Source organism: Blastopirellula marina DSM 3645 (genome assembly GCF_000153105.1).
Taxonomy (GTDB): domain Bacteria; phylum Planctomycetota; class Planctomycetia; order Pirellulales; family Pirellulaceae; genus Blastopirellula; species Blastopirellula marina.
Genome location: NZ_CH672376.1, coordinates 3,056,977 through 3,114,647, shown reverse-complemented (window position 1 = coordinate 3,114,647; position 57,671 = coordinate 3,056,977). Strand labels below are relative to the sequence as shown.

Here is a 57,671-nt window from a genome sequence, read left to right as displayed (position 1 = left end):
TCCGCAGATTCCGCTGGCTGTCGCTGCGGTCGCGACGCTGCTCATGTTCGCCACGCTTGTGTCTGACGAACCTGGCTTTAATCTTGTGATTGCACAGATCAATCGTGGATGCGGTATTTTTACGATCTGGGTGATGGCGATCGTGGCCTATTTCTTTGTGAAAAATAAGCTCGAGATCGATCTCGAGCGCTGGCTGCAAAAGGGACAAACCAGTCTCAGTAAAGCGATGATCGGCGATCCCAGTCTCGAAAACCTGGGGGACAGCGTGCTGAAACTGCTCACCGAATATACTGGCGCCCAGGTCGCCGTTTTATTCGCTCGGGACGGCAAAGAGTTTCGTCGTATCGCCAGCTACGGCGTTCCCAGCAATAGTGACATTCAAAATGATTTCACTTTGGAAGATGGGCTGCTCGGCCGGGCAGTGAAAGACAATCGGATCTTCATGCTCGATGATGTGCCGGATGGATATCTGACTCTAGGCAGCGCCCTGGGAAATGGAAAGCCTAAGCACCTGGCGATTTGTCCAATGGCAGCCGAAGACATCACCTACGCGGTGCTGGAAATCGGATTTTTGTCAGAAGTCGACGGTCGTACGCGATTGTTGCTGGAAAGAGTTTCAGAGTCGGTCGCGATCGCCGTTCGTTCAGCCAACTATCGCGCCCATTTACAAACTTTGTTAGAAGAAACGCAACGTCAATCGGAAGAGCTGCAGGCACAGAGCGAAGAACTGCGCGTCGCTAACGAGGAACTGGAAGAGCAGGGGAATGCGCTTAAAGAAACGGCGACGCGCCTCGAACTGCAACAGGCGGAATTGGAGCAGACGAATACCCAACTAGAGGAGCAGACGCAACAGTTGGAAGCGCAGCGCGACGATCTGGCCCGAACCAAGTTGTCGCTCCAGCACCAAGCGGCGGACTTGGAAAGGGCCAGTCGTTACAAATCCGACTTCCTCGCCAATATGTCGCACGAACTGCGCACTCCTCTCAACTCTTCCTTGATCTTAGCGAAGCTACTCGCCGACAACCCTCAGGGAAATCTCTCCGAAGAGCAAGTCAAATTCGCCAAAACGATCCAATCAGCAGGCAACGATTTGCTCAATCTCATCAGCGACATCTTGGACCTTTCCAAAATCGAAGCAGGTCAGATGGAGTTACGTCTGGAGCAGTTGCGGGTTCAGAAGTTGATCGATGAAGTTTCGCGCACCATGCAGCCGCTCGCCAGGCAAAAAGAGCTCCGTTTCGAGACGCAGATCGCCCCCGACTGCCCGAAAATAATCTTCACCGATCGTCAGCGTTTGGAACAGGTACTCAAAAATTTATTATCCAATGCGATCAAATTCACGGAACAGGGAGAAGTCAAACTTTCCGTCACTCCGCTCTCCAATCAGCGACTCGCATTGGCCGTCTCCGATACAGGGATCGGCATTTCGGAAGAGCAGCAACAAATCGTATTCGAAGCCTTCCGTCAGGCCGATAGTTCATCTCACCGCAAACATGGAGGAACCGGGCTAGGACTGTCGATCTCGAAAGAATTTTCCCGACTGCTCGGCGGCGAACTGCGTCTGGAAAGCAAGCCGGGCGATGGAAGCACCTTTACTTTGATTATTCCCGCCGATTTTGATCCCACGGCGTCGCCGCCGACAATCGCCAGCGAAGAATCGAAAGAAATCGCCATTTCTACAAAGAGCGATTCGCCGCCGATTTCCGAAGCGCGCCCTGCAAGAAAGCAGACGGAGTTTCGTTTAATTGAGGACGACCGCGATCAACTCCAAGGAACTGCTCGCGTTATCTTGGTTGTGGAAGACGATCCGAACTTTGCTCAGATCCTCTATAACCTGGCGCATGACACGCGTTTTCAATGCGTTGTCGCCAACACGGCGGAAGAAGCGTATGCCGCCGCATTGGAGTACCAGCCGAGTGCGGTAATCCTGGACGTTGGACTTCCCGATCATTCGGGTCTTTCCGTACTTGATCGACTAAAAAATGACGCGCGAGTGCGGCACATTCCTGTGCATGTCATCTCCGGCAACGATTACAACGACTCGGCCCTGTCGCTGGGGGCCATCGGCTTCATGCTCAAGCCGGTCAAACGAGAAGAAATCATCGAGGTGCTGCAAGGTCTGGAAACTCGACTCGCTCAGCGGATGAGGCGCGTGCTTGTCGTCGAAGACGATCCCGTCCAATTGGATAGCATGCACGCGCTGCTCAGGTCGCGCGATGTCGAAACAATCGGCGTCCAAAGCGCCGCTGAATGTCTCGAAAAGTTGAGAAGTGAAACGTTCGACTGCATGGTTCTCGATCTGACGTTGCCCGACGCGTCAGGATATTCTCTGCTCGAAACGCTGAGTCAGGAAGAAAGCTATTCGTTTCCACCGGTGATCGTTTACACGGGGAGAGACCTGTCGATTGAGCAAGAGCAGCGGTTGCGGCGCTATTCGAGCTCCATCATCATTAAAGGCGCCAAGTCTCCGGAACGACTTTTGGACGAGGTCACCCTCTTTTTACATCAGGTCGTTTCCGAACTTCCGCCAGAACAGCAGCGGATGATTGAAAAAGCTCGCAGCCGAGATGCGGCGTTAGAAAATCGGCATATTCTGATTGTGGAAGATGACGTACGGAACGTGTTTGCTTTGACCAGCATCTTGGAGCCCTGCGGCGTCGTTCTGCAAGTTGCGAGAAATGGTCTGGAAGCGGTCGCGGCGATTGACAAATCGATCGCGGAGCCTAACAACCGGGTCGACTTGGTGCTAATGGACGTGATGATGCCGGAAATGGATGGAATCAGCGCGACCCAAGAAATCCGCAAGCGTCCGCAGTGCCAGCGACTTCCTATTATCATGTTGACCGCCAAAGCGATGAAGGACGATCAGCAGTCGTGCCTCGCCGCTGGAGCGAATGACTATTTGGCCAAGCCGCTGGATGTCGAAAAGCTCCTCTCCTTGATTCGCGTCTGGATGCCCCGACAAGGAGCAGGACTATGAGCGACAAGGTAGAAGATATCGAACTAAGGTTGCTGCTGCAGGCGATCTTTGAACGCTACCACTACGACTTTCGCGGCTACTCGATGGCGTCGATTAAACGCCGGCTAAGTCAAGCCAAATCGCGATTCCAATGTGACACGTTTTCTCAACTCCAGGGTCGCGTTCTTCACGAAGCGGACGTTCTCGCTAGTCTGTTGTCGTATTTAACGGTGCAAGTCAGCGAACTTTTCCGTGACCCCCACTATTTCCGGGTCCTTCGCGAAGAAGTCTTTCCTCATTTGCGTACTTATCCTTCGCTAAAAATCTGGGTCGCTGGGTGTGGCGACGGCGAGGAAGTATACTCCCTCTCGATTATGCTGCGTGAGGAAGGCCTGGACGATCGAACGATGATCTATGGGACCGATGTAAATCCCCAAGCGCTTCGGAAAGCGGAAGCAGGCGTCTATGACCTGGATCGACTGCCGTTATTTACAAAAAACCATCAATTGGCCGGCGGAAAAGGATCACTTTCGGATTACTATACCGCTGCTTACGGCGCCGCCGTATTCGACAAGAGTCTCCGCAAGAATGTCGTGTTTTCGGATCATAGCTTGGTCTCCGACGCCGTATTTGCAGAAGTTCACCTAGTTTCGTGCCGCAATGTATTGATCTATTTTGACCGCGAATTGCAAAACCGCGCGATAGGAGTGATGCTAGACTCGCTCATTCGTCGCGGTTTTTTGGGATTAGGCTCCAAAGAAACATTGCGTTTCACCCAGCACGTCGCGGCGTTTGACGAATTCTCACGTGAAGCCAGGGTTTACCAAAAGCGGAGTGATCCATGACAATCACCCCCAGAGAAGCAATTGCAATTGGAGCATCCAGCGGCGCTGTGGAAGCAGTCAGCGCGATTTTAACGCGGCTTCCAGAAGACTATCCGCTGCCGATCTTTGTGGTCGTCCATGTGCCTCCCGATCGTCCTAGTGCGCTGGTCGACGTTTTTCAGGCTAAGAGCCCTTTGAATATTCGCGAAGCGGAAGACAAAGAGCCGATTGAGCCCTCGTGCGTCTACCTTGCTCCGCCCGACTACCATTTGATGATTGAAACCGAAAAACTCATCTCGCTTTCCAGTGAAGAGCCTGTGCATTATTCTCGACCAGCGATCGACGTCCTGTTCGAGACGGCGGCCGACGCCTATGGCGCGGGGTTGATCGGGATTGTGTTGACAGGCTCCAATGATGACGGATCGGCGGGACTTCGCTGCATATCCCAGCTAGGCGGCGCAACCATCGTTCAATGCCCCAACGAGGCCGCGTCTCCTTTTATGCCCAATTCAGCCAAGGCCGCATGTCCTGAAGCGCGCACGATGAACTTAGAAGAAATTGCTGAATACTTATTAAATCAAGGGAGGACATATGACTGATTCTCCCCCGTCTCCGGTCTATTGTCTGACGGTCGACGATCGCGAAGAAAATCTGCTCGCTCTCGAGGTGGTTTTGCGTCGGGAAGGCTTGGAACTAATCAAGGCGCGTTCCGGCCCCGAAGCGCTGGAAGCGCTGTTGCAACATGACGTCGCGTTGGCGTTGATTGATGTGCAAATGCCGATCATGGACGGATTCGAACTGGCCGAACTTATGCGCGGTACGGAACGCACGAAACGCGTCCCGATTATTTTTCTGACCGCAGGAACAGAGGACCACCAGCGGCGATTTCGAGGTTATGAGGCCGGCGCCGTCGACTTCCTTCACAAGCCGATTGAATCCGACATCCTCAAAAGCAAAGCCGAGGTTTTTTTCGAGCTCTTCCGGCAACGCCAAGAGGTCGCGCGCCAACGTGACGAACTGAAAGTCTTGCTTCACGAAAACTCACGTCTGTTGGAGCAAAGCCGTAAACAATCCGAGACCCTGCAGAATTCGGACCGCCGCAAGAATGAGTTCCTCGCCACGCTTGCCCACGAGTTACGCAATCCGCTTGCGCCAATCCTCAGCGCCGTCGAAGTAATTCGGCTCAGTGAGCTGTCGAAAGAAGAAGAAATTGAAGTATATGACATCGTAAAGCGACAAGTTCAGCACATGGTTCGCTTGATTGACGATCTGCTAGACATTAGTCGGATTTCCCGCGATAAGATTCAATTGCGACGTGAAATCTTTCAACTGGGCGACGTCGTAAAGAACGCCGTAGAAACCAGTACTCCACTCATCGCGGAAGCGAACCACCAACTTTCGGTCAAGCAGCCCTCCGCTCCGATCGAGATTTTTGGAGACGCGGTCCGAATTTCACAGGTGATTGCGAATCTCCTCAACAACGCCGCGAAATACACGCCGGACGGCGGACGCATTGAACTCTCTGTCGCGCTGCAGGAAGGGCTCGTCGCGATCAGCGTGAAAGACAACGGTATCGGCATCCCGCCAGAATTGCTCTCCGAGGTCTTCGAGATGTTCAATCAGGTTGATAAACATCTGGATCTTTCCAAAGGCGGCCTCGGCATCGGTCTGACCTTAGTCAAGCGTCTGGTCGAGATGCACGGAGGCAAGATTGACGTCATCAGCGCAGGAGAAGGGGAGGGGAGCGAGTTCATCGTCCGTCTACCGATTTCAAAATCGCAGGATCGCCATCAGCAACCATCCTCCAGCACGAATGCGGTGTAGCAGCCTCATCATGCAAGAGAGAGGGTGACTCTCCCTGGGTGTGCGGATAGCTACTCTGCGGATAACAGCGGGAAGAACTTGCCTTCCATCTTCCGCCCCTGCGGGATCGGTGGAATTCCATGCAGCAGGACTTCGTCGCTATCGCTGCAGACTCCATCGCGGAAGGCATTGATCACCGTCGCTCGCCGGGGTCGGTCGGTTCGATTGGCGAACGATCCATGCACGGTCAGCGGATGATGAAAGGTCGCTTCTCCCTTCTTCAGTTCGGCCGCGACGGGATGCTGGAACTGCTCCCATTGGTCTTCGGTCAAAACTTCCCGAATTGCGTTCATGTCGCCGGCCAGTCCGGTGACCGGCAGCAGATCCCATTTGTGGCTTCCCGGCACATACTGCACGCAGCCGTTGTCGCGATCGGCGTCGTCCAGGCCGATCCAACAGGTCAGATGCGCCATCGGCTTGGTGCGAGTCCAGTACGAGTAATCTTGATGCCAGGCGACGACGCCTCCATGGTTGGCCGGCTTGCAGAACAATTGGTCATGCCAAAAGCGGACTTTGCCATCCAGCAATTGTTCAGCCGCGGCGATAAAGGCCGGCGACCACAGCAGATCATGAAAACCAGGCGAAACGCGCCACGCGCCCAACGCATGAAATAGCACCGTGTCAGGCGTCGCAGATTCATTCGTGTGATACTCGTACCACAGTTCGCGTCCGTCATGATCTGACTGGAAGAAGGCCTCCAATTCTTCGCGAAGAATGTCGACCTGCTCATCTTCCAAAATTTTGACGCCGCTCAAATAGCCATGTTCATGAAAAAACGCGACTTGCTCGTCCGATAGACGGAAATCGCCGCCAGAGGACTTGCTCTGAAACGACGTGGAGATCGGAGCATGCTGGTGCGAAAGATCGGCGGCCATGGGCAAAATTCCAAGGAAGGAGAGTAGGGATAGGGTGAGACCCTCGTTTTCACCTTTGTAAATCCAAAAATCAAGTCCATACGCTCCCCCCAGATTGATTCCGTCGCCGGGGAGGTTACCCTAAGAACTTGGTCCGCCAAAGCTGCACCGCACCCATGGACCGCCAGCCGTTCCCCCTTCAACGCGAGCTCGCCTTATGTCAAAAGTCGTTTTCACACTCCTACTCCTCGGTTTTCTCCCCTTGGTCGCGATGTCTGCCGAACCGAAGCGCGAACTCCTCTGGCCTGCCGGAGCGCCCGACGCCAAAGGCGATACGGACAACGACAAACCGACGATCACCGTCTATCTGGCGGATGGCGCCGACAAGACCAACTGCGGTGTCGTCGTCCTTCCCGGCGGCGGATACGGTCACCTGGCGACCGGACATGAAGGAGTCGATATCGCTAAATGGTACAACTCGTTCGGCGTCTCCGCATTTGTCGTCGAGTACCGCCATCGCGGTCGGGGATACGCGCATCCGGCGCCGATCCAAGACGCGCAGCGCGCCATTCGCACCGTTCGTGCGCGAGCCGAAGAATTTGGAGTTTCGCCCGACAAAATCGGCGTGATGGGCTTCTCGGCCGGTGGTCACCTAGCGTCAACCGCGGCGACCCATTTTGACGCCGGCGATGCAAAAGCCGCCGATCCGATCGATCAAGTCTCGTGCCGTCCTGACTTTGCGATCTTGTGCTATCCGGTGATCGCGTTAGACCAACCGTTCACCCATCGCGGATCACAGAAGAACTTGTTGGGCGAGAACCCCGACAAAGCGTTGGTGAAGAGCCTGTCGAATGAATCGCAGGTGACCTCAGATACTCCTCCCACCTTTTTGTTCCACACCAGCGAAGATACCGGCGTCCCGCCGCAAAACAGCATCGTCTTTTATGAAGCGTTGCAAAAAGCGAAAGTTCCGGCCGAGATGCACATCTTCGCCAAAGGTCGTCACGGAGTGGGACTGGCCGCCAATATTCCCGGCACGTCGGCTTGGCCCAAACTGTGTGAAGCCTGGCTCTCTGGACAAGGGATGCTCTCGACCAAATCGGAAGCCAGCAAGTAGTTATCTTTCATCCTGGGGGCGTTTCTCTAGCGAACGCCCCCATTTTGGCCGCGAATGAACTGTTCTGCGGCGTCAGGCCGTCGTTGTTACGATCGGCAGGACCCTTCTTTTTGCGCCAACGCACAAATACGGCGAATGAAATCAGTCGTTTCATTCGAGCAATCTTCACTTGCTTGAGCGAAGCGACCTAGGTTTTAGTAGACCCGCCAATTTTATTTTTTCGCGCTCATTGCAATAGAAATCGCATGGCGACCGCCAAGCCCATTCTTAGCCAACCGTTAAGCACCATCGTGACTTACAATCCGATGAGCGCTTCGTTGGATACGACGTTGGAAGAGCTGCTCGAGCAGGTCTACATGGTCGGGTTTCATCACTGGCCCGTGATCGACGATGATCGCCGCGTCGTGGGGATCGTTTCAGACGAAGATGTCGTGCGCACGGCGGCGATGCATGAATCGGCGCACATGTCGAACCGTTTTCGCGATGCTCGTGGACCGATTCGCATTACCGAGTTCATGTCTACCAAGGTCTACGCGATCTCCTACGATACGGATGTCTCAGCAGCGCTGCAAATGATGCTGGAAAAGGGTGTGAATTCCTTACCGGTTACCGAAGATGACCGCCTGTCAGCGATGGTCACGTCAAGCGACTTCTTACGCGAGTTCTCGTTTTCTGAGCATGACGCTTGCCACGCCGCAGTGACGACCTATCTCGACCTCACCCCGGTGCAGGTTCCGTTCGACTCCAGCATTGAAGAAGTGAAGATGGCCTGCGAGGCCGAAGGCGCCATTTACGCCGTCGTGATGAACGGCGACTTTCCGCTCGGCGTCATCTCACGCCGCGACATCCGTCGCGCCAAGAGTCGCGATTTGGCCCGCGTGATGTATCTGTCAGAAGACCCAAAATCAATTCGGGCAACCGACATCATTCGTGAGTCCCACTCGATTTTGCCAACCGACACGATGCGCAACGCCGCCCGGACGATGCAAAACATGCAATTGCAAGCATTGGTGGTCTCGAATCGCCAGAACGATTTGGTCGGCGTTCTAACGCAAGAACAAATCCTGCACGCGATGCTTTAAAAGGCCGAAGGCCGTCATTTCTCTTCGTAGCCCGCTGCGCGAGCGAGGGAAATGCGGCCGACTATTTCGAGCCGTATTGGAATTGCCGAGCGATTTTCCCTCGCCCGCGCAGTTGGCCAAGAAGAGCTAGTAGGAACAAACCTTACGATCCAGCGGTCAACAATTTGTACCGTTCTAGCTCTAACGGAAAATCAAAGTAGGTCCGCAGGCTGGTCGCTTTGGCGCTCATCACGCGGACTTGCGGCGTGTTGCCTGTGGCCGGTCGGCCGATCCGTTTTTCATCCAGTTCGGTCCGTCGCTCGCGTCGCGTCAAGTTGGCCTTCAAATCCTGCGTCTCTTTGATTTCGGATTCAAAACGACGCGTCATTTCGGCGCGACTTGCTCGCAGCGCGTCACGCCGCTGCGTCAAGCGGTTACCTTCTCCCAAGATGACCTGATTGTCGCGCTCGTACTGACCTAGCAGGTTTTCGGTGCGGGCCATATCGCGACGCAAACGATCTCGCTGACGTGGATCTTTCGTCTGGTCGTAATCCGCTTGCAGGCGATTTAGGTCATCGGTCAAATTGAGCAGCTCACGGCGAACGATTGAAAGCTGAACCTCTAGCCGCGAGATCGCGTCGTTGAGCGGCGCCTCCATGCGATTGAATTCATCCAGCTCTTTGGTGAGCTCGCTGCGCAGCGTATCCAAGCGATCTTGCGTCTCGGCTTGATCAATCTCGAGCCGTTTGCGCAGATCGGCCAGACTCTGCTTCTCTTGCTCTTTGGCCATAGTTTGATCTTCCACGGCTTGATCGCGGGCCTGGTCTCCCTTGTCGGTCAGCTTTTCAAACTCGCGGAGGACCTCGTCATAATTGGTCTTGAAGTCGGCTGCACGCGCTCCCACCATCAGCCGATCAACTTTCCGTCGCACCAATTTCCGCACTCCTTGCGAAACATCCGCTTCGGCGGGTCCGTCTAAATAGGCGAAAATTCGTCCCAAAAAACGGGCCGTGGCGCGGGTTTCCTCTTCGCTCTCATCATCCGCTTCATCGGGAGGAATCGAGTTTGTCATGTGATCGACTTTCATCAGCGCCAACTCCGGCTTCTTTTGCAGCACTTCCAGCCAAATTAAGGCCCGCCAAGCGACCTGATTTTCTTCTCGGCTGGTCGTGAGACTCTCGAACAGCGCGGTCGCTTCTTCGTACTTGTGATGCTTGATTAGAACCAAGCCAAACGCCGTATCGAGAGCGGCTTGATCGGCGGTCGAGCCCACAAATGCAGCGTGCGCCTGACGAGCCGTCGCCAGCGAATCAGGCCCAATCGCCCAGCCTTCTTCTAAAACCTGGGTGACGCCAGACGATGCGGCCTTCGCATTTGTCGATATTGCAAGAATCGAGAGCAGGATGCCGACACCGCAGGCGATGGAGAATGGACGCGAGTTTGCAGCGAGCATTCGCACGCCTCTTTTGCTAGGTATTTCAGGACAACGGCCACCGTCATGTTAGTGGCGCACCAAGAATCAGGCAACAAATCATTTCTCCAACAGGTCTACAGGCCCCCTAACGGGTCCCCTGGCTTGCCGATTCTGCCTGAATCGCAAAAAAAACGCCGCGAGTCGAAGTTGACTGCGGCGCTGTTCAAAAATCAAGCGATTGAAAATCGCGACGTTTACTCGATCGGCAAAGCAAAATCGCCGGTCATGTCTCGATAAATGCAATGAACATGATTGGCGATATTGCCGGCAACATCTGGTTGCGTGTTCACCAGTTCAATGACAAAGCTGGGACCGTGAATACGGTAGTAATGTCCCACGCCAGGTTTCTTCGCGCCCGCCCAGGCGAAATGGATGTTATCGAAACCAGCGGCGTTGATTTGCTGCAGACGGCTATCGGCCACATCGGCCGGCATTGCCGAGACGTAGACGTCGATCAGGTTGCGGAGCATCTCTTGTTGCGACGCGGTCAAATCTTTCGCGGCGAGTCCTTCCGCTTTGTCGGTCGGCGGGTGAGGCTGTCCTGGATTGCGAATCTCGGCCGGCGCCTTCGCGGCGATCAACGCCGTCTTCGCTTGATCGGCTGACAAGCTATTGACCAACTCAAAGGCCAACGTCTCTTCCAGTTTCAGGATGCGATAGCCCTTTTGGTACTTGTCGGAATAGTCCTCTTTCAACTCGGCCGGATTTGTGCAGAGCGCTTGCGGCGAAGCGGAGATCACGCTGTTGCCTTCGACCACGAAATTGAGGGACAAGTGATGTCCTTCAAAGCTCAGCCCCCAGCGCGAATCGACTTTCGGATCGCCAAAGATCGTCACATAGTAACGCAGCGGATCGCGAATCGGACCTTTCTTCTGCAACTGCAGCAGCAGGTTTTCCAGATCCATGATCTTGGTCGTTTTTTCATAGCCAACGTCGCTGAGCGCCGACTTAAGCAACGCGTACGCCATTTTCCGTTGATCCTCACTCATGTCGCCGATCTTCAATCCTTTTCGCGCGTCTTTCGGAATGAAGTGCCAATCGACTCGTTTGGGAGAATCGTAGTCCAGCACGGCGGTCGCTTTCTCCTCATCGTTGAGCGACTGCACCAGCGCGTTAGCGGCGACCGTCATTGCGGTTCCGGTGGTCGCAGGGCGAAACAGCGCCCAACCGACGGCGGACATCGAAAGAGCAAGAAACAGAGACATCGACAAATAGGCGGGTCGTCGCATGGCGGGATTTCCGGTGGGAGGATACATGAGCGAAGTCGTATGCATGATAACCTCCCTTGGCGGCGAAATCTACGCGCATCCATGCGTGTAACCCCCTCTTTTTCTCGAGATTACGGCCGCATTGCGATTCTTCGCCGATACCGCTGAACCGCATCCCGCGGCGCGTCGTACCGTAAACCATTCCTCGACGATTACCGCAGCGAGACTCGCCCAGCACCGCTCCCCACGAAGACACCAACCGAAAGAGCGGACCGAACAACGACAACACATATATAGATGCACTGCATATATTATCTTTGTGCATTTTTACGAGATGGGCTATTGCAAACCTTATATCACAATGATTAACCTATTTTTCGTCGTACCTAGTCGCTACTGAGACCGACAGGGCAAGCGACGATTTCACTGCCAGCGCCAGCTTAAAGACCCAAAGCACAGACGATCGCAACGGATGCATTTTGATCGTGCTGTCGCTTTTGACCGCCGCGCCGAACTGACCAGAGTAAGAAGGAGCTCACCGCTAAATTCAGTTCACAGCGCACTCTCGCGAATGATTGCAACGCGTGCGTTTCTTTGCCGTCGGATGAACTGCTTCGAGCGTGGATGAACCGCCTGAAGCTGCTTTATCTTTGCCCATTCGCCTAGTTGCCCAACCCTCGTTTTCGCATGTTGCGAGATCGCCATCAGGGGGACTCTCTGCGCGAATGGGAGATTTTTACTCAACTTTCCTTTGCCATATCTCTTTGAAGGATTCGATATGACGATGAAGAATAAATCTCGCACACGTCGCAACGCTTTTAGTATGGGATCCGAACGCCTGGAAGAGCGCCGCGTGATGGATGCATCCGCGCCGAACTTCGACCTGTCTGGCGTCGACGCCGAAACGGCCTATGTCGGCGACCAATACTCGCTCGACCTGCTCGCCGCCGGAGGTACAATCACCGAGGGTGAATTCACCTTTGTGCTCGATCCAGATCCCGATCAAACCCCCTCGGGCGCAACGATTTCTCAGGATGGGGTAATCCATTGGACTCCGTCGATGGATCAGGTCGGATCGCACACGTTCCGCGTCATCGCGATGAACCAAGATTCGCCGCAAAAAGGAGACTTTGAGTCGATCACGATCGAAGTCTCGCTGGGCGAGCCGAATGTCGATCTGAACGGTGAAGACGGGGAAGGGGTCGATTTCGAAACGACTTATCAGTTTGGCCAAGGGCCAGTCGTCGTCGCCGATAGCGATATGACCGTCTCCGATCCGAACAATGAAACCCTGATGTCGGCCACGGTGACCATCACCAATTTGGCCGATGGCGACGCCGAGATGTTGTCCGTCAACACGGAAGGGACCAGCATCACCGCCGAGTATGCTGGCGGCGAGTTGCAACTGACCGGGGAAGCGACGATCGCCGAGTACCAACAGGTGTTGCGCTCGGTGCGTTACAGCAATTCGAACGCCGCGGCCGATGCGACGCCGCGCGTGATTGAGTTCAGCGTCAATGACGGCGTTGCGGACAGCGCCGTTGCGACCAGCACGGTGAATGTCAATCTCCCCCCCAACCTGACGTCGATCGCCGATCAGGAAGTGGACGCTGGCCAAGAATTGATGTTCGAGATCTCGGCCACCGATCCGAACGCGGCCGACGAACTCTCGTTTATGATCGATCCCGAATCCCCCTCCTTCGTCTCGCTGATTCAAGAGGTCGGAACGCGAACCGCCCAATTGCTGCTGACGCCGGGGCTGGACGTTCCGCCGGGCATGTTTGAGATTTCGATCCTGGTGTTCGACAACGCCGGACTGGCCGACGTCGAATCGTTCTTTGTCGAAGTCATGGCGAACGAAGCGCCCGTTTCGCTAGACGACGCCTATGAAACCGCGGAAGACGCCGCACTGAACATCGCGGCGCCAGGCGTGCTCGAAAATGACGCCGACGCCGATGGAGACGCGCTCAACGTGGTCGAAGTCAACGGCGAGTCGGCAAGCGTGGGATCGCAAATCACCCTCGACTCCGGCGCACTGCTGACACTGAACGCAGACGGCAGCTTTGATTATGATCCCAACGGCGAATTCGCCGCTTTGACCGAAGGAGAGTCTGCGGAAGAAAGCTTCACCTATACCGTCGCCGACAGCACCGGCCAAGTCAGCACGTCGACCGTGGTCATCACCATCGCCGGCGTCAACAACGCACCGGTCAGCAGTGATGACGCTTATGAAACGGCCGAAGACACCGCGCTCAACATCTCGGCGCCGGGCGTTCTGGAGAACGATGCAGACACGGATGGCGATGCGTTAAGCGTCGTGGACATCAACGGTGAACCGGCCAGTGTCGGCACACAGATCGCGCTCGAATCGGGCGCGTTGCTCACGCTGAATGCGGACGGCAGTTTCGACTACGACCCGAACGGCGCCTTCGCAGCTTTGGCCGAAGGAGAAACCGCGGAAGAAAGCTTCACCTACACCGCCGCCGACAGCAGCGGATTGATGAGCACGTCGACCGTGGTCATCACCATCGCCGGCGTCAACAACGCACCGGTCAGCAGTGATGACGCTTATGAAACGGCGGAAGATACCGCGCTCAACATCTCGACGCCCGGCGTGCTCGAAAATGACACCGACGCCGATGGTGACGCGTTAACCGTCCTCGATGTGAACGGCGAACCGACGAATGTCGGCACGCAGATCACCCTCGAATCGGGCGCATTGCTGACGCTGAACGCCGATGGCAGTTTTGACTACGACCCGAACGGCGCATTCGCCGCTTTGGCCGAGGGAGAGACCGCAGAAGAAAGCTTCACCTACACCGCCGCCGACAGCAGCGGGTTGGTGAGCACTTCCACCGTCGTGATTTCCATCGCTGGGGTCAACAGCGCTCCGGTCAGTAGTGATGACGCTTATGAGACCGCGGAAGATGCGATTCTCAATATCGCTGCTCCCGGGGTTCTGGATAACGATATCGACTCGGATGGCGATAGTCTGACCGTGGTGGACATCAACGGTGAACCGGCCGACTTAGGGATGCAGATCGCGCTCGAATCGGGTGCGTTGCTGACGCTGAACGCCGACGGCAGTTTTGATTATGATCCCAATGGCGCATTCGCCGCTTTGGCCGAAGGAGAGACCGCGGAAGAGAGCTTCACCTATACCGCGACGGATAGCAGCGGTTTGATGAGTACCTCCACGGTTACCATCACGATCGCCGGTGTCGACCATGCCCCGGTCAGCACCGACGATGCTTATGAGACCGCGGAAGATACCGCGCTTAACATCGCAACGCCCGGCTTGTTAGAGAATGACACCGACGCCGATGGCGATGCGTTATCCGTCCTCGATGTGAACGGCGAACCGACGAATGTCGGCACGCAGATCACCCTCGAATCGGGCGCATTGCTGACGCTAAACGCCGATGGAAGTTTTGACTACGACCCGAACGGCGTGTTCGCCGCTTTGGCCGAAGGAGAAACCGCGGAAGAAAGCTTCACCTATACCGCCGCCGACAGCAGCGGATTGATGAGCACGTCGACCGTGGTCATCACCATCGCCGGCGTCAACAACGCACCGGTCAGCAGTGATGACGCTTATGAAACGGCGGAAGATACCGCGCTCAACATCTCGACGCCCGGCGTGCTCGAAAATGACACCGATGCCGATGGTGACGCGCTTACGATCGTCGATGTGAACGGCGAACCGACCAGTGTCGGCATGCAGATCACGCTCGAATCGGGCGCATTGCTCACGCTGAACGCCGATGGCAGTTTTGACTACGACCCGAACGGCGTGTTCGCAGCTTTGGCCGAAGGAGAAACCGCGGAAGAAAGCTTCACCTATACTGCCGCCGACAGCAGCGGATTGATGAGCACTTCCACCGTCGTGATTACGATTGCAGGCGTCAATAACGCTCCGGTCAGCATTGACGATGCCTATGAGACCGCGGAAGACACCGCGCTCAACATCTCGGCGCCCGGCGTGTTGGAAAATGACACCGATGCCGATGGTGACGCGCTTACGATCGTCGATGTTAATGGAGAAACGGCCGATATCGGCATGCAGATCACGCTCGAATCGGGCGCCCTGCTGACGCTGAACGCCGATGGCAGTTTCGACTACGATCCCAACGGCGCCTTCAACGACCTGCTCGATGGAGAAACCGCGGTAGACAGCTTTACCTATACCGCGGCCGACAGCAGCGGTTTGATGAGCAGTTCGACCGTCGCGATCACCATTCAAGGGGTGACCAATCTCATTGTCGAAAATGATGAGTACGTCACCGACGAGGACAATTCGCTGTCGATCTCAGCCCCAGGCTTGCTTGGCAATGACACCGGCGCCGCGACGGTCGTTTCCGTCAACGGCGAAGCGGTCAATGTGGGATCGCAGGTCACTTTGGCCTCCGGCGCGTTGCTGACGGTCAACTCCGACGGCAGTTTCGACTATGACCCGAACGGATCGTTTGAAACGCTTCCCGGCGGCGAGTCGACGCTCGACTCGTTCAGCTACACTGCCGATGACGGTAGCGGGACGACAGCCGATGCGACGGTGACAATCGTGATCAACGGCGTGAATGACGCACCGGTGGCCAATGATGATGAATTCTCGACCGACGAAGCGACCGCCTTGTCGATCGTACCAGTGGGCGTGATGTTCAACGATGTCGATACCGAGGGACAAGCGATGGCGATCACCGCCGTCAATGATGTCGCGGTCGATGTCGGCACGCCGATCACCTTGGCGTCGGGCGCTTTGCTGACGCTTAACGCGGACGGCAGTTTTGACTACGATCCCAATGGGATGTACGACGAACTGGCCAATGGGGAACTAGCGACCGACAGTTTTACCTATACTGTCAGTGACAGCGATGGAGGATCAGACACCGCGACGGTGGTGCTGACCATCAACGGTTTGGACACCGACAATGGGACGAACCTGCCCCCTTTGAACCATGTCCCCGGCACGCAGACGATTGCCGCGGGACAATCTTTAGCCTTTGGTTCAGCCACTGGCAACGCTATTTCTGTCAGCGACCCTGACGCGAACGGCGCCTTTGTCCAAGTGACGATTTCGGTCCAACATGGCACGCTGCAATTGGCTTCGCTCAATGCAACGCGGATCATGCTGGTCGGATCGTTCGAGCAGATTTCGTCGCTACTGAACGGCCTAGTCTACACGCCGAATGACGGCTACACCGGCACCGACACGTTCACGATCAATTCCAATGATCGAGGAGCCACCGGCACCGGCAGTCCGCGAACCGATGTCGACACGTTCGACATCGTCGTCTCGCCTTCCGAATCGGTCGAAGAATTCTTCGCCGATTCCGAATCGCTCGACGATCTGTTGTTCAGCTAATTGCTAAATGACAATCTAGAAGAAGAGCAGGGGAGCAAGCCGCCGGGGCTTGCTCCTCTTTTTTTGCGGTACATCAAAATCGCTCTTCTCCCTACGCAGAGGCGGTCTGCAACCGCACGCGCACCAATAAATCGTTCAATGCGGCCGCCGCCGTCGCTTGTTCCGGCAATCGACTTTGCTCGTGCGCCTGCGTTAACTCGGCCCGCAGACGCTCGTATTCGGTTGAATGCAACGTCACGTCGGTGGAAGGAAGCGTTCCCTTCTCCGGCCCTTCCACTTTGCGGGCAATCAAATCGGGCACGTACGGTAGTCGAAACTCTTCGTTCAGATGGATCAAATTTGCTTCGATTCGCCCAGTCCGCATCAAATGGATTCCGGTCAACAGCACGCGATAGACATAGAGCAGCGGTTTGACCCGCGGCGGATCTTCTTTTTGAAACAGTTTCCACTGCGTCGCGGCGAAGCCGAGATAATGGTGCGAGTGATGTCGCGTGATGCAGGCCGGCGCGAGCGCCTTCAGCTCTTCATGCTCCAAAGACATTTGCACGACCAGCGGCGAAAGCAATTGCTCCAACACGTAACCGTTCTTCTTCAGCATTAGCAGGAAGAACTTTTTGGCGTCGTGCGTCACCAGATCGATTTCGAGACCATCGTGCACGCCTGACTTCTCGATCGTTTCTTCCGCTTCACGCAGGCCGACAATCTCGGCCAGCGGCAACAAGTGGGCGCCGCGCAGATCAAAGTCGGAGTCGGGCGAGGGAAATCCATACAGGTGCGCGCCGCTGATCGTCGCGAAGAGCAGGGGATAGGGATGTTGCTCTACTTGGCGGTGCAAGCGGGGATCGATGTTCATGGCAATTCTTCCGAGAGCGCAGCACGCCGCGCTTGGATCAAAAAGCCGTTCGCTTGTTCATAATTCGGACGATCCGGCAACGCGGTCGTTTGCAGCGCCGCGTCAAACTCGGCATGCAGTTGCCGTCGCCACTGCTCGGTCTCGGCCCACGCAACTTCGCCTCGCTTGATCGCCAACAGTCGATCGCGATGCGGACCCACGTCGACCGGCACTTCTCCTTCGTGCAGGACGCGAATTCCGCTGATTAGCAAGCGGATCAAGTGCATTACATGCTTCCACTTCACTTGACCTTGGGTGCGCAGATCGGTCTGCATCTTTTTGAACTGCGACATCGCGTAACCGTTGTAGGTTTGATAAACCAACCGCGACAGAAAGATCGATCGCATCGCCAACAGCTGCTGCGCCAAAGGAGTCGCCTTCTCGACCAACGGCGAATAGAGACACTCCAGCACGTTCGGGTTCGCTTTCAGCGCGAGGACGACAAACTTTTGAATCTCCCAATACGCCTCTTGCGATTGGTCTAATTCCAACTGCTCCGGCACGCCGTACAGCGACCAATGCAGCTCGGCCGGCGGCAGATAAAAACCGCGGCGATCAATGTCCGAGTCCTCATCGGCCAGCCCAAACGCTTGGGAGCCGACGATGCACTGGAACAAAACTCGCTGCAGCAGATCACCATGCTCGGCGGCGCTCCGCTCGCCGATCGCACCTTCTTTGTGCTTGGCCAACAGCGCCAATTCACTGGGCGCGAGCGACTCTTCATACCCATCCGGAAACCGAATCCGATAGCTCTGCTGCAAATCGGCCGGCGACTTGACCACCACGCCCACCGCGCCTCGCGGATGCAGCGTGCGCCCGTTCTGACCCACTACTTCGCGCAGCGTGACGACTTGCGTGCCGGGCGAGAAGATCAGATTGGGATGGTAGTGGGCCGGTTTGGGCATAACATTCTTGTTTTGGAAGATTCAGGCGTAATTTCAATATAACGCCTGAAAAGACCCGACCAGAGCAAGGGAAGTTCACGGCGTAAAGAATTCGCTTGAAGGACGGCGAAAGAATATGATAAACGCAACACATATCAATGGGGATTCCGATGCAGTCCTTTAACAATTCGACGCGACCAAGATGATTCCCTTCTTCCTATTTCTGATCCTGCTTTCCATCGTCGCCTTTGTGGCATTGGCGGTGACCAATTACCGAGATTTATGGGTCTGCTCGCTGTTTCTGCAAGTAGTTATCGTCACGCTCCTGTCGCCGGGCGATGGAGGAATATGGGCCCGGCATGTCGCGATTTTCTTTGGGTCATTGAATGCCGTCGGCTGGCTGCTTCGTAACGACCTTGGCCCGTCCACCGCAAAGACTACCAACGCCGGCTGGTGGTTGCGAATGAGCGTCCTCACGGCGCCGATCGTGATCGCAGTCGTTTATACGGTGGTGCTCGAGATGAGAATGTAGGCGCCAGAAGCGTGCGGTCGAACCGCCAAGAAAGTGTCCGTTCGTGGGCCAATTGACGGACGTGGTGACGCCCCCCCACATCGCGATCGCGTCGCCACGCATGTTCTCTTCCGGATTGACTAGCAGAGCCGGCTGCATCTCGACGCACTTTACTTTTCGGGCTACACTCGTCGACAACCAATCATTCGTCTCTCAGGTCGCTGCATGAATCTCCCTTTCGCTTCGCCCCATGAAGTCGCCAAGCAGTTGAAGCAGCACTATTTTCCGCGGCTGCATGTGTTGCCTTACAATCGGTTTCGCGTCGCCGATTCGACCCATTGGTGGTTAGCGCCGACCGGCGCCAAAGCGGCTTTTCAGCATGGCAAACTGATGCTGACCCAGATCGACGTGCTGGTTAAATCGGGCGAGCTGTTCTGCGGTTGGAATGTCGAAAAGGGTCTGCTGCACCCCGGCAGTTGGCAGGCCAGCAACGTCATGGACAGCAGCTGGTATTGGCACAGCTTTTTGACGTTCACCGGCAGCGAACTGGAAGAAATGATCGCCGATGCCCGCGAAGCGACTGACAAGGATCTGCAGATCTATGTCGCCGCGACGATCCCCGGGCAATCGCCTGCCGCGGTGGTGCTGAATGTCGATGGATCTCGGTTGAAGCCGGCGGCGTACGAAGCATCCGACGGCATCTTGATCGAAGTCGCTCGAAGCGGGACGCTCAACGAACTGATGGCCGCGCTGCGAAATCTAAATGGGACGGCGACCGCTTGGCACTGGATGGACGTGGTGATCGGCCAAACGTTCACGCTCGACAAAACAGGCGCCGATCAAACGCCGAAGTGCGCGAAGTTTTTGCGCGCGTTTATGCCGTGGGTACGTGCGTAACAAGCGAAAATCGCAACCTAATGCAAAGCAAGATGCGCAACCGGGCTGACGCACCGAAATCCCAAACAACGCCCGCGCGCGTCCGGTGAACGGCCGCGGCGATACGAGGTCCGACACAAATCGAGCGGGCCAACCCAACTTCCGCCTCGTTCGCTGCGGACGCCAGACTCCACCATGTTGACCGGATTCACGGCGCCTGATTCTGCCCGCGCATAAAAGTCTTCGGCGTACCAATCGCGGCACCATTGCCAAACATTTCCGGCCATGTGGTGCAGGCCAAATTTTGACACTCCTGCCGACAGGTGGACCGGAGCCATCGGCATGTTGGCGGCGTGATACACGGCGCCGCGGTGGTGCTGACCATAGACCAGCGACGCGTCGAGCGATGGTGGATCTTCGGTCGCATAGGCGCCGGTGGCGGCATGTTCCCATTGCGCTTCGGAAGGCAAAAAGCCGGCTTCCGATCGATAATCGGCGAATGAGAATCCGTTCGCCCAGAGGGAATAGGCGTTGGCGCCATACCAAGAGACCAGCACCATCGGCATGGTCTCGGCTCCGGCGACCGGGCTCCAACCCACTTCGCGTTGCAGGATCGGCATCTGCGCGATGCGGTCATCGGCCGGGTCGAGTAAAAACCAATCGCCTAAGTTTGCCGGAGTCGCGACGACCGAATTCAAGAACCGGCAATACGCGGTGGTCGACACCGGCTCAGCATCGATCAGGTACGCATCCAACGCAACTTGACGAACCGGTTGTTCATCGGTTTGCGCATCGAGGGCATCGCTGCCCATCGTAAATTCCGCCGCCGGAATCCAGGCACAACGCATCCCATCGCTGCGGCGGCGGTATTGCTGGATACCCTGCACGCAGCCAAGCGGCTCGAAGCGGGGTACTTTTGGTGAGCAGAGATCCTCCCGACAACGCCCGCTGAGCTGAGTGAACGGCGTTGCGTTGGTCTCGTCGGCGATGATTTGCCGCCGCCAACCACGGCGAACAGGCATGCCGGTCCCTTGCTGCAAGTAAACCAACTCGGCAAGATCGCAAATCCGAAAAGGCCGCCGCGTAAAGATCGACTTGCCAACCGGACTTTCGGGCCGATCCGGAATCGTGACCAGGAATTCCTCCTCCAATTCGATCAGCAATTCCACTAAATCGAGACTATCGCATTGCAAGTCTTCAACCAGACGACTTGTGGAGTCAATTTCGTCACGCGGAATGCAAAGCTGCCGAGACGCTACATCCGCGACGCGCTCAACCACCAAATTCAAGTCAAGCCAACCGCCGTTCGACATGCTTCACCCACCGTTCAGTGCATCGTCGTTAGATCAGAATTATTTTAACAAGTGAACAGCCGCATTCCGCTTCCCGCTTTCCCAAAATTGCCTCTCGACAAAACGCACGCACCTAAGGTCGATTGTCGAATGGCCATACTGCGCCTGTTGGAAATCGATGTTCGGCCAAGGACGAGCCTCTCCGAGGAACCAATCGAAACGACAAACCACCCAAGCTAACACACAGCCAAGTCGAGGGTTTTGACGGCAAAAAAAGAAGGGGCCTGGTCCACCAGTCCTGGGCTGGGGCGCCACCTAAAAAAAATGCGACGTGGTCCGGTCCCATGCGATCCAACCGGCTGAAGTCGACCGCAAACCACGCAGATTATCATTCGGGTAAGCTGGGAGATCTCAAAAAAATGAAAGCGGTCCGGTCCGGTCGCCAAAGAATTATCCTTTTCCGCCGAACCACACTTAGCTGTGAACGATGCTTGAAAAAACGAAGAAAAAGGGGCCGCACGTGCCAAACGACATTCGTGAACGTCTGACGAGCGCGAAGGCGAAACTTCGCCGAAAACAGAAGCTAGACGCGATGCTAGGCGCGGCGCAGGTTCAACTCGAACAATTACAGCACGATCGCAGTCGGATGGATCGCACTCTCGCCCAAGAAAAAGGGGACGTGGACCAGTTGGAAGGCTTCAGCCTAACGGGATTGTTTCACTCCATACTCGGCGTCAAAGCAGAGCGACTCGAAAAGGAGCGGCAAGAATATCTCGCCGCCAGGCTCAAGTACGAAGAATGCACCCAAGCAGTTGGTGACGCCCAGCGGGAGGTCGCGCGCCTGTACGAAGAGTACGCTGGCCACGGGGATACCGAGAATGACTACAACCAACTGATGGAAGAGAAACGGCGACTCCTCACGCAGTCCGGCGCCCCAAATGCTGCTGCAATCCTGAATCGAACCGACCAATTGGCCGATCTCGAAGCCGACCGCAAAGAACTGAAAGAGGCGATCAGCGCGGGCAACACGGCGCTGCGATCGCTAGAGCAGGTCCGCTCGGAACTTCAGGCCGCCGAGAACTGGGGAACTTGGGACATGCTTGGCGGTGGGACAATGACCACTTGGGCCAAACATACCAGAATCGACTCGGCCAAAAGGGAGGCGGAAACCGCCCAACGAGACTTGCGTCGATTCCAAAAGGAACTCGCTGACGCCGATCAGCGACTCCATGTTTCCCTGGATGAGATTGGGGGATTCTCGACATTTGCCGATTACTTTTTCGACGGATTGATCGCTGACTGGATCGTACAATCAAAAATTCAAACCGCGGCGGCAGCCTGTGATGCGGCCATCCAAAATGTGACTTCGGCGCTAAACAAATGCCGTCATCGACACACGCAAACCGAGCAAGACCTCAAGCGACTCGAAAATGAGCGACGTCAGTTGATCGAGGAGGCGTAGAACAGGGAAAATCTCAGGCAATTCCATCAAAAAAGGCGCCTTACTTTGTCAGTAAGACGCCTTGATTGGAGTGGGCGATATTGGACTCGAACCAACGACCTCCGCCGTGTGAAGACGGCGCTCTAACCAGCTGAGCTAATCGCCCGGGTGTTTGCTGGGTTAGGACCCAGCTTACGGGTTCTCTCTGCAAATGCCTGCGATAGGCATTTTAGGAGAGGAGCCTGGGAGGGAGAAAGTTCGCGCGGGCGAAATTCTCTCTGCCAGGCTCGTCAGTTTATCGGTTTTGTCCCGGCACGACTAGCGGATATTGCGATCGAGCGGGGGACAAAATTGGTGGAACGTGGGGAAGCGACGGCAGTTAGCCGTTTTCGGACTTATGCGGCTCGGCCGGAGGGGGCTCGAACTTGGGGGCGGTCGCTTCGGCGTAGTCGTCATAGTCATCGTAACTGGAGGAACTCGACGATTTTGACGAGAAGCCTCGGTCGTTGACGGTGTCTTCGACTTCCTTGGTGGCGCTATGGAACTCAGACTGGATATCGCTGAGCCCTTTTTTGAAATCAGAGTAACTGCGCCCCAGTGAACGGGCGACTCCCGGCAAGTTTTTGCCGAACAGCAGCACCGCCAAAACGGCGACAATCATCATCTCTTGCATCCCCAGGCCGCCTAGAAATCCGAAGATCACCGGCACGGAAATGGGTACAGTCATCATACGACGGGACCTTTGTTCGCGACGTGAAGTGAGAAATAAGCTACGAGCCGGGCGGTTTAGGCCTGTTTCGTTTCTTCTTCGTCATGCTCGTCATCATGAACCGGCGGTTCCTTCATACCCGTTTTGAATTCGCCGACGCCTTGTCCCAGGCTGCGCATCAATTGGGGAAGTTTGGTAGATCCAAACAGCAGAAGAACGATGAACAACACGATCAGCAATTCTTGCCAGCCTAAACCCATGTTCTTACCTCGTTGTCAAACGAAAGACGGAGATAGAACACGCAACCAAGTAGGCGAAAGCGGGTCGGCGCCCCCGAATGCGAATGACGCATCCTGTGGGACCTGACCAGAACCAATACTCGTGCGGTCCTTTGCGCAAACCAAATGCGCGAAGGGTGCGGCGACTTGCCACATCCATCGCTCAATTTTACTCAGGCGTCCCCAGCTGTAAAGGGAGCAATCGCTAGTTGTCGACTGCGGGAATCCTAGCGCGGGGCCAGATTTTCCGGTTTTGACGAGATTCGCACACTATTGGGGATCCTCGCCGGCGCCTGGGCGACCGGAGCTGGGCGGTTCTGCAGATCGTAATAGATGGGAAGATAGCGAAAATAGACCTCTAACGACAGGGTCGCCATCGCGGTCGAATAAACGCGGCCGCCATAGCACCCCCAGACGGTGTCGGGGTCCCAGCTGCCGGCTTCGATGCCGCCGCCGCGTTGGTTATTAAGGAGCTGACGCTGCAGCGAGCCGCTCCACGATCGCCAGCGCTCTCCCTGCAGCTGGTGCATGCCGATCGTGCCGTAGTACCAAAAATAGAGATTCGGTTTGCCGGGGCCCGGCTCAAAGCGAGCGACATAGTTGGCCGCTTCTTCGACCGTGGCCGGGCTATTTTCGGCATCCATAAAAATGCGGCAGACAAGCGCTTCGGCGGTCATGACCGGGGTCGTCCGCTCGCCGGGGCGATAGCCGGCCAGACCATTGTTGTCGCCGGACGAGACGCTCCGCAAAAATCGGGTCATCAAGTCCCGCGTTCGCTCTGGCGTTTCGATCCCCGACAGTTGGGCGCTGTGCAGTGCGAGCACCTGCCAACCAAATTGGCTCATGTCTCCCAGGTCGCCCGGCTGATAACGCCAACCGCCGGAAGTTTGATGCTGCGATTGAAACGAGTAATTGAGCGCCGCTTCAAGCGCCGGCCGAATGCGATCGTCGCGGGTCATCGCGTACGCTTCGCTGAGGGTCAACATCGCAATGCCGTGACAATACATCTGGGCGAACAGGCGAGCCTCGCCGGCCAGCGAGCCGGTTTCGGCCTGCTGCGAGATCAAAAATTCGAGCCCATGCTGGACGTGGGCGCGATGTTTTCCTTCGAGATGCGTATGACCGCGCGCCATGAAAGCGAGAACGGCGAGCCCGGTGACGGCGGTGTCGGCATCGGCGCCGGCGCCGTAGCGATCGTGACCGAGAACGCGTTGTTCGTCGCCAGCGGTATGCCGGCTCGCGTCCCAGCGACCGTCGTCTTCCTGATTCGCGGCGAGCCACACCAGCGACGCGTCGACAGCGGCTTCGATCCGCGGATCGCCTCCTTGGGCCTGGATGATGTCTTTTTGATTTTCGGCGACGCGCGCCTGCATCGCCAACGGCAACGGCGACGCGGCCAACGTGCGGCGATTGGTCGCCGGGGCCGGGACGCCGAGTTGATCGAGTTGCGCCAGCTTCTTTTGATCGCCCGAGGCGCGGGCCGCCGCCAACTGCGCGGGCGTACCATTCTCGGCACGCGCGGACGTCGCAGTTGGACCATCGATCCGATTGTCGGCGGCGCGCAGCTGATCGATCTCGCTTTGGATCGCGTCGGCCGGTTTGGCGGTGGAGGCCATCTCGGCCAATTGATGAATTTGATCGTCCATATGGCGATCATCTTCGGTCGGCTCGATCAGCGGCGGCGTCGTTTCGGCGGCCGGCGGACCGGTCGAATCTCGGCGGGCCAAGGTGGGCGCCATCGGCGTGTTGCCCATTGCATCGGCGACCTCTGCTGCAGTTTCGGCCGCAGCGGCCGCCGCCAGCGGTGCGATCTCGGCGGCGGCGATCATCGATCCCCGCGGTGCGATTGACGGTTCGATCGGCGCCGCATTGGGCTCGGTCAGTTCGGCCTCTTCCGCGGCGTCGAGCGGCGGCGTGACCGTTTGGCTGAGGGGAGCATCTTCGCTGGGCCAATCGTGAGCGGGATCGCTGACCGCTGCGTTGGGGTCTTCACGGCGAGCCAGGGGCGCAGCTTGCGGCGCGGGAAGCGACGCCGTCGGGGAGACTTCCCAAGGCTTCGCTTGTTGCGCCTGCTGCGTTGGTCGATCCGCCTTCTCTTCAAACGCGACATTGGAAAGCTTGAAGCTGACCGGCGCCGGCGCACGAGCCGGGCCAGGCGCAAACAACTGCGTCATGTGAGCGTACGCGATCAGCAGCAAATGGGCGAAGATCGAGAGGACGACGCACTTCGACAGCGGCTTGGCTTGGCCCCAGCGAGTTTGCATTAACACCAGCAGCGAGATCGTCAATACGGCCAGCCCCGCCCACATGACATTCCAGATCACGTGGGACGAGAGAAAGCTCGAATTGGCGTCCGCCAGCAGGCCCATGACTATCTCGTGCTTGTGGTGGTTTGTTGCGCCAAACGAACCGAGATGCCCATTTCGCTGATCCCTGCGCTGCGACAAGCGTTCAACACCGACGCGACGCTCTGAAACGGGATCTCGGCGTCGCCGCGAACCAGCACGCCCAGATCTTCATACTCGCCGCGAGCCGCGACCAGCGACGCTTGCAATTGCTCGACCGTCAGCTCTTGCCGATCGAGCATGATACGGCCATCCCGATAGATGTTGACCACTTTCCGTTCAGGCGCCGCGGTCAGCGCGCCGACGTCATTGACCGCCGGAACTTCGAGCCCGATCTTGCGTTCGAGCTCAGTGAATTTGGTGCCGACCATGAAGAAGATGATCAACAGAAATACAATGTCGATCATCGGCGTCAAGTTGAGCGTCGGCGTCTCGTCGATATGCGTTTTGAGAGGCACCTTCCTGGCTCCTAAATGGGGGCGATTCCGTTCACCCTGCGGTTACGCGGCGCGACGGGCCGCTTTTTTGGCGCCGCTCTTTCGCTCTTTCCAACCATCCGACGCGATCGCATTGACCACTTCCTGGCCAAGCGAATCGATCTCCATCACCAACTTATCAACGCGACCGACAAAGAAGAGATAGGCGATCAACGCCGGCAACGCAACGGTCAAACCGGCCGCCGTCGTCAGCAGCGCTTGACTAATGCCGGCGGCCAACAACTCGGGCCGGCCCATCGCATCGGCCGTTGCGATCGCATTAAACGCTTTGATCATGCCGAGCACCGTGCCGAGCAAACCCAACAGCGGGCTGATCGTCGAGATGCCGTTAAACAGTCGCAGGTAGCGTCTTAATACGTTGGTGACGCGTTCACCGCTGTCGATAATCGCTTGCTCGACTTCAACCGAAGAACGGCCCCATTTTTTGACGGCGGCCGAAAAGACCTCGGCCACCGGACTGCGATTTTCTTCACACAGCGCGAGCGCCTGATCCTGATCGATTTGTCCTTCGCGAACCTGCTCGATAAACCGTTTGACAAACGGCCGCGGAATCACGCGCCCCGTTCGCAAGCTGATCGCACGCTCGAAGACGAAGACCAGCAGCAGAAACGAGCACAATACGATCGGATACATCAGCAACCCGCCGTCGCGGACCGCTTGCAGCATGTTTTTTGTGGGAATGGGAGATTCAGCCGCGGCGGCCAGCGCATCAGCGCCCTCTTGCGCAAACGCCGGCGCCGTTAGAACCATGCCCCCAAGCACGGCGACCAGCGCCAATTGGCGAATGCGTGGACCAACGGTTTTCATCTGACTGACATCCATTTCAGTAGACTCCCGATCTCAAATTACCACCGCGGTGCGCCGCCGGCGGACATAAATATTGTCGTCGTGCTTCCAACGTCGCTTAACGACGCTCCGTTGTCTTGGCTCCAGCCGTCTCGCGACGTTGACGGACAACGCTCAGCCGTTGCTGCGCTTCGCCGGCAAAAAAGGTCTCTGGGTAGCCGGCCGAAACTTCGTCGTAGTACGTTTGCGCTTTATCCCACTGACGGGAGATCTCGTAGCACTTGCCAATCTGCAGCAGCGAGCCGGCCTTCCAGCGGGGAAAGTCGTACAGCGCGGCGACCCGCGAGTAAGCTTGAATCGCCGATTGGTAGTTCTTTTGATGGAAGTAGGTTTCGCCGATCATCCACTGCGCCATCGCGGCGGTTTCGCTCGCTCCACCCAATCGCGAATCAATGACGCGTTGGTAGGCCCGGCGAGCTCCGGCAAAGTTGGCCTGACGGGCCAAGCAGCGACCGCGCAGATAATCGAGCTCAAAGCGCTGTTCAAAATCGGGATGGCTCACCGCCGCCAGCTCGGCCAGACGCAGCGCTTCGTCCCAGTCGCCCAAGTGCGCCGCTAGTTGTGCGCGTCGCAGCGCTACCGTCGAATTCCAAGCTAACTCGCGGCCCCGCGTCAACGCTTCAACTTCGTTGAACAACTTCGACGCTTCGCTGAATTTGTGCTGATGAAAGAGAGACTCGGCGTGCCAAAAGCTCGCCATGATTTGCAGCTCTTCGCCGTTGTTACCCTCTGCGAGCTTGGCCATCTGCGTGGCCACCGCTTCCCAATCGGACTGGCCGACCGCGATCTGTCCGAGCAAATAGGTTGCGTGCGGAGCGACTTGGGCGTCGCCGCTGTCGACGATCTGTTGCAGCAGCAACTTCGCTTCGGCCGGCTGTTGGGCAGTCAACAAGTATTCGGCGCGACGATAGGCGGCGTCGCTCCAGAGCTGGCTCTGGGGATAGTTCTCGCAGATGATGCGCCACTGTTCGGCGGCCGCTTCCGCGCTTCCTTGGTCGTGCAACGCCCACCCCAAGTGATAGTGGAGGTCGTCTCGCTGCAAGTCTTTGCTGGGCGCCTGGATCAGCAAGCGATAGAGCTCGGCGGCGCGGCCATATTCTTGCCGTTGGTTCAGCAGTTGAGCCGCTGACAACATCGCCGCCGGCGCGGCGTCTGATTCGGGATAGTCGCGATAGATCTGTTGGTAGATCGTGAGCGCATCCGAGGCTTGCTTGCGTTGGAGCAAGACCTGCGCTCGGGCCGACAAGACGGCCGGAATCAGCGTGCTGGTCGGATCTTTCTCGATCAGCTGTTCAATTGCCGCGGTCGAAGTTTCGTCACTCGCGGCGTCCAACTGCACCCAGCTGAGCCCGGCGACGCCGGCTTTGACAAATTCTTCCGGATTGCCGTCCTGCGTCAGCTTTCGGAACAGCTCGCCTGCCCAGGGCTTGTCGCCGGCTTTCAAGGCTGTTTCCGCCAGTCGGCGCGTGGTGAGCCAATACAATCGCGTTTCGCAAAGGGCGCGATCTACCTGGGCGTAGGTTGTCTTTGCGTCTTCCAATTGCCCAATGCGGGCCAACGACGACGCAAGGAGCAAGCGAGAAGCGGACGCTTCGGCGCCGCTCGGCGAGACTTCCAGGTACTTGGCGAAATGACGCGCCGCGTCACCGTCTTCGCCGCTTCGATCAGCGGCCAGGCCTAGCGCGTAGTAGGCCGAACCCTGTTGCTGCGGCTCGTCGGTCGCGACGACCGCCGCTTCCAAGTGACGCATCGCTTGATTTGTATCGCCGCCGCCTAGTCGAGCGACGCCGCGCAAGTAGGGGAGCTCAAAGCTCCAAGCGGCGGCGGTCTTTTCCATTTCCGGCGCGACTTCGTCGATCCCAGGCGAAATGAGCAACTCGTTCGCTTGAGCATACTCCTCTCGCTCGAGCCGCTTCCGCACGACCAGGCGAACCGCTTGCGGCGTCGCTTCTCGTTGGGGGTACTCGACGATCAGACGCTTAGCGGTTGTGGTCGCTTTGTCCAGGTCGCCGGTCACCACCGCGGCTTCGGCTAGATAGAAGAGCGCTTCGTCGCACCAAGGAGACGCGGGATGGTTCGCCAATAGCTGTTCAAGCTGCGTCAGCCCTTCGCTCGTTTCCCCTTGTTCCAAACGGATACGAGCCGACAGATAGTCGATCTCGTCGCGATATTGGCTCAGCTTTTCCTCTTGGGCCAGCTCTTGCAGTCGCTGTTCGGCTTGCGGCCAATCACGAACTTCGTAGTAAGCTTTGGCGATCCAAAGCTTGGCGATGTCGCTATGTCGATCGCCGGCTTGGGCGACTTCGGTCAAATGCTCGACGGCGACACGATGTTCGCCCAAGCGATATTCCAGTACGCCTAGCTCAAACTTGGCGTCGTGCGCTTCAGTTAGTTCTTGTTTCAGCGCGGCGCGATAGGCCGTTCGGGCAGCGTGCAGTTGACCGCTGTCGCGAAGCGTGCGAGCCAATCCCAGCTCGGCTTCTCCCTGCATCGCCAGACTTGGCGCGGCGGCTTTCGCTTTGCGGAAGAGCTGTTCGGCCATGTCATAGTCTTGATCGGCCAGCGCGATTTCGCCCAAGTAGGGCAACGCATGAGCGTATAGCGCGTGATCTGGATGGGCGGTGATAAAGGTCTCGAACTGCGTCTGGGCCGCTTCGAGATCGTGGGTCAGATAATAGCACTCGGCGACCCGAAACTCGGCCTGCGTGCGATTATCGTGCGTCGGAACGCGTTGCAGGAAATCCTGATACGACTTGCGAGCGTCCGCAAAGTCTTCCAGCTGGATCAGCGCTTCGCCGCGATAGAAGAGCAACGCGCCGGTCAGAGAATGATCTGGATAGTCGTAGAGAAAGCGATCAAATGCAACGATCGCCGCTTCCCAGTCCTTACGAGCATATTGGCTCGCCGCGACGGCATACAATTCGGCCGCCCCATCGGCGCAAGCTGGTCGAGTCATCACGAACGAGGTCGCAATGAGAATCAGCGTCAGTAGTAACTTCGTTTTTCGCATCATTCCGTTGTGCGTACAGTCTCAATCCTTGAGAGCTGCGGCTCGTTCGCGTTAGAAGCCGGTGAAATCATACTGATCGCAGAAGAGCGGCGACAGGGCGATTCGCCCGCATTTTCTCGCCGCCAACTTGGACGCAGAGAAAAGCAAAGACCGCCACGGTCGACTGCGATATCTATGCAATCGACCGGACGGTCTCGATGGATTTACCAGAATTGCCGCGAGACACGCAAATTGCGCATTCCTCTGAACTTAACAGGCGACCGCTAGCACTTACTTGGCGATCGGCTTGATCCGAATGTTGCGGAACGAGACCTTGGTACCGTGTCCCAAAAAGCCGATGTGCCCCTTTTCGTTCAACAGCCCAGGGTGCTTGTTGCCATCCATGGTTCCGTCCTTCGACGCTTCTTTGATGTCGGCGTCGACGATCACTTCGCCGTTGAGGGTCACTTTGACTTGATTGCCGTCAGCAATAACTTCCTGCACGTTCCACTCGCCGATCGGCTTCAAAAAACCGCGCTTCGCCGGCACGACGCCGTAGACCGATCCGTGGGCTTGATACGGCTTGATCGTCTTGTAACGTTCATCTTCCGTATCCAGGATCTGTAGTTCAATACCGTTGTAGGCCGAGTTTCCTTCGATCGGCGAACGGATGGCCAGACCGTTGTTGGCGCCCGGCTCCAGTTTGAATTCAAACCGCAGCACAAAGTTATCGAATTCTTTGCCGTAGTAGAGATTCCCCCCTACTTTGGGATTACAAACGATCGCGCCATCTTCGACATCGTAACCTTTGACGGCGCCGACCCAGCCATCCAGATCTTTGCCGTTAAACAAGGTGGTGAAACCTTCGTCTTCGGCGTGCAGCGTCGCAGCGCCGGCCAGTGCGCCAATCAGGGTGAGAACCAACAGCGGCAAGTTGCGTTTCATCAGGCGGGTCCTTGACGGGAGAGAGATTGAGAGGGAATCAGGTTTGCGATACGCAACATTTGAAAATAGCCCCCGATCGCGCGGCTGACTACAAGCAAACCCAATTTTTCGGTCTGCATGCCAACGAACAACAATTTGGCGCGAACAGACGCGCAGAAAAAACAAATTTTCTTCCCCCAGCCGTTCGATCAATCCGTCAGCGCTCCCCGCTTTCCGCTTTCCCTAATCCCCCCCACATCCACCGCCGCAGCTACTTCCGCATCCCGAGTCGCTGCTGCAGCTAGAATCATTGCTACAGCCCCAGTCGCCAAAGAAGAACCAGCCCCCTCCGGTCGAATCCCCGCAACTGCTGCAACCTCCGCCGGAATCTTTGCCCGATCGAAATAGCAGCGCTAACAACCAAACGACGAACATCAGCACAAAGACGACGAGGATCACTTTCACCAAGACCGACAAGCCGCCCGCCGCCAGCAGCGTGGGCGATACGCCGGCGCCGACCACCAGCGGTACGCCGCCGCCCACCAGGGTGATCGCGCGTCGCGACAACTTGGGGATCACCCAATGCGAACCGACGTCAACCGTTCGCCACTGGACCGACGGATTAAAGCGAACCGCGGACGAGGGCCAGATGTCTTCGGGCGGCGCTTCGCCAAACAGCGCGGCGTAGCTTTGTTTGGTTCGCTCGTACCAATCCTCAAACTTCTCCGCTTCGGCCGCGCCTCCTTTGGTCGGGCCGTGATGCAGCGGCTTCCCCAGCACCTGCTGACACATGCGTTCCCAATACGAGCGCGAGTAGACCAGATGCAAGTGCCAGGCCTGATCCACTTGTTCTGACGGCGTGACGCGGTGACCTGACGCCATCGCGAGAAAGACAAACCGCTTGTACTCTTGCACGACGCGTTCGGCGAAGCGCGGCGCCCAACCGTTCTCGCGCGCCAGTCGCCGCGCAAATGTTAATTGCTCATTTCCTTCGTCGATCGAAAAGCGCTCGATCTTCCGCCATAGCTCGCGTTGGTCTTCGTTCATCTTGCGGCTTTCGTAAGAGAAGCGTCGAGAAAGCGTCCATGTTCGAGATAGCTGCAAACATCTTCGGCCACATCCCGCCGCAGCAGCAGCGCCGTATGCATAGCAGGATACACGCGATAGTCGGCGCACCCGTCCAGCATGGCCGAATGCGGCGGCACCAGATGATCGTGCGATGCGATGACCACGGCGAATTCAAAATCTGGCGGAGCCATTTGATTGACATAGCTGTCAGGGACATCCGACATTTGCCCCACCGCGCGGCAATCCCACAACCGGCAGAACGTTCCCCAAAATCGCCCAGCGTATAGACCGCGATGCGGACTCGCCATAAAAACGACGCGGCCTAAACAACTCGGACGATAGATTTGCAGCGCTCGCCGCGTCACCAGTCCCCCCATGCTGTGCGCCACGATGTGCAGACGATCCACATCTTCTTCTTCGTCCATCCGGCGCAACGCCTGGGCGAATCGTTGGGCGTACGCTTCGATATCGCCGATCAGGGTGACGTACCCGTACGATTGCGTCGCAAAGCCTTCGGCCCGTATTTGCCGCTCCAACCGCTTCATCCACAAGCTGGACGAAAAGAATCCATGGATGAGGGCCACTTTTTCTCTGCGCTTTGGCATCGCCGAATCAATCATCGCTGGTCCTGTTGCTGAAGCGAGAAATCGCGTCTCCCAGATTATTGCCGATTTGCTCGGCTGGTATAATCCGAATTTCCCCACCATCGGCGGATGTCAGCCCGAATGGGTCCTGGATCGTCAATTCGCCGCCCCAACCGCAATCTTGCCCACGCAACCGCTGAGAATCTCTGAAACGCTTATGGAACGCCTTGAAATTTCCTGCCCAGACTGCCATTGGCATCTTGTCTGCGATCACCTGGCGATGGTTCGTCAGTTGACGACGCTCGGGATGTTTCGCCGCGAAGAAGAGCCCAACGCCGATCTCGTCGTCGAACTCTTCCGTCGCAGCGCCGGCAAATTGTCGTGCGGCGATTGCAGTCGAATCGGCGTGAAAGTCGATCTTCCTCGCGATGACGAAGAAGAGTGGGATCAGCGCCGCGTTTGTCAGGTTTGTCGCCAACCGATTCCGCTCGAGCGACTCGAAGTCTTTCCAGACGCCGATACGTGCGTCGGCTGTCGCGAAAAACTGGACAACGCCGACGATCACGCGACGCCCGACTATTGCCCTAAATGCGGCGAGATCATGTCCCTGTCCACCAGTCGCGGCGGCGGAATGACGCGTTATCGAATGCGGTGCCCTCGATGCAAATAAATTGGACGCAAATACCTCGGATGAAAATGAAACTTTTCCACGCTTCATGTCACTTTCTCGTCGCATGCTTGTTCATCGCCGGTTGCGGCGATTCCAACCCACCGTCAGAATTGCCCCCCGAGTTGTCGTTTCGTGAGCAGCTGCGCCAGGTGATCGCCGGTGAAAGCGATTCGATCGAAGTTTCGGACCGCACCGTTTCGCCTGCCGAGCTCCAGCTCCTCTCGCGGGCAACCCAACTGCAGCGCATTCGTCTCGATCAAACGCCGCTCGCCGATCCAGCCGCCGCCGTGTTGGGAGCGCTGCCCGAGTTGCAATTTGTCAATCTCCCTCAAGCGGATATCACCGACGCCGGCTTGGCCGAGATCGCCAAGCTGCCGCAGCTAACCCAACTGCGGATCGGCAGTCCTCATTTAACAGACGCGGGAATCGCCGCGCTGCGAGACAATCCTTCGCTCCGCTTTTTGCACCTATTGCAAACGCCGCTGACCGACGCCGCCCTGGAGCATATCGCCGAAATCAACTCGCTCGAGTCGTTTTACCTCGATCAAACCAACATCACCGAACCTGGCCTGGCCAAGCTGATCGAGCGCCGCCCGCAATTGCACGTCCACTTCGACGATTCGCATCTGCCGGGCCAGGAGCATTAATCGTGCGTAGTTTGGAAGTTGCACGATTTCGCCCAACCACCACCGGTCGGTAATCCGCGATTGGCGTCTCATCGGTTGTTGGTTCGGCGGATCAGGATCGAAAATCGTCATCCGCTGCAAGTGAATGACGAATCAAGCACGCCAGCTTGAATTATCAAACTGCGGTATCTTTTCGGTCATTCGACATTCTGGTTTCGACATTCGTTATTCCCAGGACCGGACCGCAGCGCGTTTTTTTTTCTGGGCGAGCAAGTGTGGACGAAACCGCTCTACATCGGCCCCGGCTTCCTGCGGGCTGTTCCGCCTTCGTGACGAGTTTCACAATGTGGACTGGACCGCAACGTTTTTTTTCTGCGTCGCCGCTCGGACCGGACCGCCCCAATTTTTTCATCGCCCCAAGGTGAGCTGGCGAGGGAAATAGGGCCACGATTCCCCCTAGAGACCTGTTTCCACGCTATTTCGTACTTCCTTCGACTCGGGTTTCCACCTTCGTGATGAGTTTCACGATGTGGACCGGACCGCGACGTTTTTTTTCTGAGTGGATCCGTGGACCAGATCGTCACCACGTTGATCCCAGCTTCCTTCAAGATTCGGGCATTTCGACCTTCGTGATTAAATTCACAATATGGACTGGACCGCGACGTTTTTTTCTGGGGAAGGAGCGGACCGGATCCCAGTGCGTTTAGAAAAATTATCAAAGAGCAGCGAAGCGAGGAGAGAGAGACTGCCTGGCGCACGTTTCCGAGTCAGGCAGGCTCGTCGGGAACATTCGATTTTTGGTTCGTCACACCGCAATCGACCACGATTCCGTGCGCCTTGTCAACCGACAATCTTTGCCCCGAGTGGAAGGGTTGGCCGAGCAGATCAGTGGGATCGTTGATCCTCGCCTGCCGAAACTATCATTTACGCCACTCGAATTGTTCGATAAGGCGAGAGCACCATCGTCGCACTCGGGAGTGCAGCGTGGGAAAGAAGACCGTTTCCAGTCGCAGGCTCACAGACACTGGCGGAAAAAGGCCAGTGGCACACAACGCCTGTAACGATTTTACCCCACCTCAAACAGTTTCGCATATTTCATTTGCAACTTCGTCGGCGACGCGATCTTCGGCGGGCCGCATGATTTAGGGCGTTTTTTGCGGGGATAGCTGCGGCTCTTCTTGCTCGACGTTCGGTTGGATTCGTCGGCGAGGACGGCTTGCGTGAGTTCGCTGATTAGCAGCGCGGCGGCTCTTGCTTTCAGTGCGACAGATGTCGTGGCGGCGGCGAACGCTCGGATGATTTTCACCGGGCTCAAGCGAGCTCGCTTGCCAGGCTGATCACGTTGAACTTGCTTGGCGTAGTAGAACGCCGCCCAGACGCCGATCAGCGTCCAGTGGATTTCGGTCAGCAGATTTCGCGGCGTGCAGCAGCGTAACTTGCTTCTTTGACACGACTGCTTCACGGTGCGAAAAAATACTTCGACGCCCCAGCGTTGCCTGTAGAGTTCGCAGGCCGCTTGATCGCTCATGTCGAGTTCACTCGACACGAGATAGATCGTTTCTTTGCCGGTATCAACTTTGATCAGACGCAACTTCAGCGGCGGCTGCAGTTTCCGCATCGCCGTGGTCGGCCAGAAGTAGACGAACCCATTGCGAATTCGCAGCGAACCAAGGTTCTTCAGCAGCGAGACGTTCGAGCCGACCCGTACCAAAAACGAGCGTTTCGAGTCGAGAATCGCCGACCATAACGGGTATCCAACATACTCGGCGTCAGCGATGATTCGCGCGTTGGACGGCAGCTCGTCGAGCATGTCGGTCAGCGCGTGACGCTCACTCCCTTTCGATCCGGCGATGCGCCAGCGATACGGCAATCCAGCGGTCAGATGCCATACGACGGTCGCGAGCAGCTGCGCACTTTCCGCTTTCGACTGATTCGATTTCGAGGCATACTGCTTCTCTTTCTTCGAGGCGAATTGCTGCTGATTCGCGGCGGTGCGCGGAGCGAGAAACTTGGCGCCGTCGACGGCGAAATTCACCTTGCCGCGCTGAGTCCAGTCGCCTTTAAGCTCGCGCAGCTGGTCCGCGATGTGCGCGACGACTTGCGGAATGAGCGCTTCGCCATGACGAGCGAGCGCCTTCAATAAACCTTGCCGCGTCGCCGTGAAGTCAAGTTGCAACGCTTCGCACGTCATCGCCTGGGCTGTCGCGGTCCGCTCTTCGAGCGTCCCTTGCAACCACCCCCAGCAAGTGATCGCCATCGCCGCTAGCGCCTGCGGCTCTAGCGAAGCGTTGCCGTGCGACTTGGGCAAGTCAAACTTCGCCGGCAAAAGTTCCCGAAAGACGGCTTTCAAAGCCTGTAAATTCGTGCGAATATCGGTGCTGTCTTGATGCGGCATCCAAGAATCCTTTCTTGGTCGTCAGTGCATACGGTTTTGGTCGACCGCATTGAACTGCTTAACCGCAGGCCGCATCAAGACTTATTTCTGAAAAGACGAAATCGTTACCAGCGTTGAATGGCACCCGAAAAAATAGCCGTTCGTCGGTGGCGCCCGGCCGATTCAAGACCCAATCACGACTTCACCAGCTCGATAGTGATGTCGTTTTTCCCCTCGGTGACCTCGACTTCTCTTTCCTTGGGCATCAGGCCGTTTATGTTTCGGCCTGTGCTGACTTGGGGAGGTGAGAAAGTTACACGGCAGGGGCCGATCTTGGCTCCGTCACCTGGGTTGTAACTCATCAGTGAAAACGTTCCGTCTTCCTGGATCTTTCCGCCGGCTGGTTTACCGGGCGTCATCTCTCCAGATCCGATCGGCGTGAACATGATTGTTCCCGCCGTGACAGGCTGACCTTGATACATGACCTTCCCGGTAACAGGCGCCATCGGATATGGGGTGCTGCCAGAACAACCCGCCTGCCCCACTACTGATAGCGCAAGAACTACCAGAAGCGTAAGGCAAACTTGTGTGTTATTCAAATGAGAGTATCGATGCATGATGGATTCCTAGTTACGAGCGACGACATTTCCGTCGGAACGATTGCCGAGATAGCCATACATGGTCGTGTCGATGGTTTCCGACAGGAATTGCACCGAGCCATCTGCGAACGTGAATTGAGCTCCGCCTGGGTGGAAGCTTCCGAAGCTTAAGTTCGTTTTCCAGCCAATACGGAAATTGATTGGATAATCGGGGCCGGCGAACCGGATATGAGCAGCCGACCCGCGGTCAATATCGCCATAGACACCGTCGTTGTTGCCCCCCATCCACACGGGGAAAGTACGGTCACCGTTGTTACTTTTGGTCACGTTTTCCGATTCACCGACTTCACCGAAGGCAATCGTGTTAGAGGTACCGTCCGTGATGCTACTGAATTTAGTAACGAACGTGCTCGTATTACTGTAGGCGTTGACATACAAGCCGGTCTGAGAGGCTCCGGTCTGTCCCCAGCGTGGTGCATCACCGAAGTTGCCACAGTAGCTTGAAGCCCCATACCCATCGTCATCAAACTGTGCCAATGCGTTGGACGGGCACAGATAGGCATCTAGTGATTGCTTCACAGGCGTGGTGTCATTCCAAGAGGAATAGTTGAAGCACCCGTTGTAGGGCGACTCATCGACGTTCGAGTGCGTGCCACCGAACGCCGTTGCGCATCTGGGCTATGGCGGCCGCATAAACTGTTGGGCCAGTTGTTGTTCCTTCTTCGTAGCCTGTCGTATTTTCGGTGGTCCTGGCGGCTTTTCTCGCTTCTTTTGCACGCCACGGCGGGTTTGTTTGGGGCCTTTTCGTTGGTATCCGTCGATCTTGGCGCAGCCCAAGCGTTGGCAGAGCGGTTGGCGGATACAGCGTGACGGACAGCCGCGCATCGTGCGGCGAACTTCGCGACTTGCCTTGGCTACCGACCATTGCCGCGGCTGTTCGTTCGCCGCGATCAGCGCGGCGGTCGTCATCAACTGCAGCAACCAAGCCCCGATGTTGAGCCAGCCCTGTTCGGCGAGCGCCGTGGCTGGAGTTCGACTTAACACGCGATCGCGACCAAGCGTTTGTTTCAACCCGCGGAAGTGAGTTTCGAGTCCCCAGCGAAGACGATAAATTTGACTCGCGATTTCTTCGGGAAGCGACTCCGAATCAATATTTGTCACCAGATAAACCGGTTCTTTGTTCGCGTCGCGGAGCACGATCAGTCGCAACACGACCGGCGGAATCGCATGAAATCTCAACGGCCATAGATAGACGGTTCGCTCGCGCGTTTCGCAAGCGAAGCCGAGCTTTTCCAGCAGGTGCGTATTTCCGCCGACGCGCAGTAGAAAGTCATGCCGCCCCATCAGCAGCACGCGACAGAGATCGTAACTGATGAAGCCGGCGTCGGCGATTAGCAGCGATTTACCCGGTAAATCAGGGAGCATTTCGTCTAACTGACGTCGTTCGCTGGCCGTGCCGGGGCCGATGCGAAAGTCCCACGGCAACGACGTGCCGACATGCTGCAACGTGGTTTGATAAATTTGCGGCGTCGTCTTCTCGCGTCCTGCGCAGCCGAGGCCTGCTTCGTTGGCGCGCGTACGCGGAGCCTCGAAGCGCGAACCGTCGACCGCCATCACCACCCAACCGAACACGCGATATTGCTCCAACCAACCAGCGACCGAACTGCGCAGTTGGCGACGCACTTCGTCAAGCATCCGCGGCGTCTCACGAATGCATGCGCGGCCGAATCCGCCCAACGCCAAGCCGACGCGCCAACGCGGAAAGAGTTCGCCCAGTAAAGCGCCGACGCTCTCCAGTCGATCGGTGAGTGTGGAATCGGTGCTCCAACTCATCAGGCATGCCGCCCAAGCCAACCGCTGAGGCGTCCAATTTGCGTTGCCATGAAATCGCCAGCGCGCAAAAAATTGCGGCGGCAAGAATTGCGATATCGCCGCCGTCAGCTCGCGCTGATAGCATACGCGATGTGGTCCTCGGGCCACCTTCGAGCCTCCCTGCTGCTTGTGGAAGTCGTCCAACTCCCTTGAAGCACAGGCTCGAAGTTCTTTGCTAGATCAATTTTAGAGTTTGTCGCCTACCCAGATGCGCAACGGCGTTCCGTGCCACCCTTGGGAATCATCGCCATGGCCCCGGCACTCTGTTTGGCCGTAATCTGTGTCACAATTTGATCGTACAGATTGTTCTGTTCGATATACGGCAGTAAATAGACACCCCAACCGATGTTGTTGTTGTCGTCGTTGTGCATGCCTGGTGGCAGGTTGCCGTAGGTGTCGTAAAAGTTGTGCGACGCCAGTCCCAATTGCTTCAGGTTATTCTGGCAACTCATACGCCGAGTAGCCTCGCGGGCCTGCTGAACGGCAGGAAGCAAGAGGGCGATCAGTACGCCAATGATCGCGATGACGACCAGCAGTTCGACGAGCGTGAAGCCACGTCTTATTTTCGAGAGCATGCGCATGGAGGAGGATCCTTTTATAAAACAAATGAAACCAGAAGAGTTGAAGATCGAGGATGAGGTTTATTGATTCGGTTGACCTGTGGAGTAGATCATCTGAATCTCTTCATCGGAAAGGGCCGCGTCAAAGAGCATGAACTCGTCCATGCGTCCGTTCAAATTGCGAATAGGTGCTGGATTGCCAGGAGTAGAAATCCCCCAGTTGCCAATGGTGGCCGGGCCAATCTTGATCTTCGGAGGATCTTGAATCGGCAGAACAGCCACAACTTGGCCGTTGGCAAATAGCTTCATCTGTTTACCTGGACCGTCATATACGACTACCAGGTGGGTCCACTGACCGAAATTCGATGGCCCAAACACCGGCTTGCTACGGATGTAGTAACTCGATTCGCTGGCTTTCACGCAGAAGATAATGCGACCTTGTTCGTCGATCTGCCAGTGTGGCATCTCGAGTTTGAATTCATCAGTCAGCATCAGCCCGCTGTATAGGTAATCGAGTCCATCGATCCGTACCCAGGCCATCAACGTCAGTTCATCAAATTCTCCAGGCACGTAGACACGCACCCGATCGCCAGGGCGTTTCCATTCAAACGCCGTCGAGTTCGGCCAGCGTCCCTCGGTCCATTGGCAGCCAACGACCGCTCCACCGTAAGTCCCATCCGAGTTTTCAGCTTGGTTGACCAGTCTCCGATGGTTGGAAGAGCTTGGTTCAAAGTTGTAATAATGCTTGAGGCGTGGATCCTTGGTGAGTGTTTGCGCATACTGCTTCCAAGACTCATGAAGTTCGTTTAACGCTGCATTCGAGCGACTCGAAAGTTCCGACATCGCGGGGAAGGCGTCGTTGTTGAACGGAATTACTTTCTCCGTGCCTTCCATATCGACAGCGATCGCCCGCCCGTCGGTCAGTTCTCGAGGTGCTGGAGCCACGTGGCGGGTGCCTGGCTCGTGGAGTTCGACCTTGCCGTCAAACACATGGACCTCGACTTGCCCCAACTGATCGACTTGCATGCCAAACTCAGTTCCCAAATCGACGAGGTCCATCTGGGGAGACTCAATCACGAATCCCTTAGCCTGCGGTGGGACGATCGCCCGCAATCTCCCTTGGTAACAATAAACTTGATAGGCGTTCTGCAAATCAAGATCGGCGGGACCTTCCAGCACGACCGAGGCGCCACTATAGAACTGAATACAGGCTAACCCTTGCACCAACTTTAGTCGTCCTGGAAGGAGGGTGGTCCCTGGCTGGAGCTTACCACTGCCGGAATCCCAGACGGCACCGACGCTGGTCAGCAGAACGGCAATCGTTTCGTCGATCGCTTCTTCCCGCTCGGTCGGCTGGGATAGCGGTTGCGAATTCTGTGCGATCGGCTCGCCTGTTCCGCTATTGAATAAAATGCCTTGGTACAATCCCACTGTGATTAGCAAGCTCGCGGCCAGCGCGAGCAGCCCCAGCCCGGCCCAATGGTATTTGCCCCAAGACCATATCTTTATCTTTTCGACTTGTGCCGGTGGCACTAACCCATCGGTCAGGTTCCCGTGCATTTCAAAGTAGTCGAGGTAAATCTCTCTCGCTTCGGGATGTGCTTCCAGCAGTTCCCGCAGGCGAGTTTGCTGGGCAGGTTCCAAGTGATCCTCGTCCAGTAGTGCCGAGAGCAAGTCTTGAAGTTCTTTTTGCCATTCGGAATTCATGTTGGCTACTTTACTTTAGGTCGTTTCCAGGCGTTCCAGCTTCCGATTCACACAGTTGAACAACTGTCGGCGCATCCGCGCTAGCGATTTGTAAAGCACATTGGCCGATTGCTCGACCTCGTTGGCCAGCGACTGAATCGTGGCTTGCGGGTTGCGATATCGGATATCCAGAATCTGCCGATCCCCATCCGGCAGTTTCTCCATGCACTCCATCAGTGCCTCGTAGCGGCAAATCCGCAGTTCCTCGCGTTGGTCATAGCGAGAGGCCAAGTCCTCCACCAGTTCCTCCGTCAGGAACGTGACTGATTTCTTGTTGCGGTGATGTCGGAGGATCTCGTTGTGGGCGAACTTCTTCGCCCAGGGAACAAACGGCTGGGTAGTATCGAACTGGTCGAACTTCTTCCAGATGGCTGTAGCCGTCTCCTGCAGGATGTCCTCTGCATCATCTTTCGATCCGACAAGCGGCAAGATGTATCGCAGCAGTCGATCCTGGTGCTCCATCAAGAGCCGCACAAATTGGGAAGGATCCGCGTCCGCCACCGGGCTTCACTCCACTTACATAAACCGAGATTTAACAAGCGTTTAAGTACGACCTATTGCCTGTCTGGCTCGTAGGAACGCCTTGATTTCTATCTATCTATCTGCGCGTTGTCAGGTCAATTCGCCAAAAAAAACAGGGAATACGAGAAAAATCTTTGTCTCGGGCAATACCCTGGGTGACAAGGGGGATGCCCCAGCCCGCGCGGGGGAAAGAAAAGGGGACCTGGTCGAATGGCACTGTCAAAAATCAAGAGAGAGACGGGGGCAATCCTGTTCGGCACGCCCAGTCGCGATGAACGAGTTTAGTTCCGCCGCGATCTCTTCACGCATTCTCGCACCGCCGCAAGGCGGTGATGAATTGGGGGCATAGCTGGGTCGTGCTGGGAGTAATCGTCGAGTTGCCCTTTCGTCCGGGACATTATTACTGCCTGCCGGTTTTGTTTCGTTTGTATCTGAACAAGGCGAAGGCCAACCAACATCGCCGCGTTTATCGGACCCGACCAGAACTGGCGGTGCAGATGCTCGACACGCTCTGTTCCCACCGGAAAAACAGGCGTTTTCATGCCGTGGCCGACAGCGCCTACGGCGGTCAAAGCGTGCTGAACAATTTACCGCCGAATTGCGATTTGACCAGCCGATTGCTGATGGACGCTCGTTTGTACGAAGCGCCGCCTGTGAGACGGCCAGGAACCAACGGTCGACCACGCAAGCGAGGCAACCTGTTGCCGACGCCGGCGGCCATGTTGGAGGGGCGCTGCCGGCGATTGTCATTCAAGATTTATGGGCGAACTGACACGGCTCGTGTCGCCCATGTCGAAGCACGGGTTCATAGCGTTCCCGACCGACCGCTACGAGTCGTGGCAGTCGAACCGCTGACCGGCGGCCGCAAACCGCAAGCGTTTTATTCGACTCGTGATGAAGCGACAGCCGAGCAGGTGATCGCTTGGTACGCTCAAAGGTGGAGCATCGAAGTCGCGTTTCACGATAGCAAGCAACAGCTTGGTTTCGAAGAACCGCAAGGCTGGAGCCGCCGCTCGGTCGAACGCACCGCCCCGGTCGCGATGTTGTTGTATTCGCTTGTCGTGCTGTGGTTCGCTCGCGCAGGTCATCGCCAATACCAACCGCTGACTTGCCCCTGGTACACGTCCAAAGCCGACGCTTCCTTCGCCGACATGCTAGGCACGCTCCGCCGGCAAACCGTGCGACAAAAGGTTTTGTCACTCGCGCTGAATGGCCCAGGCTCGCGAAAAGTAAAACAACTCCTGGAACATACGCTCGCAATTGCCGTGTAAAAGTGCAAAAGTTGAACTTAGTGCCGCAGTCAAAGCAAAATTGGGGGACCTGGCTTTCAGAGTTTACCGCTGCGTTGCGTGGTGAAGTTAAAGTCGCAGATGAAGTTACGATTGTTACAGATAGCGGCGTTCGCGTCCGCGTTGATATGGTGGTTCGAAACTTCTTCACCGGCGCTCTTCGGTTTATCGAGTCAAAATTTGGCCCGTCAGCGGAGTATCAACCTAACCAGCGAACTGGCTACCCGGAATTGATGAGGACGCAACAAGGCACAATTAGAACAGACAAGCTCTCTGGGCTTGGAATCAGGAGCGGGGATAGAATCGGAATCGACTTGCAGATCGACGGATGGAATGGTTTTAGCGACTCGCTGCCATAACTTTATACTGGTGCATTGCAAGTAGAAAAGACAAGCAAACAGGAGCAATTATGAGTTGGACGTTGGAGATACGCGTTTTTGCCAGGATTCACCACAAGACTTTGATCGAATCCGATGATGTCCCTCATGATTTTTTTAAATTTCCGTTTGCAAGCGAGAATTTGTTCACGTCTAAGCTAAATAACATTTGTCATGAAGCGGACTGCATATTCGATGACGCGACCACATTGAAGGCAAATCACTTTGCAGCAACTTCTCGCCTAGGAATGCTTTTTTGCTTGGATCCGGAAAGACTGATCGTCGATGATTTGCCGCCGAATTGCGACGCGGACATTTTCCTCTCTGTTTCCCTTTCCGGCGTATCAGAACACCTTGAATTCAAAGCACGCGTTTTTCAGGAGATCATTCGCGGGAATAGTGACGACGCAAGCTTTCATGATAGCGTCCGTGTGTTGGCAGGCTTGTCGCCCTGGAAAGATTTAGTAGTCACGCTCTCACAGGCTCGAACCTGGGATACCGTTGAGAGGCTTGCCTTTGAGTTGCTAAGCCCATTTATCGGAGTTAATTATTTCTTCTATAGCGGCCAAGAACCCATTCTTGGCATTTTTAAAGTGAACCGCCCTTGGTTCGGTCGTTAGATTGACAGGCTCACATCAACAGAACGCCTGACTGTTCATTTGGCGTGTCAGCGAGTGTGGACTGCCATGCGAAAATTGCTTCGGTCGTTCTTCTCCCGTATCACGGCGACGATTTAGGGTCGCTACGCCGATCATAACGAGGTCGTCGACCAGACGATCGAGTACGACGCGACGCAGCAAACGTCGAAAACGGTCATTGACAATTCGACCAGCCAAACGACAAGCGAACAAACGTTTGCTTATGATCTGCAAGGCCGTATGCGGCAGGTCGTCACCAAGACCTTTACATCAGGCGACCTCGCCAGTAACGAACAAGTCACCTACGACTACGACGCTACCGGCATCCGCATCAGCAGCCTGCACGAGGTAGACTCCAATCTCGATGACGTTTACGAATCGTCAACGCGCACTGAATACCTGATCGACCCCGCCAACTTCACCGGCTACCAACAGGTCACCCGCGAAACGACGTACGACGCCAACGGCAATGTGGTGAAGGTGATCGCCTACGGCTTCGGCCATGACGAAATCACGCAGACCACGACGACGTATGACGAAAACGGCGCCGTCACCAGCGAAGAAACCCTCGTCTTCGGCCACGACGGCCACGGTAGCGTCCGCGTCTTGTACGATATGGCCGGCGCCTTGCAGCAACTCTTCACCTTCACCGCCCACGGCCAAATGTTGGCGATCCACAACGCCCTGGCGGCGTTTGTCAGTAGCGCGGAATCAGCGGCGCTCACGACGCTCCTCTACAGCGGCGAGCAGTTTGACAGCCGGATCGGGCAGCAGTATCTGCGGGCCCGGTATTACGATCCGAACAGCGGGCGGTTCAATCGGCTCGATCCGTTTGCGGGAAATTCCCAGGATCCGCAGAGTTTCCATAAATATTTGTACACTCATGGGAATCCAGTTGCGGGAGTTGATCCCACCGGAATGTTCACGAGCGGTCAAATTGGCGTTGCAATGGCAATTAATGCTTCAATATCTGGCGGTCTAACCGCTGCGTACGGCGCAGCTAAGAGGTGGTCGCTTGAACGGATTTTGATCGCCTCTTCCATAAGTGCGGCGACTGCTGCACTTATGACTTTAGGATTCTTTGCTATCGGGGCGGGGCTTGCTTTTGCAACAACGGAAGCAATCGCAATCACGGCTACGGGACTTATTTTCGCACCAACAGTGCTTGGATTTGCAATCGCCAATTTTAAGACAGCGATGGCTAAAGACGATCCTGTTGACAAAGTATTTGCCACGATTGATTTAAGTCTTGCAGTCTTCGGGTCAATTCGGCTAGGAATTGACACGCGGAATATCGCATTCCGTCAAAGAGCCCATGCCGGAGCGCTTGCTGAGCGGCTGGCAGCGATAGAAGAAGGCTACAACAAAAGCGCGGCAGGAGTCATGAATCAGGGAAGCGCAAGCGCTCCAGGTCGCAGTACCCGCGATGGAGGTCGACAGCAACCCGTTGATCCAGAAATTCAGAATTTCCTTGACGGCTTAGACGCAATTTCACGAAGCAAGTACCACGGTTCTTGCGTTGAACCTAGATCCGGATCTAGCCTAAGAATTGGTGGGATGAGCTTAAAGAACGCGTGGAGCGCCGTCGTCGATATTGCGAATGGGCGTCCGTATCCGGCGTGCAAGTCATGCCGTGCGCTGCTCAAAAACTTTGGCATCAATGATGGGTTCGAGCCCGATCTTGCTCCACTTTATTTGCTCATCGACTCGATGTTTTACGATACTGCAGATGGAGATCGATGACAGATGACCGTAAGATCATACATATCGAAAAACTCTCGAAAGTGGAGGTGGTCTACGTGGGCTAGATTGCTAGCGGCAGGGTGGCGCGCGGATAGAAACGTGCTGAACCAACTCGATATGCCGAAATCTTATTTGATGTTCCCTGCGATAACTCAAATTTTTGCCGAGTTTGGAAATCTGAAACTCGCCACCGCACGGGAAACCATTTGGATTGGTGTAGAAGCAGATCCAGAATGCATCGAAGAGTGTAGTGAATTTGAAGCCCATGTCGATACGCAACTATTCCCAATCGGCCATTGTTCTGGTTGCGATTTCATTTACATCGTCGCTGATATTGAGGGCCGAATTTACCTACTGAACGACGAGCTTCGTTTGTACGCGCTGGACATTTATGGGGCGATAGAATGCCTGCTTCTTGATCGCTGGAGATGTGACAATGTTGACGGAGTAATTGAAGGAAGTGTGTGGAAGATACGCGAATAGGAATGTACCAGATAATTTGAATACGCAGGTACGGCAATTGCCTCCGCAAGACGCTCGACAGCAACTTCAACGGCACGATCGACAAAGTGAGCGCCTACATGTGCGATGCGAACGATCTCTTTACGACCGAACAGCAAGGACGTCGATAATAAGGAACCGCGCAACAATAAATTACCGGAATTAATATTGCATCGGCCGGGCGAAATGCGGGATAACGGCGTGCATGCCGGATGCAAATGTCGTCGCCTGGATTCGCGAAAAATTCGTTCACCTCGTCTCGTCGTTGGATGAGCGGGGACGACGGCGTTGGGCAGCGATTGAAGCTCGGTCGCTGGGACGCGGCGGCGTCGCCGCCGTGGCCGAAGCGACGGGCATGTCCGACCGCACCATTCGAACCGGTGTTAAAGAACTGGAAGCAGGCGACGAGCCGCCAGAAGGACGGCAACGTCGGATGGGCGGAGGACGATGTTCACGAAAGCAGGAGCAGCCGGAATTGATCCGAGCTCTGGAGAAAATGATTTCTCCGACCACGCGCGGCGAGCCGACAAGTCCGCTCCGTTGGACATGCAAGAGCACGCGGAACCTCGCGGCGGAATTGCAGAACCAAGGATTTCAAATCGGCACGTCGACGGTGCGGAGGTTGCTCAGCGAATTGGGCTACAGCCTTCAGGCCAACCGCAACAAACGGGAAGGGAATCAGCATCCGGATCGCGACGCCCAGTTTCAGTACATCAACGCCCGGGTTAAAGCCCGAAAACGTCGCGGCGAAGCGGCTTTGTCGGTGGGATACGAAAAAGAAGGAAACGCTGGGAAACAAGAGCAATGTGGGGCGAGAATACGAACCCCAAGGCCGTCCTCGACAAACTGACACGCACGACTTTCCCGACAAAACCAAAGGCAAGGCCGTTCCCTATGGCATGTACGATATTCATCGCGACGAGGCGCTCGTCTCGGTGGGAATTAGCCACGATACGGCTCAGTTCGCCGTGGCCGCCATTCGACTCTGGTGGCGGAAGCTTGGCCGGAAGCAGTACGGCGCTGGGCGACGTTTGCTGATCACAGCCGATAGCGGCGGCAGCAATAGTTCTCGTAATCGGCTTTGGAAGTTGGAGCTGCAAAAGTTCGCCGACGAGACGGGCGTGATCATCGAAGTGTGCCATTATCCTCCGGGAACCAGCAAGTGGAACAAGATCGAGCACCGAGTGTTTTGCCACATCACGCGGAATTGGCGAGGCGTGCCGCTGGAGACGCATGAGATTGTGGTTTCCAGCATCGGCCATACGCGCACTGCGTCAGGGCTGGAGGCGCATGCCTGGCTGGACGAAGCGAGCTACGAAAAAAGGATCAAGGTCTCCGACGAAACACTCGCCGAATGTCTCATAAAAAGACACGATTTTCACGGAGAATGGAACGATGAGATCCACCCCCGAAAGCCGCCCCATTCCGGTAATTAAAACCCGCGCGGTTCCTTAGCGGCGATTGGTGACATTCGCCCGCCATGTATAGAAAGGCAGCACAACTGGGAATGAACGAATTTTATTACCGCGACTGCTATTTGGAAACTTCACATTCAGGAATTCACCGTTGTCGTAAAGCAACCGCGAACTCTCATCCAATCGCTGAAGCGAATATTCATGACTTCATCGGCCTCAAACACTGACTCGGTTCGACCGTAGACATGTTCCACAAGACACGCAGTCTTCGATTTCACTCAAGAAACGCACGTAGCTCAGGGGAGAAGTGCCTTTAGGAAGTAGAGCGAGCCACTTGTGTGACCGCAGCACTTTGATCAAACCGAACTCCGCGAGGTTGCTATGCGAGTTAAGCGATCCAAGATCTGGTTGCGAACGATGACTCAAACATCGATACCCGGAAAATGCCCGCGTTCGACCCCAAGCATGTGTCGACTAGCAAACTTGATGATGTTTATGTAGCGACGCGTTGCGGCGTCTGTGAGAATGAACTTCAATCGGTCTTTTTTGCCTCCGGAATAGGATGCCTTGTGTTCTGTCCTGGTTGTGATGCGACTTGGTAGAGATCCGGACTCACCGCAGTTTTCATCATGTTGCCTTTCGAGACCGAGAGACAACATTTTTTCGCTGAAACTGGCATTCCGCGGGTAACACACCTTCTTGAAATTGAGCGTTGGCACGACTAATGCCAGAGCAGCATACTGAACGCTGGATGGCGAACTATTTCCTAAAAATGCCGCCTCGCACTCGGCGGCAGCTTCATCGACTCTTTCTTCTGACGTTCCAAATAACTCTGCAAATCTTTCTCCGAAACCCGTTTGCACGAAGCGATTTCGTAGCACGGAATCTCGCCGCGGGCGATCAAACTGTAGGCAAGGCTGAGACTGATTCGAAGTTCGTTCGGCGATTGCTGTTTCATGGCCGCGAAGTCGTTCTTGTCGACGGCACGACGGTGAGCATGGCCGATACGCGTGCGAATCAAACCGCCTATCCGCAAATGAAAAGCCAGCAGCCTGGGTGCGGCTTCTCCTTGGCGAGGATCGTGCAAGTTTTTTCGTTAGCGACTGGAGCGGCGACGATGTTTGCGATGGGACCGTACGCCGGCAAGAAGACCGGCGAGACTTCGCTCTTAAGAACGCTTTTATCGCGGTTTCATTTGCAAACGCCCCGAAACCGTTACGCGACAGCCGCTTAGACTTAAGCTCGTGCCATTCGGGAAGGAGGTCATTTGTTTTACGCCGCCTGCATTTGAAGGCGTAGTGGACAAGGAAACCCTAAAATGATCCCCGTTCCCTTGCGTCGCCCCCTGCATCGGCAGGCGTCGGCGAATCAGTCGACATCTGGACCGTCCAGTAAGCAATTCTTGTCTTATCAGGCTGTGCTGAACGTGCCTCCACGACGGCGGTCAGCTCAACGGCGTTTTGTTTCAGAATTAGTCGATTGCCGCGCGAGCCCCTATCCTGCCAACCCTGATCGATCAGCAGCTTGCGAACCGCCTTCCTGGTTTCTTCGACGCCCGCGCTCGTTTCATACGACGCGATGTTATATTCCACATTGACAAGTTTCGCACCCGGTGGCGCCGGCAACTTGCTCACGTTGACGTTGCTATCATTCCGCAATCGCACCAGGACTTTACCCGGCTCGTCGTGTAACTGGACGGTGACATAGAGGTGAAATCCCGAGTAGACGAACTCTCCTTCGGCGTATCCCGCCGAGATTTGGGAATCGGACAACTCCTTCCACTGCCGCTCCAGAAGGTTGCGACGCTGAAACTCATACTCGTTTTTCACATCAAATGTTTTGTGTCGAGCCTCATAGTCTAACAGGGCAACGGTTCTCGTCGTAATTTCCTCAGCACCAGGCAGGAGTGGAAATGTCGAGAGATCGATTGCGGCTGCAGCTTCAGCCGTGGTCGCCGGCTTACGCACTTCGTCGTCCCGTGGTTGGGCCTTCTCGACGGCTGTCTCTTGCGATACTGAATTTGGCAACACGTTGGCGGAGGATTTCGTCGGCGTTGCGTCCGCCTGCGGATTCGCGCGGGCGCCGCACCCAGTGATACAGCAAATGACCGACAGGCCCAGCACCAACCCGCTGAATGATTTTAATCGCGCCAAAGCAATGTTCCTGAAAACAAGACAATGTCACCGCGTGGCTCATCTCCCGATTTTTCGCCGCACCTAACCAGCACGAGCTGGTTGACACGGTTCGACTCTATTTTTCTGCGTGCCACGGGCCCCTTTCAGCCTGTGTCTTCTCTTTCTATCACGGCACATCTCAGAAGCAATGCAGCGACTTCGACTTCTTACTAGAACTCTCCGGCGTGGTCTCTTCCAGCTTATGGACGTCCAGCCGCCGCATCGCAGGTGGGTCGAACACGTCCGTGTGCCAGAGTAGGCGCTTTTACGGCGATCGCCACCCAACCTTCCGGAATTTGGCGTGTTATCTGCTTCTTTTGCCCAGCGCACGTTGAACTATAGTGAGAGCTGTTCCGTTCCTCGCTCCCGGGCCTCCCCATGCAATGCGCTCACTCATTCGCCGGCGTGCTGACCACGTTGATCGCGACCTTTTGGCTGCTGCCGACATTCGCCAAGTGCGAGGAAGCGCCGAAAGTCCAGGAACCCTTCTTTGGCGTTCACGTCGTCGATCCGGCGACCGGCGCAGGCGTTCCGCTGGTCGAATTGAAAACCAATAACGAGGTCACCTATTGGACCGACTCTAACGGTTGGGTCGCTTTCGCGGAACCAGGGCTGATGGGGCAAGAGGTCTATTTTCAGGTGGCCAGTCCCGGATATTGGTTCAAGCCGGATGGTTTCGGCTTTCGCGGCGTGCGCTTGCATCCCGAGGCCGGCGCCAGCGCGACGATTGAATTGCCCCGTCATAACATCGCCCAGCGACTGTGTCGGCTGACAGGGGAGGGGATCTTCCGCGACAGCGGTTTGCTGGGATTGCCGTTGCCGGCCGGAATGAAAAACTTGAACGCCGGCGTCACTGGGCAAGACTCGGTGCAAGTTGTTCCCTACCAGGGCAAACTCTTCTGGCTGTGGGGCGACACCAACATCGCGAGTTATCCGCTCGGCAATTTTCAAACGACCTGCGCGACTTCGTCGTTGCCGGTGGACGGTCTGCCTTCGCCTGAGCGCGGCGTACCGTTTGAATACTTCACGCAAGAGAACGGCCAGCTACGTCCCATGGCGCCGCTCGATGGACCTGGCCCGGTCTGGTTGTTCGGTCTCTTCGCGATCACAAAGGCCGACGGCAACGAGGCGCTCTACGCTCATTTCACACGTCACAAATCTCTTTCTGAAGTGGTCGAACATGGCGTGATGAAATTTGACGATGAAGCCGGCATCTTTAAGAAGGTCGCTAACTTTGATCTGAACGAACTTTGGCGCGGCCCGCAAGGGAACGCGTTTGTGGTGGAAGACGCCGACGGCGTGCAGCGCGTTTACTTCGCCCATCCGTTGGCTCATACGCGCGTCGCCGCAGACGAGAAGAGCATCCTTGACCAGCACGCCTACGAGTCGCTGGTCTTTGACGCCGGCGAACAACAATATGTCTGGCGACGAGATGTTCCGCCGACGCGGCAGAAGGAGGAGCAACAGCTGCAGCGCTCAGGCACGATGCCGGCGGACGTGGCGCGCTATCGCCTGATCGACGTCGAGAACGATCAGCCGATCGTGATTCACGGCAGTTCGATCGCGTGGAATGACTTTCGCCAAAAGTGGATCCTGATCGGCAATCAGGCAGGCGACCAAGACGCGCCCTCTTATCTAGGCGAAGTCTGGTACGCCGAAGCCGAGTCACCGACCGGGCCTTGGAACAGCGCCATCAAAATCGCGACCCATCCCAAGTACTCGTTCTACAACCCGCGGCAACATCCGTTCTTTTCGACCGACGGCGGGCGCGTGATCTACTTCGAGGGGACCTACACGGCCATGTTCTCGGCCGCCAAATCGCCGACTCCCCGGTATGACTACAACCAATTGCTATATCGGTTGGACCTGAGCGACGCCAAGCTAAAAGCGGCGCAGAAATAGTCAAATTCCCGCAGTAACGCCGCGAGGACTCGCTTCATCTGAAAGGGAAACGCTGACCGTTTCCTTGGTTTCCTGCAGGATGAAGTTATGTCGCAATCACCGCTGATGCAGCCGTTTACGCTGGGACATCTGAAGCTGAAGAATCGCGTCGTCATGGCGCCGCTGACGCGTGCGCGAGCGGGCAAAGATCGCGTGCCGACCGAGATGATGGCCGAATATTATGCGCAGCGCGCTTCGGCCGGTCTGATCATCTCGGAGGCGACCGTGATTTCGGAACAAGCGATCGGTTGGATCAATACGCCGGGCATCTATAACGACGCGCAAGTCGCCGGTTGGACGACTGTGACCAACGCCGTGCATGAGGCCGGGGGGAAGATTTATCTGCAGCTTTGGCACATGGGGCGTTCTTCGCACAGCAGTTTTCATCACGGCCAACCGCCGGTCTCGGCATCGGCGATCAAAATCTCGGAATCGGCAGGACAAGCGCATACCTACGAGGGAAAACAGCCGTACGAGACTCCTCGTGCATTAGCGACCGAAGAAATCCCCGGCATCGTCGCCGATTATCGCGCCGCGGCCGAGCGCGCCCAAGCGGCCGGCTTTGATGGGGTGGAGATTCATGCCGCCAACGGCTATTTGATCGACCAGTTTCTGCAATCGAAAACCAATCACCGCACCGATCTGTATGGCGGCTCGGTCGAAAATCGTTATCGCTTTTTGGGTGAAGTGGTCGCCGCGGTAACTGAAGTGTTCGAGCCGTCGCGGGTCGGCGTTCGCTTGGCCCCCAACGGCGTTTACAACGACATGGGCTCGCCTGACTTCCGCGAGCAGTTCACCTATGCGGCACAGCAGCTCTCGCCGCTAGGGCTGGCCTATCTGCATGTGGTCGACGGTCTGGCGTTTGGATTTCATGAAAAGGGGAAACCGATGACCTTGGCGGAATTTCGACAGGTCTTTTCGGGTCCGCTGATGGGCAATTGCGGTTACGACCAAGAAATGGCCGCAGCGGCGATCACCAGCGGCGACGCCGATCTGATCGCATTTGGGCGACCATTCATCAGTAATCCTGACTTGGCGGAGCGTTTTGCGCACCAATGGCCGCTCGCTCCGATCGCCGACACCCAGCTGTGGTACGGAACCGGTCCCAACGCGCATGGCTACACCGACTTTCCGACCTTCGCTGAAGCGTCGGCGGCACGTTAAGTTTGCGTTTGGAAATCGCCAAAACGCTGGCGCCGCTAGCGTTTCAGTTCCTTGAACTTACGACGATCTCGCATGACGCTAAGTACTGGCGCGTCGTATGTTAGGAAAAGGTGAAGAGATTGTGGTTGACGCAAAGTGCTACCACGATATATTGGGCCTCCGGCTGTGGAATTGATGTTGTCGGAACCCAAGATCTGGCGATATTCAATTTTATCAGCCACAGTATCTTGTGCTTCGGCGGAAGCCTTGGCACAATATGCTGTGGGCAATGAATGCTGCCCTCGCACTCATGATGCTGGCGTCGCTAGCGTCATGGGCCGCAAAACTCCACTCGCGTGGGGGATGCGGATAAGGAGTCTGGCAGTCCTCTCTAGAGGACCTCGCGTCAAGGAAGACGGTGCGTTGATACGCGCGCTTCTATTTTGATGGCGTCGCCTAATCCTGACCGCTGCTCATGGAGCGAACTTTGATGTTCGAGCCTGAGTTTCCCGACATTCGCATTGGAAGCACCAACCATGGAATCTCAATCTCGCGCCTTATCCGGCCGTCAGCCGGTTCAGGAAGAACCTTTCGAAGGAGCAGATGTCATGACGACTGTTACCTCCCCCGCCGTCGCCCTGGAAGTCCGTAAACGGGACGGCCGCATCATTTCGTTCGATGTTGGCCGCATTCACTATGCGATCGGCAAGGCCTTCCGCGCCGAGATCGGCGTGGCGGATGGCCAGGAACTGGAAAACTCGCTCGAAGATCAGGTCAAAAGCATCTCGGAAGCGGTCATCGATCAGATCGAAAGCCGTCCGTTCAGCCGCGACGGAGTCGATGTCGAGTCGATCCAGGACGCCGTCGAAATCCAATTGATGCGTCATGGCCACTTCTCGGTCGCTCGCCGCTATATCCTCTACAGAGAAGAGCACGCCAAACTGCGTGCGTTGCGCGCCGCTGACAGCGACGGCAACCTGATCCCGCCGCGGATCAACGTCAAGCAGGAAGATGGGGCGAAAGAACCGTTCGACGCGACTCGTCTGCGTCGTCGAGTTTACTCGGCCGTGCGTGGTCTAGAGCAGAACTGCTCGGCCGAAGAACTGGTCGAAGAGACTTATCGTTCGCTCTATGACGGCATCACGCCGCAAGAGATCTATCGCGCGATGATTCTCGCTTCCCGTTCGCGGATCGAACGTGACCCGGACTACGACAAGGTCGCCGCTCGCTTGATGCTGATGGTGATCTACAACGAAGCGATCGGTCGGCTGCATCCGAAAGAAGATATCGCCGAAGTAACGCGTCGCGAGTTCAGCACCTATATCTCGACCGGTATCGAAGCAGGCCGTCTGGCCGAACGACTGCGTGACTTTGATCTCGAGAAAATCTCGGCCGCGCTTCGTCCCGAACGTGATGCGGCGTTTCCGTACTTGGGTCTGCAGACGATCTATGATCGTTACTTGCTGCATATCGACGGTCGCCGAATTGAGACTCCCCAGTATTTCTGGATGCGAGTCGCGATGGGTCTGGCCTGGAACGAAGAGAACAAAGAAGAACGCGCTATCGAGTTCTACAACATTCTCTCGACGTTCCGCTTTACCTCGGCCACGCCGACGTTGTTCAACTCTGGCACGCTGCACCCGCAGCTTAGCTCGTGCTATCTGAGCACGGTCGATGACGATCTGGAGCACATCTTCAAGGTTGTTTCTGACAACGCGATGCTGTCGAAATGGGCCGGCGGACTGGGCAACGACTGGACTAACATCCGAGCGACCAACGCCCACATCAAGGGAACCAACGGCCAAAGCCAGGGCGTGATTCCGTTCCTGAAGGTCGTCAACGACACCGCGATCGCCGTCAACCAAGGCGGCAAACGCAAAGGCGCCGTCTGCTCGTACCTGGAATCTTGGCACTTGGACGTCGAAGAGTTCCTCGACCTGCGCAAGAACACCGGCGACGATCGCCGTCGTACGCATGACATGCATACGGCCAACTGGATTCCTGACTTGTTCATGAAGCGCGTTCGCGAGAACGCCGACTGGACCCTGTTCAGCCCGGACGAAACGCCGGACTTGCACGACCTGTGCGGCTCCAAGTTCCAGGCTCGTTACGAAGAGTACGAGAAGCTGGCCGACGAAGGCAAAATGCGTCTGTTCCGCCGTCTGCCGGCCAACGAACTGTGGCGCAAGATGCTGACTCGCTTGTTCGAGACCGGGCATCCGTGGATCACCTGGAAAGATCCGTCGAACGTCCGTTCGCCGCAGGATCACGTCGGCGTCGTGCATAGCAGCAACCTCTGCACCGAGATTCTGCTGAACACGTCGAAAGACGAGATCGCCGTTTGCAACCTGGGCAGCATCAACCTGGTCGCCCATATCCGCAATGGCGAGCTTGACCTTGAGAAGCTGCAAGAAACGGTCACCACCGCGGCCCGCATGCTCGACAACGTAATCGACATCAACTATTACCCCACCGGCGAAGCCAAGACGTCGAACGCGCGTCATCGCCCGGTCGGCATGGGTCTGATGGGTTTCCAAGACGCGTTGTCGTCGCTGGGCGTCAGCTATGCGAGCCAGGAAGCGGTCGAATTCGCCGATCGCAGCATGGAAGCGATTTCGTACTTCGCGATCCTCGCTTCGTCGCAACTAGCGGCCGAACGCGGCACGTACGAGACGTACGCCGGATCGAAATGGGATCGGGGCATTTTGCCGATCGACTCGCTCGACATCCTCGAACAAGAGCGTGGTCTGCCGATCGAAGTCGATCGCAGCTCGACCTTGGATTGGCAAGTCGTTCGCGACTCGGTTCGTGAGCACGGCATGCGTAACAGCAACGTCATGGCGATCGCACCGACGGCGACGATCTCGACCATCGTCGGCGTCTCGCAATCGATCGAACCGACCTACAAGAACCTGTTCGTGAAGAGCAACTTGTCAGGCGAGTTCCCGCAGCTCAACATCCGCATGGTCCAAGACCTGAAGGCCGAAGGATTGTGGGACAGCGACATGGTCGAAGCGATCAAGTACTACGACGGCGAACTGACCGAAATCGATCGGGTTCCGGATCACTTGAAGCTTCGCTATCTGACCGCATTTGAGGTCGACAGCAAGTGGTTGATCGAGTGCGGAGCCCGCCGCCAAAAATGGATCGACATGGGTCAGTCGCTCAACTTGTACATGGCCCAACCGAGCGGCCGCAAGCTGCACGACATGTACATGTTGGCCTGGAACGTCGGCCTGAAGACGACTTACTACCTTCGCACGCTCAGCGCGACGCAGGTCGAGAAGTCGACGATCGACGTCAATCGTTTCGGCATTCAGCCCCGCTGGATGAAGAACGCCAGCGCTTCGGCCGATATCCGCGTCGATCGCGGTGACGCCGCCGAAATCCTGGACGAACTGCCGCCGGAACAACCCAAGGCCTGCAATCTGGATGGCGATTGCGAATCTTGCCAGTAGGCGATCGTCGCGCATACGTAATTTTCTCAGCCGGCCACGCGATGTGCCCGGCTGCACTAGTCGCTAATTATTAGCCCGAGGCGCGAGCCGAGGGAATCCGCCCAGCCGCTTCGCGAGAGGCCGCTGATCCTTATATTGCTTTGCAAACGCATTCCTTCGGCTCGCGCCTCGGGCTAGTGTCGAGATTTGCTTTTTATTCGCACACAATCGCAAGGGAGCGATACGATGTCTATTCCCAACGTCGAGAACCAACTCGAAACCGGAGACGGCCAACGAGTACGGGCCAACGACAAGCGTCTGGTCAACTGCTCGCAAGTCGATGTGAATCAGCTGATGCCGCTGAAATACAATTGGGCTTGGGAGCACTACATGAATGGGTGCGCCAACCATTGGATGCCGACCGAAGTGCCGATGACCAAGGACATCGAAACCTGGCGCAGCGACAAGCTGACCGACGACGAGCGTCTGGTCATCATGCGCAACCTGGGGTTCTTTTCGACCGCCGAAAGCCTGGTTGGCAACAACCTGGTGCTCGCGATCTTCAAGCATGTCACCAACGCGGAATGCCGCCAGTACTTGCTGCGTCAAGCGTTTGAAGAAGCGGTTCACTCGCACACTTTCCTTTACGTGGTCGAAAGTCTTGGCCTGAACGAAGGGGAAATCTTCAACATGTATAACGAGGTCCCGGCGATCGCTCGCAAGGATCAGTTTGAAATGAAGCTGACGGCCGAAGTCCTCAGCCCCGATTTCAGCACCGATAGCTACGAAGGTCTTCAGGCGTTTCTGAAGAACCTGATCGGCTACTACATCATCATGGAAGGGATCTTCTTCTACACCGGGTTTGTGATGGTGCTGTCGTTCCATCGCCGGAACTTGATGACCGGCATCGGCGAACAGTTCCAATACATCCTGCGTGATGAGACGGTCCATCTGAACTTCGGCATCGATCTGATCAACGGCATCAAAGCCGAAAATCCCGACCTGTGGACGGCTGAGTTCCAGGCCGAGATCATCGACCTGATCAAACAGGCGGTCGAGCTGGAAATCGAATACGCCGGCGACTGCCTGCCGAACGGCATCTTGGGTCTGAATCGCGACCTGTTCCGCGACTATGTCCACTACGTCGCCGATCGCCGCGTCGAACGTATTGGTCTGCCGAAGCAAT

Annotated in this window: 47 protein-coding genes, 1 tRNA gene and 1 pseudogene (1 of these 49 running past the window's edge); 23 read left to right on the top strand and 26 right to left on the bottom strand. The window is 56.4% G+C overall.

Going from position 1 to position 57,671, the window contains the following annotated elements; genetic code table 11:
- The 4 genes in view from DSM3645_RS14615 to DSM3645_RS14600 are tightly spaced (each overlapping or abutting the next) and all read left to right on the top strand, a layout consistent with a single transcriptional unit that may run on beyond the window.
- Positions 1-2,980: the 3' portion of a response regulator gene (locus tag DSM3645_RS14615; protein WP_040351862.1), read on the top strand. 158 nt of this gene lie to the left of the window's left edge; the window shows 2,980 of its 3,138 coding nt (coding positions 159-3,138); its start codon lies beyond the left edge, outside the window; the stop codon is at positions 2,978-2,980.
- On the top strand, positions 2,977-3,804 hold the full coding sequence (locus tag DSM3645_RS14610; RefSeq protein WP_002652984.1) for a CheR family methyltransferase: 828 nt from the start codon (positions 2,977-2,979) through the stop codon (positions 3,802-3,804). Before DSM3645_RS14615 ends, DSM3645_RS14610 begins: the two co-directional genes overlap by 4 nt.
- Positions 3,801-4,382: a chemotaxis protein CheB gene (locus tag DSM3645_RS14605; RefSeq protein ID WP_002652983.1), complete on the top strand. Its 582-nt coding sequence runs from the start codon at positions 3,801-3,803 to the stop codon at positions 4,380-4,382. The genes DSM3645_RS14610 and DSM3645_RS14605 overlap by 4 nt, the downstream gene beginning before the upstream one ends.
- Positions 4,375-5,607 carry a hybrid sensor histidine kinase/response regulator gene (locus DSM3645_RS14600; RefSeq protein WP_002652982.1) on the top strand — a complete coding sequence of 411 codons (1,233 nt, stop codon included), beginning with the start codon at positions 4,375-4,377 and terminating at the stop codon, positions 5,605-5,607. The genes DSM3645_RS14605 and DSM3645_RS14600 overlap by 8 nt, the downstream gene beginning before the upstream one ends.
- A gap of 50 nt (positions 5,608-5,657) precedes the next feature.
- Here DSM3645_RS14600 and DSM3645_RS14595 read toward each other — a convergent pair whose 3' ends face one another.
- The gene (locus tag DSM3645_RS14595; protein WP_002652981.1) at positions 5,658-6,521 is read right to left on the bottom strand and encodes a phytanoyl-CoA dioxygenase family protein; all 864 of its coding nucleotides are present in this window, start codon (positions 6,519-6,521) and stop codon (positions 5,658-5,660) included.
- A gap of 196 nt (positions 6,522-6,717) precedes the next feature.
- On the opposite strand from DSM3645_RS14595, the gene DSM3645_RS14590 reads away from it, so the two are divergent.
- Positions 6,718-7,617, top strand: a complete 900-nt coding sequence (locus DSM3645_RS14590) for an alpha/beta hydrolase (RefSeq protein ID WP_040351861.1) — start codon at positions 6,718-6,720, stop codon at positions 7,615-7,617.
- A 7-nt stretch (positions 7,618-7,624) separates the two neighbouring features.
- On the opposite strand, the gene DSM3645_RS30470 is transcribed toward DSM3645_RS14590, so the two are convergent.
- Complete coding sequence (locus DSM3645_RS30470) at positions 7,625-7,771, bottom strand: hypothetical protein (protein WP_002652979.1); 147 nt, start codon at positions 7,769-7,771, stop codon at positions 7,625-7,627.
- A 91-nt stretch (positions 7,772-7,862) separates the two neighbouring features.
- Between DSM3645_RS30470 and DSM3645_RS14585 the strand changes: the two genes are divergently transcribed.
- Positions 7,863-8,699 (top strand): CBS domain-containing protein, encoded by an 837-nt coding sequence (locus DSM3645_RS14585; protein ID WP_002652978.1) that lies wholly within the window; start codon positions 7,863-7,865, stop codon positions 8,697-8,699.
- Positions 8,700-8,841: 142 nt separating this feature from the next.
- On the opposite strand, the gene DSM3645_RS14580 is transcribed toward DSM3645_RS14585, so the two are convergent.
- Entirely contained in the window at positions 8,842-10,131 is a 1,290-nt protein-coding gene (locus DSM3645_RS14580) for a hypothetical protein (protein ID WP_002652977.1), read from the bottom strand.
- A 215-nt stretch (positions 10,132-10,346) separates the two neighbouring features.
- Complete coding sequence (locus DSM3645_RS14575) at positions 10,347-11,426, bottom strand: DUF3500 domain-containing protein (protein ID WP_002652975.1); 1,080 nt, start codon at positions 11,424-11,426, stop codon at positions 10,347-10,349.
- 718 nt (positions 11,427-12,144) lie between these two features.
- Here DSM3645_RS14575 and DSM3645_RS14565 point away from each other — a divergent pair.
- Positions 12,145-16,722: an Ig-like domain-containing protein gene (locus DSM3645_RS14565; protein ID WP_161603345.1), complete on the top strand. Its 4,578-nt coding sequence runs from the start codon at positions 12,145-12,147 to the stop codon at positions 16,720-16,722.
- Between the two features lie 91 nt (positions 16,723-16,813).
- On the opposite strand, the gene DSM3645_RS14560 is transcribed toward DSM3645_RS14565, so the two are convergent.
- Together DSM3645_RS14560 and DSM3645_RS14555 are read right to left on the bottom strand one after the other, a co-directional pair.
- On the bottom strand, positions 16,814-17,575 hold the full coding sequence (locus DSM3645_RS14560) for a nucleotidyltransferase domain-containing protein (RefSeq protein ID WP_002652972.1): 762 nt from the start codon (positions 17,573-17,575) through the stop codon (positions 16,814-16,816).
- The gene (locus tag DSM3645_RS14555; RefSeq protein WP_002652971.1) at positions 17,572-18,519 is read right to left on the bottom strand and encodes a nucleotidyltransferase domain-containing protein; all 948 of its coding nucleotides are present in this window, start codon (positions 18,517-18,519) and stop codon (positions 17,572-17,574) included. The genes DSM3645_RS14560 and DSM3645_RS14555 overlap by 4 nt, the downstream gene beginning before the upstream one ends.
- 181 nt (positions 18,520-18,700) lie before the next feature.
- Here DSM3645_RS14555 and DSM3645_RS14550 point away from each other — a divergent pair, with 181 nt between their 5' ends.
- Together DSM3645_RS14550 and DSM3645_RS14545 are read left to right on the top strand one after the other, a co-directional pair.
- The gene (locus DSM3645_RS14550) at positions 18,701-19,030 is read left to right on the top strand and encodes a hypothetical protein (protein ID WP_002652970.1); all 330 of its coding nucleotides are present in this window, start codon (positions 18,701-18,703) and stop codon (positions 19,028-19,030) included.
- A gap of 204 nt (positions 19,031-19,234) precedes the next feature.
- Positions 19,235-19,906 carry a hypothetical protein gene (locus DSM3645_RS14545; protein ID WP_002652969.1) on the top strand — a complete coding sequence of 224 codons (672 nt, stop codon included), beginning with the start codon at positions 19,235-19,237 and terminating at the stop codon, positions 19,904-19,906.
- Between the two features lie 17 nt (positions 19,907-19,923).
- On the opposite strand, the gene DSM3645_RS28350 is transcribed toward DSM3645_RS14545, so the two are convergent.
- Positions 19,924-21,198 carry a formylglycine-generating enzyme family protein gene (locus DSM3645_RS28350; protein ID WP_002652968.1) on the bottom strand — a complete coding sequence of 425 codons (1,275 nt, stop codon included), beginning with the start codon at positions 21,196-21,198 and terminating at the stop codon, positions 19,924-19,926.
- A 466-nt stretch (positions 21,199-21,664) separates the two neighbouring features.
- Here DSM3645_RS28350 and DSM3645_RS14535 point away from each other — a divergent pair, with 466 nt between their 5' ends.
- Complete coding sequence (locus DSM3645_RS14535) at positions 21,665-22,639, top strand: hypothetical protein (RefSeq protein ID WP_002652967.1); 975 nt, start codon at positions 21,665-21,667, stop codon at positions 22,637-22,639.
- 71 nt (positions 22,640-22,710) lie between these two features.
- Here DSM3645_RS14535 and DSM3645_RS14530 read toward each other — a convergent pair.
- From DSM3645_RS14530 to DSM3645_RS28340, 10 genes are all read right to left on the bottom strand, one after another.
- Positions 22,711-22,784 (bottom strand) — tRNA-Val (locus DSM3645_RS14530).
- Between the two features lie 213 nt (positions 22,785-22,997).
- Positions 22,998-23,348 (bottom strand): Sec-independent protein translocase subunit TatA/TatB, encoded by a 351-nt coding sequence (locus tag DSM3645_RS14525; RefSeq protein WP_002652966.1) that lies wholly within the window; start codon positions 23,346-23,348, stop codon positions 22,998-23,000.
- Positions 23,349-23,404: 56 nt separating this feature from the next.
- Positions 23,405-23,587 (bottom strand): Sec-independent protein translocase subunit TatA/TatB, encoded by a 183-nt coding sequence (locus DSM3645_RS14520; RefSeq protein ID WP_002652965.1) that lies wholly within the window; start codon positions 23,585-23,587, stop codon positions 23,405-23,407.
- Between the two features lie 245 nt (positions 23,588-23,832).
- Complete coding sequence (locus DSM3645_RS28345) at positions 23,833-25,974, bottom strand: hypothetical protein (RefSeq protein WP_002652964.1); 2,142 nt, start codon at positions 25,972-25,974, stop codon at positions 23,833-23,835.
- A gap of 2 nt (positions 25,975-25,976) precedes the next feature.
- Positions 25,977-26,408 carry an ExbD/TolR family protein gene (locus tag DSM3645_RS14510; protein WP_002652963.1) on the bottom strand — a complete coding sequence of 144 codons (432 nt, stop codon included), beginning with the start codon at positions 26,406-26,408 and terminating at the stop codon, positions 25,977-25,979.
- A 42-nt stretch (positions 26,409-26,450) separates the two neighbouring features.
- Positions 26,451-27,254 (bottom strand): MotA/TolQ/ExbB proton channel family protein, encoded by an 804-nt coding sequence (locus DSM3645_RS14505; RefSeq protein ID WP_237564821.1) that lies wholly within the window; start codon positions 27,252-27,254, stop codon positions 26,451-26,453.
- Positions 27,255-27,351: 97 nt separating this feature from the next.
- Positions 27,352-30,306 carry a tetratricopeptide repeat protein gene (locus tag DSM3645_RS14500; protein ID WP_002652961.1) on the bottom strand — a complete coding sequence of 985 codons (2,955 nt, stop codon included), beginning with the start codon at positions 30,304-30,306 and terminating at the stop codon, positions 27,352-27,354.
- 267 nt (positions 30,307-30,573) lie between these two features.
- Positions 30,574-31,227, bottom strand: a complete 654-nt coding sequence (locus tag DSM3645_RS14495) for a 3-keto-disaccharide hydrolase (RefSeq protein WP_002652960.1) — start codon at positions 31,225-31,227, stop codon at positions 30,574-30,576.
- Positions 31,228-31,449: 222 nt separating this feature from the next.
- Positions 31,450-32,253, bottom strand: coding sequence for a glycine-rich domain-containing protein (locus tag DSM3645_RS14490; RefSeq protein ID WP_002652958.1), 804 nt, complete (start codon positions 32,251-32,253; stop codon positions 31,450-31,452).
- Positions 32,250-32,858 carry an esterase/lipase family protein gene (locus tag DSM3645_RS28340; RefSeq protein ID WP_050769383.1) on the bottom strand — a complete coding sequence of 203 codons (609 nt, stop codon included), beginning with the start codon at positions 32,856-32,858 and terminating at the stop codon, positions 32,250-32,252. Before DSM3645_RS28340 ends, DSM3645_RS14490 begins: the two co-directional genes overlap by 4 nt.
- A 217-nt stretch (positions 32,859-33,075) precedes the next feature.
- Between DSM3645_RS28340 and DSM3645_RS28335 the strand changes: the two genes are divergently transcribed.
- Both DSM3645_RS28335 and DSM3645_RS14470 read left to right on the top strand, forming a co-directional pair.
- Complete coding sequence (locus DSM3645_RS28335; protein WP_081444831.1) at positions 33,076-33,528, top strand: TraR/DksA C4-type zinc finger protein; 453 nt, start codon at positions 33,076-33,078, stop codon at positions 33,526-33,528.
- Between the two features lie 26 nt (positions 33,529-33,554).
- The gene (locus tag DSM3645_RS14470; protein WP_131282594.1) at positions 33,555-34,175 is read left to right on the top strand and encodes a hypothetical protein; all 621 of its coding nucleotides are present in this window, start codon (positions 33,555-33,557) and stop codon (positions 34,173-34,175) included.
- Positions 34,176-35,220: 1,045 nt separating this feature from the next.
- Here the strand turns inward: DSM3645_RS14470 and DSM3645_RS14460 are convergent.
- The 7 genes from DSM3645_RS14460 to DSM3645_RS14430 all read right to left on the bottom strand — a co-directional run bounded on the left by DSM3645_RS14460 (position 35,221) and on the right by DSM3645_RS14430 (position 41,806).
- Positions 35,221-36,549, bottom strand: coding sequence for an IS4 family transposase (locus tag DSM3645_RS14460; RefSeq protein WP_002652953.1), 1,329 nt, complete (start codon positions 36,547-36,549; stop codon positions 35,221-35,223).
- A gap of 173 nt (positions 36,550-36,722) precedes the next feature.
- The gene (locus DSM3645_RS28330) at positions 36,723-37,145 is read right to left on the bottom strand and encodes a hypothetical protein (RefSeq protein ID WP_131282592.1); all 423 of its coding nucleotides are present in this window, start codon (positions 37,143-37,145) and stop codon (positions 36,723-36,725) included.
- 9 nt (positions 37,146-37,154) lie between these two features.
- Positions 37,155-37,706, bottom strand: coding sequence for a DUF1559 family PulG-like putative transporter (locus tag DSM3645_RS14450; RefSeq protein ID WP_040351856.1), 552 nt, complete (start codon positions 37,704-37,706; stop codon positions 37,155-37,157).
- Positions 37,707-37,805: 99 nt separating this feature from the next.
- The gene (locus tag DSM3645_RS14445; protein WP_076612039.1) at positions 37,806-38,960 is read right to left on the bottom strand and encodes an IS4-like element ISBlma2 family transposase; all 1,155 of its coding nucleotides are present in this window, start codon (positions 38,958-38,960) and stop codon (positions 37,806-37,808) included.
- A 239-nt stretch (positions 38,961-39,199) separates the two neighbouring features.
- A complete protein-coding gene (locus DSM3645_RS14440; protein WP_002652950.1) occupies positions 39,200-39,580 on the bottom strand; it encodes a type II secretion system protein in 381 nt (126 codons plus the stop codon).
- A gap of 60 nt (positions 39,581-39,640) precedes the next feature.
- Positions 39,641-41,266 (bottom strand): LamG-like jellyroll fold domain-containing protein, encoded by a 1,626-nt coding sequence (locus tag DSM3645_RS14435; protein ID WP_002652948.1) that lies wholly within the window; start codon positions 41,264-41,266, stop codon positions 39,641-39,643.
- Between the two features lie 15 nt (positions 41,267-41,281).
- On the bottom strand, positions 41,282-41,806 hold the full coding sequence (locus DSM3645_RS14430) for a sigma-70 family RNA polymerase sigma factor (RefSeq protein ID WP_040351855.1): 525 nt from the start codon (positions 41,804-41,806) through the stop codon (positions 41,282-41,284).
- Positions 41,807-42,150: 344 nt separating this feature from the next.
- On the opposite strand from DSM3645_RS14430, the pseudogene DSM3645_RS14425 reads away from it, so the two are divergent.
- The 6 genes and pseudogenes from DSM3645_RS14425 to DSM3645_RS28325 form a co-directional block, all read left to right on the top strand.
- A pseudogene (locus DSM3645_RS14425) lies at positions 42,151-43,098 on the top strand (IS701 family transposase); the annotation flags it as partial.
- An 11-nt stretch (positions 43,099-43,109) separates the two neighbouring features.
- Entirely contained in the window at positions 43,110-43,475 is a 366-nt protein-coding gene (locus DSM3645_RS14420) for a hypothetical protein (RefSeq protein ID WP_131282578.1), read from the top strand.
- 50 nt (positions 43,476-43,525) lie between these two features.
- Positions 43,526-44,113 (top strand): hypothetical protein, encoded by a 588-nt coding sequence (locus DSM3645_RS14415; RefSeq protein ID WP_002652944.1) that lies wholly within the window; start codon positions 43,526-43,528, stop codon positions 44,111-44,113.
- Positions 44,114-44,371: 258 nt separating this feature from the next.
- Complete coding sequence (locus DSM3645_RS14405) at positions 44,372-45,874, top strand: RHS repeat-associated core domain-containing protein (RefSeq protein ID WP_002652942.1); 1,503 nt, start codon at positions 44,372-44,374, stop codon at positions 45,872-45,874.
- 3 nt (positions 45,875-45,877) lie between these two features.
- The gene (locus DSM3645_RS14400) at positions 45,878-46,357 is read left to right on the top strand and encodes an SUKH-3 domain-containing protein (RefSeq protein ID WP_081444830.1); all 480 of its coding nucleotides are present in this window, start codon (positions 45,878-45,880) and stop codon (positions 46,355-46,357) included.
- A 223-nt stretch (positions 46,358-46,580) separates the two neighbouring features.
- Positions 46,581-47,811, top strand: a protein-coding gene (locus tag DSM3645_RS28325; RefSeq protein ID WP_085970162.1) for an ISAzo13 family transposase whose coding sequence is annotated in 2 segments (ribosomal slippage) — positions 46,581-47,141 and positions 47,143-47,811 — 1,230 coding nt in all. Because the reading frame shifts where the segments join, the coding sequence is not laid out codon by codon here.
- 745 nt (positions 47,812-48,556) lie between these two features.
- On the opposite strand, the gene DSM3645_RS31805 is transcribed toward DSM3645_RS28325, so the two are convergent.
- Positions 48,557-48,748: a helix-turn-helix domain-containing protein gene (locus DSM3645_RS31805; protein ID WP_002652936.1), complete on the bottom strand. Its 192-nt coding sequence runs from the start codon at positions 48,746-48,748 to the stop codon at positions 48,557-48,559.
- A gap of 39 nt (positions 48,749-48,787) precedes the next feature.
- On the opposite strand from DSM3645_RS31805, the gene DSM3645_RS14380 reads away from it, so the two are divergent.
- Positions 48,788-49,024, top strand: a complete 237-nt coding sequence (locus DSM3645_RS14380) for a hypothetical protein (protein ID WP_390071928.1) — start codon at positions 48,788-48,790, stop codon at positions 49,022-49,024.
- Positions 49,025-49,103: 79 nt separating this feature from the next.
- Here the strand turns inward: DSM3645_RS14380 and DSM3645_RS14375 are convergent, their stop codons facing one another.
- A complete protein-coding gene (locus DSM3645_RS14375) occupies positions 49,104-49,943 on the bottom strand; it encodes a hypothetical protein (RefSeq protein WP_202594940.1) in 840 nt (279 codons plus the stop codon).
- Between the two features lie 399 nt (positions 49,944-50,342).
- Between DSM3645_RS14375 and DSM3645_RS14370 the strand changes: the two genes are divergently transcribed.
- The 4 genes from DSM3645_RS14370 to DSM3645_RS14355 all read left to right on the top strand — a co-directional run.
- Positions 50,343-51,866, top strand: a complete 1,524-nt coding sequence (locus tag DSM3645_RS14370; protein ID WP_002652933.1) for a hypothetical protein — start codon at positions 50,343-50,345, stop codon at positions 51,864-51,866.
- Positions 51,867-51,953: 87 nt separating this feature from the next.
- On the top strand, positions 51,954-53,069 hold the full coding sequence (locus DSM3645_RS14365; protein ID WP_002652932.1) for an alkene reductase: 1,116 nt from the start codon (positions 51,954-51,956) through the stop codon (positions 53,067-53,069).
- Between the two features lie 587 nt (positions 53,070-53,656).
- A complete protein-coding gene (locus tag DSM3645_RS14360) occupies positions 53,657-56,506 on the top strand; it encodes a ribonucleoside-diphosphate reductase subunit alpha (protein ID WP_040352588.1) in 2,850 nt (949 codons plus the stop codon).
- A 225-nt stretch (positions 56,507-56,731) separates the two neighbouring features.
- Positions 56,732-57,671: ribonucleotide-diphosphate reductase subunit beta (locus DSM3645_RS14355; RefSeq protein WP_002652929.1), on the top strand; the 940-nt coding region annotated here is incomplete at its 3' end.

Bases quoted from the DNA above. Each gene is read 5' to 3' on its own strand.
- DSM3645_RS14610 (WP_002652984.1), top strand. From the start codon at position 2,977: ATGAGCGACAAGGTAGAAGATATCGAACTAAGGTTGCTGCTGCAGGCG.
- DSM3645_RS14605 (WP_002652983.1), top strand. From the start codon at position 3,801: ATGACAATCACCCCCAGAGAAGCAATTGCAATTGGAGCATCCAGCGGC.
- DSM3645_RS14600 (WP_002652982.1), top strand. From the start codon at position 4,375: ATGACTGATTCTCCCCCGTCTCCGGTCTATTGTCTGACGGTCGACGAT.
- DSM3645_RS14595 (WP_002652981.1), bottom strand. From the start codon at position 6,521: ATGGCCGCCGATCTTTCGCACCAGCATGCTCCGATCTCCACGTCGTTT.
- DSM3645_RS14590 (WP_040351861.1), top strand. From the start codon at position 6,718: ATGTCAAAAGTCGTTTTCACACTCCTACTCCTCGGTTTTCTCCCCTTG.
- DSM3645_RS30470 (WP_002652979.1), bottom strand. From the start codon at position 7,771: ATGAAACGACTGATTTCATTCGCCGTATTTGTGCGTTGGCGCAAAAAG.
- DSM3645_RS14585 (WP_002652978.1), top strand. From the start codon at position 7,863: ATGGCGACCGCCAAGCCCATTCTTAGCCAACCGTTAAGCACCATCGTG.
- DSM3645_RS14580 (WP_002652977.1), bottom strand. From the start codon at position 10,131: ATGCTCGCTGCAAACTCGCGTCCATTCTCCATCGCCTGCGGTGTCGGC.
- DSM3645_RS14575 (WP_002652975.1), bottom strand. From the start codon at position 11,426: ATGCATACGACTTCGCTCATGTATCCTCCCACCGGAAATCCCGCCATG.
- DSM3645_RS14565 (WP_161603345.1), top strand. From the start codon at position 12,145: ATGAAGAATAAATCTCGCACACGTCGCAACGCTTTTAGTATGGGATCC.
- DSM3645_RS14560 (WP_002652972.1), bottom strand. From the start codon at position 17,575: ATGAACATCGATCCCCGCTTGCACCGCCAAGTAGAGCAACATCCCTAT.
- DSM3645_RS14555 (WP_002652971.1), bottom strand. From the start codon at position 18,519: ATGCCCAAACCGGCCCACTACCATCCCAATCTGATCTTCTCGCCCGGC.
- DSM3645_RS14550 (WP_002652970.1), top strand. From the start codon at position 18,701: ATGATTCCCTTCTTCCTATTTCTGATCCTGCTTTCCATCGTCGCCTTT.
- DSM3645_RS14545 (WP_002652969.1), top strand. From the start codon at position 19,235: ATGAATCTCCCTTTCGCTTCGCCCCATGAAGTCGCCAAGCAGTTGAAG.
- DSM3645_RS28350 (WP_002652968.1), bottom strand. From the start codon at position 21,198: ATGTCGAACGGCGGTTGGCTTGACTTGAATTTGGTGGTTGAGCGCGTC.
- DSM3645_RS14535 (WP_002652967.1), top strand. From the start codon at position 21,665: ATGCTTGAAAAAACGAAGAAAAAGGGGCCGCACGTGCCAAACGACATT.
- DSM3645_RS14525 (WP_002652966.1), bottom strand. From the start codon at position 23,348: ATGATGACTGTACCCATTTCCGTGCCGGTGATCTTCGGATTTCTAGGC.
- DSM3645_RS14520 (WP_002652965.1), bottom strand. From the start codon at position 23,587: ATGGGTTTAGGCTGGCAAGAATTGCTGATCGTGTTGTTCATCGTTCTT.
- DSM3645_RS28345 (WP_002652964.1), bottom strand. From the start codon at position 25,974: ATGGGCCTGCTGGCGGACGCCAATTCGAGCTTTCTCTCGTCCCACGTG.
- DSM3645_RS14505 (WP_237564821.1), bottom strand. From the start codon at position 27,254: ATGAAAACCGTTGGTCCACGCATTCGCCAATTGGCGCTGGTCGCCGTG.
- DSM3645_RS14500 (WP_002652961.1), bottom strand. From the start codon at position 30,306: ATGATGCGAAAAACGAAGTTACTACTGACGCTGATTCTCATTGCGACC.
- DSM3645_RS14495 (WP_002652960.1), bottom strand. From the start codon at position 31,227: ATGAAACGCAACTTGCCGCTGTTGGTTCTCACCCTGATTGGCGCACTG.
- DSM3645_RS14490 (WP_002652958.1), bottom strand. From the start codon at position 32,253: ATGAACGAAGACCAACGCGAGCTATGGCGGAAGATCGAGCGCTTTTCG.
- DSM3645_RS28335 (WP_081444831.1), top strand. From the start codon at position 33,076: ATGGAACGCCTTGAAATTTCCTGCCCAGACTGCCATTGGCATCTTGTC.
- DSM3645_RS14470 (WP_131282594.1), top strand. From the start codon at position 33,555: ATGAAACTTTTCCACGCTTCATGTCACTTTCTCGTCGCATGCTTGTTC.
- DSM3645_RS14460 (WP_002652953.1), bottom strand. From the start codon at position 36,549: ATGCCGCATCAAGACAGCACCGATATTCGCACGAATTTACAGGCTTTG.
- DSM3645_RS28330 (WP_131282592.1), bottom strand. From the start codon at position 37,145: ATGCATCGATACTCTCATTTGAATAACACACAAGTTTGCCTTACGCTT.
- DSM3645_RS14445 (WP_076612039.1), bottom strand. From the start codon at position 38,960: ATGAGTTGGAGCACCGATTCCACACTCACCGATCGACTGGAGAGCGTC.
- DSM3645_RS14440 (WP_002652950.1), bottom strand. From the start codon at position 39,580: ATGCGCATGCTCTCGAAAATAAGACGTGGCTTCACGCTCGTCGAACTG.
- DSM3645_RS14435 (WP_002652948.1), bottom strand. From the start codon at position 41,266: ATGAATTCCGAATGGCAAAAAGAACTTCAAGACTTGCTCTCGGCACTA.
- DSM3645_RS14415 (WP_002652944.1), top strand. From the start codon at position 43,526: ATGAGTTGGACGTTGGAGATACGCGTTTTTGCCAGGATTCACCACAAG.
- DSM3645_RS14405 (WP_002652942.1), top strand. From the start codon at position 44,372: ATGCGGCAGGTCGTCACCAAGACCTTTACATCAGGCGACCTCGCCAGT.
- DSM3645_RS14400 (WP_081444830.1), top strand. From the start codon at position 45,878: ATGACCGTAAGATCATACATATCGAAAAACTCTCGAAAGTGGAGGTGG.
- DSM3645_RS31805 (WP_002652936.1), bottom strand. From the start codon at position 48,748: ATGAAACAGCAATCGCCGAACGAACTTCGAATCAGTCTCAGCCTTGCC.
- DSM3645_RS14380 (WP_390071928.1), top strand. From the start codon at position 48,788: ATGGCCGATACGCGTGCGAATCAAACCGCCTATCCGCAAATGAAAAGC.
- DSM3645_RS14370 (WP_002652933.1), top strand. From the start codon at position 50,343: ATGCAATGCGCTCACTCATTCGCCGGCGTGCTGACCACGTTGATCGCG.
- DSM3645_RS14365 (WP_002652932.1), top strand. From the start codon at position 51,954: ATGTCGCAATCACCGCTGATGCAGCCGTTTACGCTGGGACATCTGAAG.
- DSM3645_RS14360 (WP_040352588.1), top strand. From the start codon at position 53,657: ATGACGACTGTTACCTCCCCCGCCGTCGCCCTGGAAGTCCGTAAACGG.